Below are 57671 nucleotides of genomic sequence, written 5' to 3'. Positions count from 1 at the left end.
TGACTTGTATAGTTTGAAATGGAAGAGAAAATCTAAAGTATCAGCCAGTAAGCTAAGCGATGATGAGCGCCTTGAAAACTCTGGTAGTGTCCTGCTCGGTGACCCATTACAAAACCGTGCGCAAAAACCTTAATCAGTCACTTTAAAATACCAACACTGAACACGGTTTAATAAAATTTATGAGTAATACGGCTGACATTTCAGCCGTTTATTTTTATCTATCAACAACCACTTATCAAAGCCGTTTATACAAAACCTATAGCAAAAAAGCAGCCATTATGACGACTGACACTGATACTGATACTGATACTGATACTGAAAAATCCATTAAAAAACCAAAGAAAACACCCAAGCAAAAGGGGTTGTCTATCGCTAAAAATCTCCTCATATATGGCTTGGTATTTGCTGTTATTTATACCGCTGTTAATTGGTGGCGACAGCCTATCATGCCAGCCAACCCGCAATTGCAACTGACCGATTATCAAGGGCAAGTCGTTGACTTAGCGGCGCTGAGCAATGAACAACCAACGCTGGTGTATTTTTGGGGCACGTGGTGTCCCATTTGTAGTATCACCTCGCCGACCATAGACAAACTTGCCGCCGCAAATGATTATCCAATCGTTACGATTGCCATTAAATCAGGTACTGACCAAGAGCTGCATCACTACCTTAATGAAAACAGCTATCGCTTTGCGACGATAAATGATCAAGAAGGCAGCATCTTCGCTGATTGGCAAGGACAAGTGACGCCTTCGTATGTCATCTTAAAGAATGGCGAGATGACTCAAGGTTTGACGGGCATTCAACCCTTATGGTCGCTGAAATTGCGCTTATGGTTATCATCAGTTTTTTAACGCTTAGCCTGCTGTTTAGAGTTCAATTATTTAGAGCCCAATCGATAGACAATGGCACTTGCCATCCGTATGATTCAATAGGTGATGCATAACTCATATAAATGATTGGTTTTGGCTAAAATAAGGACAATACTGACCAGCTCTTTTTACCCTAGCCTTTTTGTCATATAATAGCTGCCAATCTCATTGCCTCTTTTTAGTTTATTGCTATCACGGTATTTTATTATCCATAAGCATATTTTATGTTGCATTCGTCTCGATAGCATTTATTATTGACGTGAGCATATTTATGACGTTGATGCACAGCGATATATTATAAGTGAGAAAGCGATCATCAACGGTTAAGCAGCCAGCTAAGCATTACCCTAAATGTCACATCTGATTTTACATCGATTTTTAATCCATTTTCTAAAAAGACACCTTCTATGACTGATAAAAGTACTGATACGCCAAGCCAGGATTATAAAGACACGCTAAACCTTGCCGATACGCCCTTTGCAATGCGTGCCAACCTTGCCAAGCGCGAGCCAGATTGGCTTGCTGCTTGGGAAGCGGATGATGTGTACGGCAAAATTCGTCAGGCACGTGCTGGGGCGACCAAATATATTTTGCATGATGGCCCTCCATACGCCAATGGTCAGATTCACTTGGGTCACGCGGTTAATAAAGTACTCAAAGACATTATCGTGAAGTCAAAAACGCTATCAGGTTTTGATGCGCCTTATGTCCCCGGTTGGGACTGTCATGGTCTGCCTATCGAGCAAAAGGTCGAAGCCAAAGTTGGCAAGGTCGGTCAAAAAGTATCGGCGACTGAGTTCCGCGGTCTATGCCGCGAGTATGCGAGCACCCAGATTGAATTGCAAAAGGCAGATTTTAAACGTCTAGGCGTATTTGGCGATTGGGACAACCCATATCTAACGATGAACTTCCACCAAGAAGCCAACATCGTACGCGCCCTTGCCAAAATTTATGACAATGGTCATGTCACTCGCGGTATGAAGCCAGTCAACTGGTGCTTGGACTGTAGCTCTGCGCTGGCTGAGGCGGAAGTGGAATACCAAGACAAAGTCTCTGATGCTATCTATGTGAGCTTCGATGTTTTGGATACCGATAAGGTTGCCTCGTTGGCTGACGTAGCAGGCAATATCGCCGCTGTTATTTGGACGACGACCCCTTGGACGCTACCTGCTAACCAAGCCATCTCTGTACATCCTGAGCACAACTATAGTGTGGTGGCGACTGAAAAAGGTAATTTGCTATTAGCCACGGATTTGGTTGAAACGGCATTAACGGAACTCAAACTTAGCAATCAGGGTGTGTTAGCTACCGTATCTGGGCGCGAGCTTGAAGGCTTGCGTGCCCAGCACCCATTGATTGCAGACCGCCAAGTGCCATTAATCCTAGGCGATCACGTCACTACCGATAGCGGTACTGGCCTCGTGCACACGGCACCCGGTCACGGTCTCGACGATTATATCGTTGGTCTAAAATATAATTTACCTGTTGAAAATCCAGTCAGTGGAACGGGCGTCTACCTAGACAGTGCCGCAGTATTTGCAGGCGAGCACATTTATAAAGCCAATCCAAAAATCATCGCTGCACTGCATGACAACGGTCATTTAATCAGCCATACCAAGATTGAACACAGCTATCCGCATTGCTGGCGTCATAAGTCGCCGATTATTTTCCGTGCGACGCCGCAGTGGTTTATTAATATGGAAACACAAGGTCTGCGTGAGCGTGCGCTTGCTGATATACCAGCAGTAAGCTGGACACCAGCATGGGGACAAAATCGTATCGAAGCCATGATGACGGGTCGACCAGATTGGTGTATCTCACGTCAGCGTACATGGGGCGTGCCGATTACTTTCTTTACCCATAAAGAAACAGGCGAGCTGCATCCAAACACGCTTGAGCTGATGGAAGTCGCTGCACAAAAAATCGATGCAGGCGGTGTGGAAGCTTGGTTTGATGCCAGCTGTGAAGACTTCTTAGGCAGCGAAGCGGCTGATTATGATAAAGCAACCGATACCTTAGACGTTTGGTTTGACTCTGGCACGACGCATTTTGCGGTCCTTGAGCAGCGCGATGAATTGACCAATCCTGCGGATATGTATTTAGAAGGTTCAGATCAGCATCGCGGTTGGTTCCAGACTTCATTATTGACCTCAGAAGCCATGTACGGTCGCCCACCATTTAAGCAAGTACTGACGCATGGTTTTGTGGTTGATGAAAACGGTCGCAAGATGAGTAAGTCACTTGGCAATATCATCACGCCGCAGGAAGAGATCAATAAAACAGGCGCGGACATGCTGCGTTTGTGGATTGCCTCAAGCGACTATCGTTATGAGATGAGCGCGGGCAAAACGGTCTTTAAAGGTGCGATCGATATGTATCGCCGTATTCGTAACACCCTGCGTTTCTTACTTGCCAATACCGATGACTTTGATCCTGCGACCAACAGCGTCGATATCAATGAGCTGGTCAGCCTTGATAAATTCATCATTGAGCGCGCGCAAACCGTGCAAGCACAAATCATCAGTGCTTATGATGCGATGGATTTTCACCAAGTCACCCAGCATATTACTGCGTTCTGTTCGCAAGATTTGGGCAGTTTCTATTTAGATATTATCAAAGATCGTCAATATACGACTCAGACTGATGGACAGCCTCGTCGCTCTGCGCAGACAGCTATCTACCATATCACTCATGCGCTGATTCGCTGGATCACACCGATCTTGTCATTCACCGCGCAAGAGGCGTGGGAAGTATTGCATGGCGCTGACAGTTATGTATTTACTGAAGAATGGTATAAATTTCCAGAATTTGAGCTAAGCGCGATCAGCAACGATGACTGGCAACGTATCATGCTTGCAAAGGATATGGTCAATAAACATATCGAAACGGCACGTGGCGAAAAAATCATCAACGCTAACTTGTCTGCCGATGTTAATCTGTATGCTGACGGTGCAATGCATGAAAGCTTGGCCAAGCTGGGTGAAGAGCTGCGCTTTGTACTAATCACTAGTAGCGCAACTTTGAAACCTATGAGCGACGCTCCTGCCGATAAAACAAGCACAGATGAGCAAACTGACGCCAGCACGGATGAATCAGTAGACTTAGTGGTCAATGTGAGCGCCGCAACTGGCACCAAGTGCGTACGCTGCTGGCATATCCGTGATGATATCGGTACCGATAGTGCACATCCAGAATTATGCGCACGCTGCGTGACTAACGTCAGCGGTGATGGTGAGGTGCGCCACTATGCCTAACCATACGTCTAACTCAACAGAATCATCAGACAACAAGCCGCCATATGGTGAAGTCGATAAATCACCTGAACCAGCTCATGCAACCACAGGCAGCTCAACGACACCGAAAAGTCGTCTGAATAAGACGCCAAAAATGATTGCGAATGGCCGTCGTGCGTTTATGTGGTATCTCCTATCGTTGGTCGTGCTAATCATCGATCAATGGACGAAGTGGCTGGCTGAAACTAAGCTGACTTTTCATGAGCCAGTGCCTGTGATTGAGCCTTTTCTGAATTGGACACTGGCATACAATTATGGCGCGGCATTTAGCTTTTTGGCAGATGCCGGTGGTTGGCAGAAGTGGTTTTTTTCGGGATTGGCATTGATAATGTCGCTATTTTTAATTGGCTACCTGATAAAAGCCCCGCGCCAAGCCAAGCTACTATCGACAGGTCTAGCGCTAGTGCTCGGCGGTGCGGTTGGCAATCTCATTGACCGCTTACTACATGGTCACGTCATCGACTTTATCCATGTACACAACGCTGATGTCTGGCATTACCCTATCTTTAATATTGCAGATATGGGCATTAGTATCGGTGTGGCGTTGATTGTCATTGACATGCTGTTTTTAGAAAAAAAGCGTGAAATGCCGCGGTCATAATTTTAAATCGCATTAATACAGTTAGATTTATAAATAAAAAAGGTGGGTTACGCAGTCGTAACCCACCTTTTTTATTTATCATTTTTTCTGATAAAGGCTATTGGCATAGAGTATTGCGCTTATACGCCACTCTCAACAGCTTACATTCATGATTAATTATCTCTTAGGAAATTTCTCACGCTTCGATAATTTTTTAAGATAATCTTGAACCTGCTCAGGCAACTCAACGCCCAACATTTTTAACCATGAAAACAAATGCTGATAATAAATGTCTGCCAGCGTAAAGCTGTCCCCCGCTATATACTCCTGCTCATCTACCCAAGCATAAGCAATTGGTAGGGCTTTTTGGATACACTTCATGCAGTTGTTAGCGGTGCCCTCAGGCCAGTTTTCATAATTGTCTAATACCTTGATTTTGGTGAGTATCCATAGATAACTCTCAATTTCGATCATGCCAAATGAAATCACTTGACGAAGTTTATAGTTTTTCTCAGCGAAGTTCTCATCTGCTGTGTTTGGTGTCAAAGGTTTGTCAGGGTGTAACTCATTGAGATATTCAATAATAGCCAACGACTCAGTAAAGTGTTTGCCTTCATGTGTGATGGTAGGGATTTTACCAAAGGGGTTAACGGCTAAAAACTCAGGACTTCGCTGCTCCCCTTTTTTACCATCTATTTCTTTGGTCTCATATTCTAAGCCCAGCTCCTGTAATGCCCAAATGACCGTTTCAGCGCGACTTGGATGGCTATATTTGTATAAAGTAATCACTTACGTTCGCCTTTTATTATTAATGAAATCCATTTAAGGTTTATTCTGAAAAATCGTGCTCATTGCGTACGATTCGTCATACTCGCACAAAATACCAATGCACGGCAACCAGCCACTCAAGATATAAAACTTTGATGTTTCATCAGCTGTTTATTTTAGACTTAAGCATTAAATATCAAAACTACACCGCTCACTATGATAAATAAAACAGTGCTTTTATACCAAAGAATCAAGTAATCCTTGCAAAAATGCTAAGCCTCCCCCTGTTAATATAAACAATAACCCCGCCATATTGATGAGAACAGTCAAATAATACACCACTCGAAATTCAGGCTTTTGCGACTTGTGGCGTAGATACGTCTGCGCAACCATCGCGCCCACCCAACCGCCCAGCGCACTTAGCAGATGCAAGGTTGATTCAGGTGTGCGCCAATCATTATTCTGAGCAGCGGCTTTGTCCTTGGCATACATCATATAAGTAATGAGACCCAAGGCCACATACCAACCCACAACCAGCCAGCTGAGCTTGTTCATGGCGGCCAACAAGATTAATACGCCATAAAAGCCCACACCAAGGAACAAACGTTTCTTTTGTCCCGCTTCAAAGTCTGCTTGCATGCTACGTTTGTGATTACGCTGACGGATTTTCTGATTCTTTTGTGACATTTTTTGCTGCACAAAGCTAAGTTCTTGTACATCTTTTGCTTGCATACGCCCTTGATTGTCTTGCCCAAACGTAAAAACAACTGGCTCACCGACCTCAGGGCGACGGCGCGCTTTAAACTCATTGATATGAAAAAATATTGAATCACCATTCTGTGTTTCGATAAAACCAAAGCCTTTGTCGTCTTGCCACTTTTTAATGTGACCTTGTTGCTTATTTACCATAAAACCCCCTGCCTGCTTTTAGAATTGCCAAATATATTACACTATTTGCGTTACACTATTTACGCTTACATACTCTCCAAGATGGCTTATCATTTCTTATATTATTTGCCAAACCAATTCCTAATCCCGTAATAAATGGCTGTTGACTATGACCGACTCACAATTTATCAATCCCAATGAAGACACCCGTATCACTTTTGGCAGCCTTGTAAAGCTGCACTTTGAAGTATCACTAGAGAACGGTACGATGATTGATTCTACCTTTAGCCGTGATGCGCCTGTGACGCTCACCATTGGTGATGAAAGTTTGTTACCTGGCTTTGAGCAGGTATTAATGAACCTGCGCGCAGGTGACACGCGCTCTGCTCACCTTGAGCCGGAGCAGGCATTTGGCGATTGGAATCCTGACAACATTCAACATTTCAGCCGTACTCAGTTTGCGTTAATCGCTGATAGTCCAGAAATCGGCATGATGGTAGAGTTCGAAGACAAAGGCAAAAACACGCTGCCGGGTACGATTAGTGCACTCGATGACGATCAAGTCGAAGTGGATTTTAACCATCCCCTTGCCGGACAATCCCTGTTATTTAAAGTAAAAATCTTTAAGGTTACCCCGCCTGGTGTCACTGGTATAAAGCTCATGTAATCGCTTGAAAAACTGTCAGCTATAAAAATACATTTACAAAGGACATTCATATGCAATATCAAATGTTGCCACAACTCAATGAAAAAGTTTCTAAGATTTGTTTAGGCACGATGACATGGGGACAGCAAAATACCGAGACCCAAGCACATGAACAAATGGACATGGCGCTAAGCGAAGGGGTGAATTTTTGGGATACGGCGGAAATGTATCCATCGCCGCCGGATAAGGACAAGCAAGGCGATACTGAACGCTTTATGGGTACATGGTTTAATAAAACCAAACAGCGCGATAAAGTCATTCTTGCTAGCAAAATATCGCCGATGGATTTTTTGCGTGATGGGCAAACGCGTTTTAATGCCGAACATATTAGCAGCGCCATCGATGGCAATCTTCAGCGTTTGCAGACCGATTATATTGATATTTATCAGCTCCATTGGCCTGAACGTCAGGCGAATTTTTTTAGTCAGCTTGGCTATACCGAAGAGATGGCATCGCAACCATTAGATGATTTGACGCCATTTCTAGAGACCATTCAAGCGTTAAATGATGAGATTAAAAAAGGGCGTATTCGCGCTTATGGACTATCGAACGATACCGCTTGGGGACTGATGCGCTATCTATGGGAGGCGGATAAAAATGGTTTGATCTCTCCTATCACGGTGCAAAATCCTTATAGTTTGCTAAATCGCTTATATGAAGTCGCTATGGCCGAGATTACGCACCGTGAAAATGTAGGTCTATTGGCTTATTCACCGCTTGGCTTTGGTGTCTTATCTGGTAAATATCTCGATGGCAAACGTCCAGCGGGTGCGCGTCTGACGATGTATGATCGCTTTGCGCGCTATACCAATGAAGAAGCGCTATCAGCCACTACTCAATACGCCAAAATAGCAGAAGACGCAGGTTTAGATATGGCACAGATGGCACTAGCTTTCGTCAACTCACGCTCATTTGTCACCAGTAACATTATTGGCGCTACTACGATCGAGCAGCTAAAATCCAACATCGATAGTATACACTTAACCTTAAGCTCAGAAATATTAGAAGCGATTGAAGCGGTGCATACCCAGCATCCCAATCCATCACCCTAATTTTAGCTTGAGGTGACACCATGGTCTGATGAGAACCAGACTTTGGCGCATTGAGGCTGTCGTATTTATAATCGACAAAAAAAGGCGCAAATCGCAGTTATGAACTGAGCGATTTGCGCCTTTTTTATTAGAGCGTGTTAAATATTCGAAACTATTAAGCTGTCACCGCTTTATATTTTAGCGACTTTCGTTAAGACTCGCGAATGTAATTCGGCCAAACCTTCTTGCATACGGGCTTGTAACAAGTCCGTCAATTCACTTTTGCTCAACCCTTTAGGATCTATTGGCTCAAGTGGCAATACATAGGCGGTCACATCTTTAGTATCGAGTACCTTTTTTAGGCTCTCTTTCATCGTAAGCTTGCCATAGTAAGGCAACTCTTCACTTAACGTACCGTCTTTATTGACGTAAGCAATTACCAGCGGGCGTACGGGCACGTCAGCATCTATCGCAGCTTGTAGCAACGTGCCATGAATACGTTTGATTTTTTTGCCATCAGTGGTGGTTGCCTCAGGGAAGAATATAACTGAGAAACCTTTGGTCAAAAAGCTGGCAATTTGTGCAGCGACCGACCCTGCATCACCGGAACCACGCTCGATAAATACCGTGCCTGCTGCATGAGCCAGCTTACCAAATACAGGCCATTCACCGATTTCGGCTTTGGATAAGAAAAAAGCAGGACTCAGTGTACCCACCACAGGGATATCCATCCATGACACATGATTGGATACCCATAATCCGTGGTGTTGCTCTACCCGCTCGACTGCCACAACCTTGACGCCAAAAGAGCCTGCCATTTTGCGGCAAAAGGCTTGAATATAGCGTGGCAATTTTTCGCGTGGGGGCTGCTTAAATGCGCCAATACGTTGGGCGGCGCGCAATCCACCAGCGATAGTGGTGGTCATGCCAGCAATTTGTTTGCCGCGCCCCAACTGTTGTCTGAGTGAGAAGCCTGACTTAGATTGGCTCATCTGTGTCCCTCGTGGTTAAAAACTTATGATTATATATCGTAAACAAGCGCCATGAGTATAACAAAATTTATTCATTCAGTGACGATTTGTTCACTGAGTTGCTGTTTATTCAACCAGTTCTGCTGCGTTCACTGATTTGCCTATGGCTTTCATTTACGCTGTAACATAAAACCATCGTTAATTGTGCTATAACGCTTTAATATTAATTGATGAGACCACATATATATGGTCATATGAACGCTATATCGACGTTTGCTAAATGGATAATAGCGATATATTTACTTTATTAAATAGGTGATACTCTTTGGATTATTTTGAAAGACACGAAGGTGGCGAGCGCGCCATTATAGTACATTTAGACATCCGTCAAATTCAAGATCCTGATGATCTAGGTGAATTTGAGCTGTTAGCAGACTCAGCAGGGGCTGATCGTTTGGCTTTAGTTACAGGCTCACGCCAAAGACCCGATGCCAGATACTTCGTTGGTAGCGGTAAAGCAGAAGAAATAGCAGAATTGGTACGCGAACATGATGCGGATATCGTCTTATTTAACCATAGCTTATCGCCATCACAAGAGCGTAATATTGAAGCCTTGGTTAAATGTCGCGTACTGGATCGTACGGGTTTGATATTGGACATTTTCGCGCAGCGTGCCCGTACTTATGAAGGCAAGCTACAAGTAGAGCTGGCGCAGCTCAACCATTTATCGACGCGTTTGGTACGAGGTTGGACGCATTTGGAGCGTCAAAAAGGCGGTATTGGTCTACGTGGACCTGGTGAAACCCAGTTAGAGACTGATCGTCGCTTGCTACAAGTGCGCGTGAATCAGCTTAAAAGCAGAATCGAGAAAGTCAGACAGACACGTGCGCAAGGTCGAGCCCGCCGCCAAAAATCAGATGTGCCGACGATTTCGCTTGTCGGTTATACCAATGCGGGAAAATCTACGCTATTTAACCGCTTGGTCGACGAAAATATCTATGCAGCGGATAAATTATTTGCCACACTAGATCCTACTTTACGCCGTTTAGACTGGCAGGGTGTTGGTCGTGTTGTTTTGGTCGATACGGTAGGTTTTGTCCGTCATCTCCCGCATGAGTTGGTCGAATCCTTTCATGCAACATTAGAAGAAACCTTGGAAGCAGATTTATTGCTACACGTCATCGATTCTTCTAGTGAAGATATGCATGAGCAAATTCAAGCGGTCAAAGACGTATTAGCGGAGATTGATAATGATGTACCAGTGCTCAATGTGTACAACAAGATTGATTTGACAGATGAACCTGCACATATTGGTTATGCTAGCGAAGGACAACCCAATCGTGTCTATGTTTCTTCTAGAGAAAATCTAGGTATGGAAGCGTTGTCGTTAGCCGTCCAGCAGTTACTGACTGGTACACTCACCACCTTTGAGTTGACCTTACCTTATCATGCAGGTCAGTTAAAAAACGCCTTATATGAGCTGGGTGTTATTCAGGAAGAGAGCTACGATGACAGCGGGCATGAGTGTTTAACGATTCGCTTGCCAAGCGATACGCTAAGACAACTATTGGGTCAGGCCAATTTAGAGCCTTTAGATGTACTGCCATTAGCACAAGCCACATTATTGATGCCAGTACTTGAAGACTTCGAAAAGCCTGACGAGGTTGAAGAGCCGACGATGACCGAAGCAGAAGAAAAAGCGTTTGATGAGTTTGATGCGCTGAATTCTGAAGCCGCTAAGTCAGAGGAATTAGCAGTAGAAGCGGAAACTCCTGACTCAAAAATATAAATGACTGAATCTGTAAAATAGCTTTATAAAAGACAAAAGGATGATATTCATTGATATCATCCTTTTTTTTGGCACATAGCATTAAATTTTATAGGTTACCCGATCACGAAAACGCGCTACCATAGTTGACGTCGTTTAAAGTGAGCACAAGGTAGCCTGGCGCAAATGATACATTCATTATATTAAGCGAGCTTAACGCTGTTGCTATTTATAATCGCACTGACGATATGCTATAAGCTTTATTAGTTTGCCTACTCTCTATATAATCATCGGCTATAGGTTCAACCAATATTCATATCATTGATAGATAGAACACACTCATTAGAATGTGGTTACCTATTTTGTTGCTACTATCCTATCTCTTTCTAAATCGGCCAGTATTTCTTATGAAATCTACTCACTCCGCCCATTTGCCGCTATGGCTTGCATTAATCCTGACACTCACGATGGTCATCGTGGTTCGTGAATCAGCCGTTATCATCTGTCAATTAGCAGGAATAGAAAAGGCTGCCAACATCGTTGGATTGGTCGCCATGTTTTTTATTTTGATGACATGGCGATTACTTAAAGGGTTGCCCAGTTGGCTCACCCAAGCCAGTAATACTTTATTGGTGGATAGCGGTTTTGCTTTTTTGCCCGTGTCTGCAGGTGCAGGTTTACTGCTATTCGCTTTAGGTGATGAGCTTTGGGGCGTTATGCTGACGATGATTATTAGCACACTCATACCGCTTTGGGGACTTGCCATACTTGCCAACCGTTCGCTCAATCACGATGTTAGCATCGATAGCACCACCGTTGAAGAGCACAAAGGACAGCTATGAGCTGCATGAACAAGGAAATGCAATGACTTTTGATAACGTGTTTGTGGCAACCTTTGCGGCGATATTATTAACGCTAATCGCCCATGTGACTGCTCGTGTATTGGCACGTAAGCTCTCATGGCTGCCGATGGTGATTACGGCGTTGGCGCTTGTTCTCTTATTTTTGTTTATCCTACAATGGGATTACAACGATTATTACGATGTTGCCAAGCCTGTATTTGATCACTTATTGGGATATGTCACCGTACTGTTGGCAGTACCATTAGCAGCAATGAACTTTAAAGGTCTGCCAGTCAAAAAGCTTACTCTCATAGTTATCCTTGCAAGCGTGGTTGGTGCATTGCTACCGATGTCATTGGCTTATTTATTTTCATTAAGTCACGACACCATACTCGCTTTCGCAACGCGTTCAGTAACCACACCCATCGGTCTGAGTGTCGCAGATCTAATTAAAGCACCACTAGCCATGGCGAACTTAATTATTATTGTCTCAGGGCTTATCGGTGGTACTTTGGCGCGCTTTTTATTTCGCGGTATAGATGATGACCGTGCCAAGGGCTTAGCACTTGGATTGGCAGCACATGCTTTTGGTACCGTCGAAGCATGGCAAATTAGCCACACTGCTGGGCGTTATGCGGCATTTGGACTGGCAGTAAACGGGCTGGTCACCGCCATTTGGGTGCCTATTTTTATCAGCGCACTTTCTATATAACCCTGTTCAAATCACTTTCCAGTGCTCCAAACAGCTTTTATTTCTCACGATTCGTTCATTGCCACAGCAAGAATATTCACGTACCACATACGCCTAAAAACAATAAAGCCGATACTCAATCAACGTACTCAAAAACGGTAGTGTGTTGATTTTTTTACAAATTAAAAATGACTTTTATACTTTGTACTGATAATCGTATGCGTCGAAAAGTTATTATATGTTATAGTAAGCAACTATTATTTTTTGTATCCGATGCGAGTGGTTTCTAGTTAGACGTGGTTTTTGCTAGGGTGCTATATCGTTTACAGCGATAAAATCCTACCAGCACGATAACCGCTTAAATGCGCAGAACGACGCGCCTATAGGCAAAGCAATTTGCTATTACTCGATGAAAAGTGATAACCCTATGATAAATGTTACAACCTTAGTGACTCGCTGCTTGTCTCCTGTTTTATTGACCGCTGTCGCCTTATCCAGCCTATCTCTATCTGTTGCTGCTCAAGCAGGTAATATGTATATTTACAAAGACAAAGGCGGACAAGTCTTACTCACTAACGTCAATCCAAGTGGTAATTTTGACAAATTCACCAAAAAGGTAAAAGTCACTTACTACAAAGATTCTAAAATGTATGACGGTAGTAGTGACAATAGCAGCAGTAATTACGGTAGTAGCTCTGCCAGCAGTAGCGGAAGCCGCAACTCATACGACAGTTATATTCGCGCCTCAGCTCAGCGTCATGGCGTAGATCCTGGGCTTATAAAAGCAATGATGCATAGCGAATCCGCATTTAACCCGAATGCACGCTCACCTGTTGGCGCACAAGGTCTCATGCAGCTAATGCCAGCGACTGCGCGACGCTTTAAAGTCAGCAATCCTTGGAACCCTGCAGATAATATCGAAGGCTCTGCTAAATATATTGCATGGCTGATGAAGCGTTTTAATAACAACGTAGAATTTGCGGTTGCGGGCTATAATGCGGGTGAAGGTAACGTTGATAAATATAACGGCATCCCGCCTTTTAAAGAAACCCGTAACTATGTCAAAAATGTCATGAGCCGTTACCATAGCTTGTACAAAAACGACTCAGGGCTATCAGGCAGTACCATGAACGCTAGCAATCAAATCGCCAATCCTAGTCTCAGTAGCGGCTTACAAAACGTCAGCTATGGCACCAGCAGTAATAGCAATAGTGCCAGCTATGCCAACTCAGCATATGACGCATTACGCTAGAATGAAGACTGTATGAACCGTTGAATCCAAACGTAAAAAAGCCCGTTAATATAATTAACGGGCTTTTTTTGTGCTAAGAGGCTTTATCTATTCATTCATAATCTATCTTGTCATATTTTTTGAGTTCGATACAAGATTAACAATAAAGCTGATCGGTGAGTACCAAACCAAAAAGTTTAGCACTCACCATTCTTCTTAGCAAAATTTAAAAATTACTTGTTAGCCAGTGCTTGTGTTGCAGCAACTTCAGCAGCGAAATCTTCTTGCTTTTTCTCAATGCCTTCACCAACTTCTAGACGTTTGAAAGCAAGTACTTTTACGCCTTCAGCTTTTAGTACATCACCAACTTTCTTCTCGTTGTCCATAACATATGGCTGACGTAGTAAAGTCACTTCTTCTAGGTACTTACGTAGGCCACCTTCGATCATTTTTTCAACGATGTTATCAGGCTTGCCAGACTCACGAGCTTTTGCTTCGATGATGTCTTTTTCGCGTGCTAATAAATCAGCATCGACACTTTCGTCATCAACCGCAACTGGATTAAACGCAGCGATATGCATGGCAAGGTTTTTGCCAGTCTCTGCATTGCCGCCTTCAAAAGATACCACAACACCGATACGTAGACCATGACGGTATGAAGCAAGGTTGCTACCTTCTAATACTTCAACGCGGCGTACTTGGATGTTTTCGCCGATTTTTTGTACCAAAGATACACGAGCTTCTTCAACAGTCTGACCATTGCCATATGGCAATTCAGCAATAGCAGCTACGTCAGTCACATTGTTTTCTAATGCAATGTTCGCTACTGCTTCTGCAAATGCCGTAAAGTTTTCGTCTTTTGCAACGAAGTCAGTTTGGCAGTTTACTTCTAACAAGAATGCTTTGTTGTCGCCTTGAGCGATGATGATAGCGCCATCAGCTGCAATGTTACCAGCTTTTTTAGCTGCTTTGGCTTGACCAGATTTACGTAGGTTATCAATGGCAGTTTCTACATCGCCGTTTGATTCTTCTAACGCTTTTTTACATTCCATCATGCCAAGACCAGTACGGTCACGCAATTCTTTTACCATTTTGGCAGATACTTTTACTTCTGACATAAGAGTTACCTTTTATTATGTATGGGAGTGCTTAATTTCTATGAGATATATCTTTGCTATCTATTGGTACTATATCGCTCTTATAGTAATGGAAGCACTCATGGTTGATCGTGATAACAGACATCATTGTAATGACAGATATTGTGCATCACGAGGGCATATATAAGCGATAATACTCGCTTATTGACGAGTGTTCCATCAACAATAAGGCATGACGAGTAAAACTACATCATGCCTATTGTAAGCTTATACGTGTGAGCTTATACGCTGTTAATAACGTTATATGGATGCAGATAGTGTGACTATCAAGCTATCCTTACAAAGTTAAACCTTTTGGGTCAGCCAATTATTCTGCTGGAGTCGCCGCTTCTTCTGCTTTGGCTTCAACTGGTGCTTCTTCAGTAGCAGGTGCTTCTTGCTCAGCTTTGCCGCCCGCTTGAGTCTGTGCGTATTCTTTACCAGCGATAATCGCATCAGCCATAGAAGTCACATACAATGTCACAGCACGGATAGCATCATCGTTTGCTGGGATGATGTAATCAACGTTATCTGGGCTAGAGTTAGTATCAACGATACCGATAACTGGGATACCTAGATTTTTAGCTTCTTTGATAGCAATCGCTTCATGATCTACGTCTACAACGAAGATTGCGTCAGGTAGGCCGCCCATATCTTTAATACCGCCTAGTGAACGCTCAAGTTTTTCCATATCACGAGTACGCTCTAACGCTTCACGCTTAGTAAGCTTGGCGAAAGTACCGTCTTCTGCTTGTTTTTCTAGCTCTTTTAGACGGTTGATTGACTGGCGAAGTGTTTTCCAGTTAGTCAACATACCACCTAACCAGCGATGGTCAACGTATGGCATGCCAGCGCGTGCTGCTTGCTCAGCGATGATACCGCTTGCTGCGCGTTTAGTACCTACGAACAATACTTTGTTTTTCTTAGCAGCTAAGCCGTTAACGTAAGTCAATGCTTCGTTAAACGCTTTTACTGTGTGCTCAAGGTTGATGATGTGAATCTTGTTACGGGCACCAAAGATGTATGGTCCCATTTTTGGATTCCAAAAACGTGTTTGGTGACCAAAGTGAGCGCCGGCTTGTAGTAAGTCGCGCATTTCGATTTTGGTTGGATTCTTTGTAGACATGTGAAATTCCTATTGGTTGGGTTATGCCTCCACATCACAAAAACTGCCTATCTAGCGACACGCATCTGCTAACGGTTAATGCTTATTGTGGCAGCACTAACTTTTTGCAAATTAATCAAGTCGCCAAACACCCAGCAATTTTTTGCCATGATGTGTGTGTCATTGGTTGATGGGTTGGTTTAAAAAATTGAGCTATCATTTGAACGTAAAAATACGATGTGATAAAAATAGCTGGGCTATATTTTATCATATAATGCTTAGCGACTGCTAGCGCTATTATGCTGTTTAAGTGGATGATAACGCATAAAAAAACGACGCATTAACGTCGTTCTTTATACTGAATAAATTAGCAGCTGTAGATTAAGCGATACAGATACCAATGACCGCTTTATATCCACGCCACGTAAATGGCGTGACGTAACTTTGGCGATCTTTTGGCAAATAAGACACGCTTGGTGCGCTCTCAACAATATGCGGCGGCGAGATAATAAACTCTGAGCCAAACTCAGTACGAGCATTTCCAGAGATAGTGTTGGCCATCTCACCGAGCAGATCTTTCATCATCGTGATCGATGAGTCAGGCTCGCCCATCACTTTTATGACCTCTCGTAACATCACGCTTGGCGCACTCACATACACACAGCCTTCAAGAGGCCCTGATATCTCGATAACGCCGCTATAATCATAACCAACAGCACTCTTGTTATGATTTAAATAAGGGGTATCAATGGACACTTCTGAGCCATCAATTTGTGCAAAAAATGCATTGATTGAGCTCAGAAACACACCCAATTTTTCTACTTTAACCATAATATATTAATATCCATCTTTATGACGCGGTGGCAGCAACGTTAATCCTGCAAACAGACCACAATCTCGCCTATCTGCGAGTTCCAAGTGATAGGAATGATAAAAGAACGCTCATCATTCGGCAACACAATACTTTGTGGAGAGCCTTTAAATACAAACGGCACAGAAATATGGAACTCTGAGCCAAACTCTTTACGCGCGTTACCAGCGATTGTATTGGCCACTTCACCAGCCAAATCGATATAATTCTCATCGCTTTTATCCGTTTCACCCATGCTATCCAGTATAGCGGACAATAACTGACGGGTTGCCGAAAAATACACCACGCCTTTTTGTCCACCCGATATACCGATCACACCCGTATAATCATGGACTTTTGGCTGTTTGTTCTCTAACAGATATGGGGTGTCAGCGACAAGCTCCTCGCCCCCAAACTGATTAAAATAATTACTAATAATACTTAAAAAAATCTGTAGCTTTTGTTCTTTCATAATGACATCTACTTAAGTCGTTGAATGGTTTAGTCTTGCATTAGCTCATACAAAGACTCTACAAGCTCTTCTTCTGAAAAAGGCTTGCACAAAAATCCGCTGGCACCCAACGACAATGCTTCAATGCCAGTGGCTTTATCAGACAGTGCTGACACCACTAAAATGCGTACTTCAGGGTCAATCGCAATGATTTTCTCAATGCACTCAAGTCCATCCATTTGTGGCATGGTCAAGTCCATGGTGATTACATCAGGACGATGGACATTGAACTTTTCAATGGCTTGGACACCACTGGTTGCCGTCGCAACCAGCATAAACTGCCCTGAATCGTACGCGCGCTGAATACGATTTCTAATAATATTTGAATCATCAACAATCATTAACTTATGCATAACTGATCTATTACCTTTAATGAAGTGCTTGTCATCCTTGACAATATACCTGCTGTTTCTAATTAAGCTTTTGGTAAAGTAATAACAAACCGTGTCATCTGACCGAATTCGCTGTTTACGTTAAGCTTGCCATCATAATCTTTTACTTTTGCTTTAATGATATCAAGACCGACACCTCGTCCGCCATCTTCATCTGCGTGTTCTTTGGTAGAGAAACCAGAAGAAAACAGTTGTTTGAGCAGCTCGCTTTGACTGAGCTGACTGGCTTCTTCTGTACTAAAACGACCATCACTGCTTAACTTGGCACGAATGCTATCATAATCAATACCTTGACCATCATCTTGCACCATCAGCATGAAATCTGAGCCGTTGTCTTTTAGTTCTAAATCAATCGTCCCAACCGCAGTCTTACCAATCGAATGACGAACACTTGGCGCTTCAATGCCATGCACCACGGCATTACGTAGTAGCTGAATGCTAATCTCTTTAATCGGCTTTACCAGATGCGCTGGTATGTCCGCTTGCATCAGCGTATTACTCTTTAGCTCTACTTGCTTACCTTGTCTTGCGGCAATATCTTTTGCAAATGCTTTATAAAAAGACAGATGATCATCAGTTGCGTCATTATCTAGGTCAATATCCTGACCAATATCAGTATCCATGCTACTGATTGAAGGATTTGATGTCTGACTGTCAGTCGCCACCGTTTTTGACATACTGTTTTGAGCAATATTGTCATCTAACCCATTTGCAGTTGGTGCAGTCGCTGGTGCTGAACGGTTAATGCGCTCGCCCAAGGTCGCGATGGTATTTGATAGGCTTAATAAGTCATCCAAATGTACGGCCAATGGCAAGAAATCGTTACCAGATAATTGACCTTGGTTTTGCAATGCGTGCAGTTTGTCTTCCGCATCTGAGGCAATCTTGGTAAAGCTATGCAGTTTTAGCGCAGAAGCTTCACCTTTTAAGCTATGCATTTCGCGGTAAATGGCTTTTAGTTTGCCCTCAAGCTCGTATTGTGAGCTACCAGGATTTTTCAAGATATTGTTCATTTTCTCAATGTGCATCTGCGTATTATCAATAAACTCATTAATAATTTTAGGATTTACATTCAAGATAGTGGTGAGCATCTCAATCTGCATGTCGTTTTGCGAACGCTCTTTTTCTAGACGCTGCTCTAAATATACGGCATCTGATACATCGTTGACGTTGACCAAAATACGGGCAATGTCTTTGTTGTCATAAACACGTGAGAACTTGAAGTCTAAGAAGCGATTATTCTGTGCTTTATCACCAGCATTGTTGTGTAGCATGACTTTATGCAGTGGATTGAGAGAATCTACCAATTTTTCTTTGACGCGTGGATTGTAAAGCTGCTCAATAAATTGCTGTGTGGTTTTCAGATCTTTATCAGAAATACGCCCACGTAAAACGTTGGTAAAGTTCTCTCCTGACAATCTGTCTTCACCGATAATATCATTCAGTGCGCGAGAATGCTGCTGACCAATATTCAAGTCTTTATCAAGTAAGAATAGACCCGTATTTACCGTTTCCATAATCTCTTGCGTCTCGCGACGAGCAGCGAACGCTTCAGCATCGGTTTCACGTAAACGACGCACAAAGAAGAATACAAAGATTAGAAAGTAGGTAAAGATGGCGGCAACACCAAGTACCTGAATCAGACGAATGGTCGTCGCTTGGCGTTCGGCACTATTGAAAACATCTTTGGTCAAATTGTCTAACGAATCGTTAATCAATAGACTTGACGTCTTGGCTTGTTCAACGGCTTGGGTCAGATCATCTTCAGAGGAAACCATAATATTATCAGCATCTTTGAGATATGCTTGAATCTTAGGCTCTAACGCTTTCCACTGCTCATTAGCCGCGGTAATGTTTACTTGTGCGTTACTGTCAATCTTTGGCAGATCATAAGTCTTACCATCAACGTCAGTGATCGTTGCACCTTGCTCAATAGCAGCAATAGAGCTGGTAATCAACGCCGTATTTTCCTCCAAACGCTCCAAAACGCGCTGAATATGCGGAGAGTTCGTATCTTCGCCATAGCTATTATCTAAGTCAAATAAATCTTTAATTACCGCCTGCGCGCTATTAGCGACTTGGTTGGTTTGGTCAATTAAAGCGGTATTTCTTTCTAATAAGTTTGAGGTATAGAACGTAAAGGCTAACAAAGCACCGATGAGCGATAAAAATAGTGCAATTGAAATGATCAGACCTTGATAGCGCTTATTGTCAACATTGGGAGTGGTTGCCATCTTCAGAATTCCTTAGTTCAATTGCGTAGTATTAGTATCAGAATTGCTCTTATCAGCAGATGCAGGTACAGCCTCACCTAACCAGCGCGCTTCAATTTCCTTAAATGTCCCTTTTGCTTTCAGTTTAGCAATACCCTCATTAACCGTATTAATCAACTGAGTATTTTCTTTTGCCATTAATACGACTTGTTGCGCTGAAGGTGCGTCTGCCGCTTCATAAGGTACAATCTTCACTTTATGTTCTGGATAACCTTTTATGATGTACTGCAGCACTGGCATGTCGTATAAGAAAACATCAGTCTTACCTTGTACTAAGTCCTGATAAGCCAAAAATGCAGTAGATCTTGAAACCAACTCAACCGAGCTACCCATCTGTTTTAGAGTATCTTCTTCTTTAGAACCTGCCAACGTACCAGTTTTTAGACCCTTTATATCGTTTAAGCCTTTGATATCAAACTTACCTTCCAAGTACATGATGGTAGCTGGGTTAAAAAAGTAAGGCGTTGATAGACCATATCTTACCGCACGATCATCTTTATAAGAGATACCAGAAATAGCTAAATCACGTTTTCCTGACTCCACACTATCGAACATATCTTGCCAAGTTTCTTTATAAAACTCGACTTTAAAGCCTTGCTCCTCGCCGATAGCTCTAATGGAATCAACGTCCGTGCCCTGCATATTGCCATAGTCATCTTGAAACGAGAAAGGTGGTAAATCACCTGTCATAGCGACCTTTAATGTTGGTGCCGTATCAGGCAAATTACTGACAAAATTATCTTTATTTTCTGTTACTGGCGTACCAGTCGAATTGGCATTTTCTTGAGTGGAAGAGTTACCGCAGCCAAACAGGCCAACACTCAATACAATTGGTAACACTCGATATAACTGCATCATAATTTACCCTTAAAGCTTCACGTGGTTGTACATATTAATTAATGACAATCTAGCAAGGTTAGGTAATATCTTCACATACTTACTTACAGAAAGTTACGTTTGATAATACTTGCCTAACTTTATGATTGCAATAATTATGTTTAGTTATTACGTACAATTTGTTATATATGGCAAATAAAGGATATTAATGGCGTACATAAGTCTACCTTTATGACTGAAGACTTGTAATATGGTCTTGTTTTATGAGCATTTTTAGGCAAAAAATAAAATAAAAAGCACAAAAAAAGCATCCTTACATAATCAATGTAAGAATGCCTTTTAAGATGCTAGTGCAAGAATTATAAAGTCTCTGGCTTACTCCGCATCGTCCAGATTTAAATTACGATCTATCTGCCAAATTAAAAAACAGCCAAGACTCATCAAAGCGAACATCGCAATACCAATTTTGAGCACAGGATTAACTGGAAATAGGTTTAATAATAATCCACCAAAGATACCGACTGAAAACATGAGCGATCCTTGTAGCGCACTTGCCATGCCCGCTCGGCGTTTTTGAAAGGCCAGCGCAATAGCAGAAGCATTTGGCTGAGTAAGACCTAAGCCTGCGATACAGAAGAAAATACAAGCCAGCACCAGTGGAAGCCAAGCATCAGTACCCAAAAATAGACCTATTACAAATAGCACGCCTGCAGAAATAACCTGCATCATCGCACCAAAGCGCAAAATGCTCAAAATACGAAAGCGATTGGTAAGCCACTGATTCAGCTGAGTCAAACCCACAAAACCAGCAGCATTCATCCCAAATAGCCAAGCGAAGTGGGTTGCGGATACCCCATAGGTATCCATAATCAGCTCAGAGGCTGAACTGATATAAACAAACATCGCCCCCATCAGCAGGCCGCCACCAATCGCTGGATAATTGAACGTCGGGTCTTTTAATAAGTCCCAGTATTGACTCAGTACTTCTCTTGCGGGACGTACATTACGATTTTCTTCCGTTAACGTTTCAAAGAAGAAAAACTTTGTGAGTAATAAATTCAACGTGCCAAAAGCAGCCAAAAACCAAAAAATAGAGTGCCAGCTAAAAAACTGTAGAAATAGCGCACCAAGCGATGGGGCTAATATCGGCGCTAAACCCATCACCAAAATCATAATAGAAAAGGCTTTTGCGGTTTGCTTAGCAGTCAATCGATCGCGAATCGCAGCACGAGTGACCACCGCGCCAACACACGCACCAAGCGCTTGCATCGTCCGTCCAACAAACAATACATACTCGTTATTAGTAGTCGCACAAACAATGGAGGCGATGACATATAGCGTCATACCGATATATAAAGGCTTAACACGACCGACACGATCGCTAAATGGTCCATAAAATAACTGGCCAAATACCAAGCCTAAAAAATAGGCAGGAACAGAGTTGGCCATAAAGGCTGTGGATACACCAAAGTCATCTGCCATTGATGGTAATGCAGGCAGATACATATCAATAGACAATGGCCCCACTGCCACGATAAGTCCAAGCATCATAATCCATGCAACAGGCAAATCAGCAGAGCGTACGCGCTCAGAAGCAATGGGTCGATTGGGTAGAGAGGATTTTGGAGCAGACATATTCAGACCATTTTATATAGAGTGTATTGAATCGTTATAAAGGTTCAATACACTCTGGTAATTGTTATTATATTATTCAGGCTTCCATTGTCTTTAATATTTAGTCTTTACTCAATACTGAAAACAAGGGTCATTGCCACCATTAGTGCACATTTGCATACAGCGGCGCAAGTGGATAGTGATATATCGTACTATCCGCTCACATTTCAATAGAGGTATGACGTGAATAAAACAAACAATAACAACTAAAAACAATCACAATAATTTGTCAAAATAGGTCTAAGCGTTAGCGTAGCGGTATAGTTAGTAAAAAATATTTAGCGGAACTGGCGCTTGCCAAATGCCGTACTGGCTTGCTTGGCTTTTCTTAACGCAAGCTTGCGATTACGACCGAGCATCATTTTAAGCTGCCATACTTTTTCTTTATATAAAGTAGTGGCTGGCTGCTGGAACATAGCATTGACCACACGCTTACTCGCCAACACCGCATCAGGAGAGCGCTCTGCAAATTCGGCAGCGAGCTTTTGCGCCTGCTCAAGTGGCGCTTCATTGCAATGGCTGACAAGACCCAATGCTTTGCCCTCACTGGCAGTTACGATACGCGCACTCATGGCAAGCTCTTTTAGCACATCTTCACGTACCACGCCAAACGCCGATTGCGTCAAACCCATGTCTGGTACCAGCCCCCACTTAGCTTCCATAATAGACAGTTTGCAATCTGGATGACTGATGCGCACATCGCAAGCCAGCGCTAACTGAAGCCCTGCACCGATACAATAGCCTTCTAGTACAGCAATGACCGGTACAGGCACATCGCGCCATACCAGACAAACACGCTGGAATGAGCTCTGCCATGGCTTTACCAGCTCCCAAACGGCGAACGCTTGATTTTTTGGATGATTCAAATCACCCAAGTCGATGCCCGCACAAAACGTGCCTTCAGCACCATTGAGAATCACCGCACGTATCGTTTTGTCTTTACCAATGCGTTCTGCGACGGCAATCAATTCTTTCACCACTTTAAAGCTCATGGCATTTTTTTTGTGTGGGCGATTCAAGGTTACCGTGAGTATATTGTCAGTCATACTAACTTGTAAGGTTTCATATTGGTAAGTGGCAATCGCGTTCATAACAATCCTTATTCATGAATAAAATAGAAATGGCATCTCAATATGATGCCGATATGTCTAAAGCTGATGGCAACAATATTAACAGCCTTGTTACGACGCTACCTCATCAATAACTGACTGCAACGATTCGATTCATCGTTACTATCATAAAACCATCATTTCTAAATCATTTTCCACGTCATATCATTTTCACTCAAACGATGATAATTGAGCTGAGGATAGGCTGATAAATCCAGCGCCTGCAAGTTATTTAACGCTGTTATTAATGCGGCATAATATGGCTCAAGCATGGCAAACTGCGCAGGGGTGATGTGTTGGACATTCAACAAGCATTTATCTTCTAAGTCTTGACTGGCCTGACGTAATTGCGGCACACCAGTATAACGACTGCCGCCTAAGATGCGATGAGAAATTTGCGCTAGCATACTGCGATCACGGGCGTCCCACGCTTGCGTTAGCGCTTGCTTTTCATCATTGATCGTATCAAGCATCATAATGATAAGCTTGGCTGCCAAGTCGGGCTTATTCGCTGAGCGGGTCAACGCGTCTTGCCAATCTAAAATAGCAAACCCATCACTTTCGTTAGCCCCCAAAGAGTGATGGCTTAAATGGTGGTGACTGCTGTCCCAACTCTTTGTTCCTTGCGCATATGTATGGGAATCTGTAGGCGTTGCCACTCCATCATGAGCACTATTTATCGGTATTTTCGATGGCTTCAATAGTGGCGACTGTCCTTGTTTATGTAAGCGCAAGTTCTCATAGCGTGGCTGGGTGTCACGCGGTGTTTCGCGTCTATAATCCTCGCGTGGTTGGCTGTCTCGCAAGTAATTATCACGAATTTTCTTCAATGATAAAGGACGCGTTATTTTTTGATTGATTGTATTAGAACCGCTATGACGGTTATTTTCATCACCTTTCACCATAGGATAGGCAATGGTTGTAGAGTCTGATGGCCACGTTGAATACGTTTCAGCCTCCCTATTTTGTGAGTCGGTAGAGTGTGAGTTCTCTTTTGATAAATCGATCACCTGCACATCAGTATTGTGCACATCCGTACTGTGCAGATTGCTATCAGGCAACGCTGTTAACTGCGGCATTGTCGTTGTGCGTCCAAGCCATTTTTGCAGCACTTGTAACAACTGAGGCTGGCTAATGGGTTTACCCACATAGTCATTAATGCCACTAGCGATCAGTTTGTCTCGCTCATCAGCCAAACCATGTGCAGTCAACGCAATGATTGGAATGCGGCTATCATCATTTTCAATATTGCGAATTTGTCTTGCGGCTTCATGTCCTGACATACGCGGCATTTGAATATCCATGAATATTAGATCAATATGACCTTTATCCTGAGTAGCAAATTTATCGTCGGTATTCATCTCTTCATAAAGCGTATTATTTGATTTCTTGTTCACCTCATCGCGCGTTTCAGCTTTAGAGATTTGCGTTTTATTCGACAGACTTTGCTTATCATTTTTCGTGGTTTTGATATTTTTGGTTTGTTGTTTGCTGATAATTTCTATGGCGTCAAAACCACTACTCGCTGTGATGACTTGGATGCCAAGCTCACTGAGCAATGCATCAAGCACCAACAAATTGGGCAGATGATCGTCGACTGCCAGTACCGTCACTCCTGTCCAGCGCGGTTCTTGCACGCTTTTTTTGGTACTGCGATTTTGGGTGTCGAGCATGGCATAGAGCTGTCTTTTGTCTAAAGGCTCATACAAGATATTGGCATGATAACGATTTAATAATGCTTGGTCGGCGGCAACTTGATAACCAAATACCGCAAGCTTGCCTTGATAATGCAGACGAATTTGTTTGAGTAATGCCATCATATCGTCTTGGGTATCATCATCGACGATGACCCAATCCCAATAATTACCATGCTCTTTTAATGACTCAAGCACGCCTGGTAATGAGTTGGCTTGGGTCAATTTAATCGGCAAATATTGCAAGCTGGCTTTGAGCACTTGGATAGAGGCGGTATGATTGATCCATACCAATACATTAAACTCATCGGTCTCACTCGCCAATGGAGCCAAGACTGGTAGCTCAATCGTCTGTCCTGTAGCAGCTTCCAATACATCGACATGTGCTGGCATCCGAAACCAAAACGTTGCGCCCTGATTGGCAATATTCTCTTGAGCGTTATCATGAAAGCCAATATCACCGCCCATCAGCCGCGTTAATTGCTTGGAGATAACGAGCCCCAACCCTGTGCCGCCATACTGACGAGTGATTGAAGGGTCACCTTGGCTAAAGCTTTGGAACAGCATCTTTTGATCGGCTAAAGAGATGCCCTTACCGCTGTCTTGCACACTGATCATGAGATAATTATCACGATGATCATCTAAGCTGACGCGCACCACCACATCACCACTGTCGGTAAATTTAATCGCATTGCCGACGATATTGGTCAATACTTGCTTGAGGCGCAGGGCGTCGCCATTGATGCGCATCGGTACATCATTATAAAACAGCACCGCCATGCGCAGACCTTTTTCTGCGGATACCGGCGAAAGCATATCGACCACGTCATAAATGGTGTCATAAAGGTCAAACTCATGACGGTCAAGTACTAACTTGCCCGCTTCAATTTTAGAGAAGTCCAAAACATCGTTAACCAAGGCAAGCAAGTGTGCTGATGACTTACGTATGGTTTGCACGTACAAATCTTGTTCAGGATTTAGTTCGCCATGCCTTGCCAGCAAATTGATAAAGCCATCGATACTGTTTAATGGCGTGCGCAGCTCGTGGCTGATATTGGCCAAAAATGCCGATTTTGCTTGGCTGGTTGAAATTGCCGCATCACGTGCATTACGAATAGAGATGTTTTGCATTTCCATCTCATCAAACGCAAGGCGCAAATCATCCTCGGTTTGCTCGGCATGGTCTTTTAACTCCTGAAAGCTTCTATGCAGGCGGCGTAGCGTTTTGACCAAGTCTTGCTGCAATAAGTTCAGCTCACCATCTGACTCAACGGGAATAGGCTGATACAGATTGTCGACATGGGTACGCTGCAACTGCAAACGTAGCTCATAGATCGGTGCTATCCAGCGCTTTGAATAAATATTTAAACTCAGCAATAAAATCAAAATGGTGAACAAGCCGGTAATCACTAACGCCATGGCGATACGGTAGCGGGCGATATAGAGTGGTTCATTGTCCATATCGACGAGTAGCCACAGTTTTTGTCCTTCAAACTCCCCTAACACACTGCCATAAGCGGTTCCAATAGGCGTTGGTTGCTGCGATAAAAAATTCTTTTTTGTGTCTATTGCAGGCCATGCTTCGTTCAGTCCATAACCGACTGCAGCGAGCACTTGATTGCTTTCATTGATGATCGCAATACGCTGTACATGTTGCTCGGACTGCATACGACCCAGCTTATCTTGTATTTCCTCAAGCTTCGTGATGGTCGTTTGAGTGGCATCATTTGCTCTAACTTCGCCATCCGAATTGGGTTCGCCGTCTGCTTGCTGGCGCTCTTGCGCTAACAGCTCAGGGATTAGCTCTGCAATCGCTGGGGTATAACGAATCAGCACCGCCTCCGCCAATACTTCTTGTTCGGAATTGCTGGCACGCATGGTCTCATAAAAGACCAAAATACCGCCCACCGCTGCCAAGATACAAATGGGTAGGAACACCAATATAATCAACTGGCCATACGCACTGCTAGTATCAAAACGTTTTTTGTATGCCATGCTAGCTTTACTCTCTACAGAAAATTGCACTATGAATCAATAGCGGCGGTAAGCGGTGTTAGCCAATCATAATTTTTTTAGGGGCTGTGCTCATTTCAAAGCTCTCCTCATTTCAAAGCTATCGTCATTTCAAAAATGATAACTGCATACCCATGATAAATTTAGTGATTCTTGTTCTTGCCGTACCTATATATTGCCATAACTATAACGCATTTCATCGATCATGGTGAGTGGCTATGATGCAAAGGCATTTTAACTGTCCAGCCCTTTTTAAACACCACTCATTTACCAAAATCTCTTGATGCCTTCAGCGTAGCCAAAAACAAAATGATATAATGACGCAACTTTTCATTTATTGCTATTTGGTTAAAGCGGTAGAAATATCATTAACGATCAAATTACTCACTTCACTCAATAGCAGCCGTATCAAGATATTTATTCAAAAATCAAAATGACAATTAAAAAATAAACGGTAATTAAAAATCAATTTTAAAAATTCGCAAGGATACTTTATGTCCGCAACGGCTATCTCCAACTCTAATTTCATTACTCAAGTTACCAAACTTGCTGATTGCGTCGGTCAGACGCCATTGGTTAAATTGCAGCGCTTACCTGAGCAAGAGCAGCTGACCAATGGTGCTGCGTTACTGGCCAAGCTTGAAGGTAACAATCCAGCGGGGTCTGTTAAAGATCGTCCTGCTTTTAATATGATTTATCAGGCAGAACAGCGCGGTGATATCAAAGCGGGCGACATGCTGATTGAAGCCACGAGTGGCAATACGGGTATCGCTTTAGCCATGGTCGCGGCGATGCGTGGCTATCCGATAACGCTACTGATGCCAACCAATTCAACTCAAGAGCGCAAAGATGCTATGATTGCGTATGGTGCGACGTTAATCGAGGTGGATGAAGGCATGGAAGCCGCACGCGATTTAGCGCTGCAAATGCAAGCAGATGGCAAAGGCATCGTATTGGATCAGTTTAATAACCCTGATAACAGTCAAGCCCATTACCTGACCACAGGGCCTGAACTATGGGCGCAAACCGAAGGTAAAATCACTCATTTTATTAGCTCAATGGGCACCACTGGTACTATTACCGGTGTATCGCAATACCTCAAAGAACAAAATCCAGATATCAAAATCATCGGACTACAGCCTGATGAAGAAGCTTCGATTGCTGGTATTCGCCGCTGGCCTGCAGCTTACATGCCGGGTATCTTTAACGCAGATTTGGTTGATGAAATCATGGATGTGGATCAGCGTATCGCAGAAATTTATATGCGCAAACTGGCGAAAACTGAAGGTGTTTTCGCGGGCGTTTCATCAGGTGCTGCAGCATGGGCTGCCGTACAAGTCGCTAAAGAAAACCCTGATGCCGTCATCGCCTTTATTGTCTGTGATCGCGGCGATCGTTATTTGTCGACGGGTTTATACAATATTAACGACGACAATATTGACGCCAGCAATGTCGATCGATAACCGCACATAAATTACCTAACGCACAGACAACCCTGCTCAGTTTAGTTGATTCAATCAGGATTTCTTATGTCACAAGCTCTACCATCCGACCCTATACTGGTCTTTGATATCGAAACTGTCGCTGATACCGATGCGGCGCGCCGTATCTATCCGCAATTGGCAGAGTTGAATGATGCAGATGCATTGAGCGCACTCACAGCGCTTCGAATACAAGAAGCTGGGCATGATTTTATGCGCTTGCCACTGCAGCGTATCGTCTGTATCTCAGCGTTATATATCAAAGATGGCAAGTTGTCGTTGTTCTCATTGACCGCTGATAAATTTAGTGAAAAAGATATTCTTGCCAAATTTTTTCGGGCATTTAGTGACCTTGAAAAACTGCCACAGCTTATTAGTTGGAATGGCTCAGGTTTTGATATTCCTGTACTGATATATCGGGCTATGCAATACGATTTATCAGCGCCATGGTTATTTGAAGAAGGCGAGCGCATCAAAAACATGCGCTTTGATAATTATGTCAATCGCTTCCACACCCGTCACCTTGATTTGATGGACAGATTTAGCCAGTACGGTGCCAGCCGCCGCGAAGCCATGGATATTGTCGCAAGCTTATATGGTCTACCGGGTAAAACAGCTGTCGACGGTAGTATGGTTGGTGAGCTTGTCAGCACTAATGACTGGCAAACGCTGTCTATTTATTGCGAGTCTGACGTCATGAATACATGGCTAATCTATTTGCGCTGGTTGCGTTTAACTGGGCAACTATCCTCACAAGATTTTGACGCTTGGCAGCAGCAGAGCTATGACTATTTAGTAAAATATACCCAAGCGGATGGTCATGCCCGCCATCAAGACTTCATCGCTGATTGGTCATCTGCGCCCACATCATAACAAATGAAGTTATATGAAGGCGCGTTATAAGACATCGCGTTTATCCTCATTTTTTTAGTTATTTATCATTTATTATTAAGGCAGGTTTATGCAACCCACCGATTCAAAAACGTCTACAACCTCTGATGTTACGCCAGCAACGAGCGAGACCCAAACGATTACTATTCCGCCTAATAAGAAAAAATCTAAACCCTCATCAAAGACACGCCGCCGCCTAAAGGATGCAGAACCTCTGCCCTTCACCATTGATGGTTTGTCGCATGATGGTCGCGGCGTTGCCGTTTATGGTAATGGTTTTGGTATAGACGATGGTCATGTCGAAGACAAACATGGCAAAAAAATCTTTGTAAGCTTTGCATTGCCGGGTGAAAGTGCCTTGGTCAAAATAACCAATAGCCGTGCCAGCTTTGAAGAAGGCGAGGCTGTCAGTATTACTGCCAACCCAAATTCTGAACGTGCCGTACCGCCCTGCCCACATTTTGGCGTCTGCGGCGGCTGTAATTTGCAACACTGGCAGCCAGACGGTCAAATCAACTTTAAGCAATCTGTATTGGCTGAAATGCTGATACACCAAGCCAATGTCACGCCTGATAACTGGCTTGCTCCAATAGTTGGTGATCGTCTTGGTTATCGTACCAAAGCACGATTGGGTGTGCGTTATGTCACCAAAAAAGAAACCGCGCTTGTCGGCTTTCGTGAGCGCTCAAGTAACTTTTTGGCAGAATTAAATGAGTGTCATATTTTAGATCCAAGAATTGGTTTTGAGATTGAAAACTTAAAAACACTGATTAGTACGCTAGAGAGCCGTAACAAGATTGCTCAGCTTGAGTTGGCCATGGGTGAGGAGATGCCTGAGCTGCCAGATGGCAATCAGCCCGTTGCCCTTATCGTACGCAACTTGGAGCCATTATCAGACGCGGATATAGAAAAGCTAAAAGTATTTTTTGCCGCACGCAACTGGCAGCTATATTTGCAGTCTAAAGGTGCGGACAGTATCCAGCGTATTGCATTGACTGCAGATGATGACATGAGCCAGCAATTTGGTCGTTTATATTACCAATTGCCAGAATACGATTTGACTTTCGAGTTTATCCCGACAGATTTTACCCAAGTGAACCTGTCCGTTAATCGTCAAATGACCAAGCTTGCTTGCGATTTGTTAGACTTAAAAGCAGGTGAACGCGTACTTGATTTATTCAGTGGTCTAGGCAACTTTAGCTTGCCACTCGCGCGCCTCGTTGGTGAGACAGGTTCTGTGGTTGGTGTTGAAGGCAGTGAAGCGATGACCACACGTGCAGCCGATAACGCACGTCGTAATGGCATCAATAATACAGAGTTTTATAGCCAAGATTTGACGCAAGACTGTACTGATAAACCTTGGGCGAATCAGGGCTTTGATGCGCTATTAATCGATCCGCCGCGGTCTGGTGCTTGGGAAATTATGCAGTACTTGCCGAAATTTAACGCTGAGAGAATCGTTTATGTCTCTTGCAACCCTGCAACCCTCGCCCGTGATACAAAAGCATTACTAGAGCAAGGCTATCGTCTAACTCATGCTGGCGTAATGGACATGTTCTGTCATACCGGCCATGTTGAGTCCATCGCTCGTTTTGAAAAAGTAGCGGTATAATTCAATTTACGGTTAAGTGAGCGGTTCAGAGCATTCAATAGTCATACTGCATGTCACTGACATTGATTCAAAATTTGAGTCAAGCGGTGGCAAAAAAATGATGGTTATTTATCCTGATTAACCGCAGACATTACATAGCCTCGCTTGATTTGTCTCTTTAAAGTGAGATAATAGTAAACAATATTCCTAGGCTGGTTTTTTCAATCCTTGTGAACGTTTGCACTCATAGCTTTATATATTTTACGCGCATTTTATGACTGCTAAAAAACAGATTTTTTAGCAGTTATATTGGTTTATAGCTGACACTTTATGAATCGTAAGTTCAACGTGTGTGCATAGTAGATGAGGTTATAATCAATTCAAAATAGCTAAGAGGAGTCGGCTATGGTAAAAATTCGTGAAGGATTACCGCTGGTGGATGGACAGACCACCCAAGCCGATAGTGCAGCACTTGCCGCTCAACTGGTCGCGAGCCAACGCTCGCACCAGTCTGCCAATAGCTATGCCCAAATCCCCCTCGATATCAAATACCAGCTGTCCACTCATAAGCTACACACCACTTTTGATCGCTCAGCACTACATGCCTTTCATAGTCATGATCCAAAGCTTGAAAACGAATATTCTGATAACCCGCTTTTAGATAAAAATAATGCTCTCTCAGATAAAGAGCTCGAAGCGATTGATTTAGATCAAGTCAATATTGATGTTCCCACTTGGTTAGACAACGTCGCCAAACGTATCGGACAAGAGTCTGTACCTCACTTGAATGCTGCTTGTGAATTTATTCGCAGTCATATGAATACCAGCGAGTCTGAGCGTTCAGGCGCTTATGTCACGGGTATTGGCATGACAGACATATTGACCTATCTCTACCAAGATGAAGACGCTCTTGTGGCTGCAATGCTCTATCGTAGTGCGCGAAAATCAATCATAAGCCTCGCTGATATCGAGAAAAAATTCGGTGCAGACATATCGACCCTAGTCAAAGATACCTTGGCAATGGGTAAGCTGTCTGAGATTATTGAAAGCAATAAGCGTCTAGAAGATCACTTCGTAAACAATCAGCGCGACCAGCTATCTAATATTTATAGCATGCTAATTTCCGTCACCAATGATGTACGCGTCGTCCTTATCAAATTGGCTGAGCGTACTTTCGCCATGCGCGAATTGACCTTTTCTAATGAAGAGCGTCAGAATCGTGTGGCGCGTGAAGTCATGACCATTTATGCACCACTGGCGCATCGCTTGGGCATCGCGCAACTTAAATGGGAGCTGGAAGACTTAGCCTTTCGCTACCTTGCGCCTGAACGCTATAAAGAGATTGCCAAACTGCTCTCCGAAAAACGCAGCGAACGCGAGTCCTATATTCAGCGTGTACAAGATAAGCTTAATGAAGCACTAGCAGAGGCTAATATCGAAGGTGAAGTCTCTGGACGTGTCAAGCATATCTACTCTATCTACCGAAAAATGAAGCTCAAAGGCTTATCGTTTGATCAGCTTTATGACATTCGCGCGCTGCGGGTATTGGTCACCAACCCATCAGACTGTTACCACGTGCTTGGATTGGTACATGGCTTGTGGCGATATATCCCTGAACAATTCGATGACTATATTACCAACCCCAAGTCCAATGGTTATCGCTCACTACATACGGCAGTCATTGCTGAAAACAAATCACTGGAAGTACAAATTCGTACTCATGAAATGCACTTCGAAGCTGAGCTTGGTATGTGTGCTCATGTTAACTATAAAGAAGGTCTAAAGAATAAAAAAGACAATTATCTTAATCAAAGAATCAGCTCGCTGCGTCAGCTGTTATCGATCAATAATGAAACCCGTAACCAACCGCGCTCATCTTTACTAACAGGTGAAGAAATAGAGGGCATGGAGTTTGACGAAGAAGAGCAACTCGTTGACTTTGACGAGCTCGAACGCATCTATATCTTTAGCCGTGATGGTGACATTACTGAACTACCAAAAGGGGCGACCGTTCTTGATTTTGCTTATTATGTACATACACAAGTCGGTAATCGTGCCCAAGCTGCGCGAGTCAATCAGCGCTATGTACCATTAACCTATCAACTCAAAACGGGTGAACAAGTTGAAATCATCACCAAAGCATCACGTGAGCCCAACCGTGATTGGCTAGTTGCTTCACTTGGATACATTCATACCAACCGTGCACGTTCAAAATTGCGTCAATGGTTCAATAAGCAAGACCGTGATAAGAACATTGAAATTGGTCGTCAAATGCTCAGTAAAGAGCTTGAACGATTATCGGTACATCCCAATAGCATCGATTTAAACGACTATATTCAGCATTTCCATGTCAATACGACTGATGATATTATCGTTGGATTGGTCACAGGCGACATTGGTCTCAACCAACTCACCAGCCACATCTCTCGTCAGCTACACCTAGAACCTGAAAGACCGCCAGAAAATTTTGCGCCAAGTATAGATGCTAGAGAGGCAGGAAAAATCGATGCTTATAAAATTCGTATCGATGGGCTGGATAATATAGAAATCAATCTAGCAGGCTGTTGCCACCCTGTGCATGGCGAGCCGATTGCTGGTTACATCACCCTATCACGAGGTGTCAGTGTCCATAATCGTGGTTGCCCTGAATACTCACGCTTAATTGAACGCGATCCTGAGCGCGAAATAGAGGCTTCGTGGCGGGTACAAGCTGGTCGTTATCAACCCGTTGATATTCACGTAGAAGCCTATGATAGACGCGGACTGTTGCGTGACTTGACGCAAATTATTGATAAAGAAAATGTCAATATTCGTCAAGTTGAGACGCTTAGTAATGATGATAACATTGCCTTTTTAAAATTTCATATTGAGGTTTCAGGATTGGCACACCTATCTAAGCTTTTAGCGAAACTAGAGCAGCAGCATGGTATCTTGCATGCTCGCCGCGCCGTCGCTTAGATATAAACTCACAAAGTATGTCCACTGAATCATAAGGTTATTATAAAAACATCATGCCTGAATTGCCTGAAGTAGAAACAACCAAAACCAGCCTTGCACCGTTATTAGGGCAACGCATTATCGATATAAAAGTTTTTCAGCCAAAGCTGCGTTGGGCGATGCCAGATGATTTAGATAGCTTGATTGATTACACGCTAGATAGCGTTGAGCGCCGCGCAAAATATTTAATTCTTAACTTTTTACCTTTATTACCCAATGATGATAGCGCTGCGGCTCAAACTGCTACGTTAGTACCGCGTCAACTTTTGGTTCATTTAGGTATGTCGGGCAGCCTGCAACAGCAAAGCTACGGTACTGAAAAGCGCAAGCATGATCATCTCATCATTGTTTTTAAGGGCGTTAATAATACAAAATCCCAACTACATTACTATGACCCAAGACGTTTTGGGTCAGTGTTATGGCACAAAGATTATAGTGCTAAGCTATTAAATCATTTAGGTCCTGAACCATTATCAGATGAATTTACTGCAGACTACCTGTATCAATTTATTCAACGGTCAAACTTGCTTGATCACAGTGCTGATACCGTAGCAATTGGCAACGCCAAATCAAAAAAGCAGCCCATTGCTCGCGCTATAAAATCAGTCATCATGGAACAACAGGTCGTCGTGGGTGTCGGTAATATCTATGCGACTGAAAGCCTATATTTATCAGCTATTCATCCAGCCACCCCCGCTCACCAACTGTCCTATGCTCAGATGATTATTTTGGTCGATCATATTAAAGTTATTCTACAAAAGGCGATATCGCTTGGTGGTTCGACACTGCGAGACTTCACCGTAGCAGATGGTCAAACCGGTTACTTCCAGCAGACATTAAATGTCTATGGTAGACAAGGGGAAACTTGTCCGCATTGTGATGCCGTGCTTGAGAATATCAAAATTAATGGTCGCGCCAGTGTATTCTGTCCCAACTGTCAGCCAATCCTTTAAATATTATCTGAAACTATCACTATCTGTTTAGCCTTAAGTACCAAAATAACTTAGGTATCAAATCGTATAATATAGCAGCACAATACTCTTGACTAAGTGTCCTATTATTTTGCACTAAGATTATTATATCGCACGCCATTTTTGTTGCTTATTGACACACATCTTGCTTTAATAGTATGAGCACTTACATAAATAGTGCATAATGTTTATACATCTGTAATATATTTAGCTTACTTATCGTTGCGCATTGTTTATATAGGGAAATTGTCTCTGTGTGGAAATAGCAGCAGCTAATAATCATACCAACTATGAATTTTAGGACATCGTTATGACTGTTAAAGCCAAAAACCAACGCACAGTTAAGCAAAAAGCCATTACTATAGCCGCAAGCTTAAGTTTAATGGCTGCTACTATGCAGCCTGCCTTGGCAGCCATAGAAATTGATGAGACAGACTTTGGGCCCTCTTATGAGACAATGGTGGTTGATACTGTAGTGGGTAAACCTCTACAACTGGTCAGTGCCGTTGCTGGTACTGCCGCCTACCTAGTTAGTCTACCCTTCTCGCTTATCGGTGGTAATGCGGATCAGGCGCAGCAGAAACTTTTTGTTGAACCTTGGGATGCGATGGGACGCTGCTTAGGTTGTACTGTGGCTGAAGACAACTATTACAAATCACAAGTGACTAATGATAATGTTGTCCGTATTGTCGTTGATCAACCATCTGAGATTTTGATTAATACCAACGATTATGTCGTAGTTACGCCATAGTCTTTATATTAACAGCTGGTTAAATGATACAACTGCGCTAAAGACAATGCATTTATAAATTATCCATAAAAAAGGCTAACACGACGTTAGCCTTTTTTATGTTTTTAATCAAATCATCATATTTTATTTTGAAACAGTGGTATTACTTAACTTAGCACTAATTTCACGAAGCAATTGCACCTCTTCTGAAGGTTGTTTTACCAGCTCTTGCACTTCTTCTTTACGACGCATTTTGTTAACCATTCTAACCATCATAAAAATAATAAATGCTAAAATTAAGAAATTAATCAGTACAGTAATGAAACTGCCATAGGCTAATACAGGAACGCCAGCTGCTTTGAGGGCATCATAGGTCATGGCAACACCTTCAGGCGCATCACCCAACACTAAGAACATGTTTTTGAAATTGATCTCGCCACCTGCTATGAAAGCCACTATTGGCATAATAATGTCTTCAACTAAGGACGTTGTGATAGTAGCAAATGCCCCACCGATAATGACACCGACCGCTAAGTCCATCACATTACCTTTTAGAGCGAATTCTTTAAACTCAGAAACCATACTCATTATTTTCTCCTCAAAATACCAATCTATAATCGAATAAGTATCTCAACAGTCGACCCAATCTTGAGCCTTAAGAGTAATAGTGAGAAACACTACTACTGTCAGTTATTTTGTCTATATTTTATGGAAATTACAACAAAAAAAAGCAGCATAAAATGAACCATATTTAGTTCACTCTATACTGCTAATTTTTTAGTTATCTTGATGCCCATTATTAAATAACAACAGCATCAAATGCTTCTACAAAATATCAATCCAATAAATTACTCAGTAATTCATGGCTCAATATTAAGCACCTTTTTTACCACGGCCGTGACGCTTACGCTCACTTTCAGTCAAATAGCGCTTACGTAGACGAATCGCCTTAGGTGTTACTTCAACCAATTCATCATCTTGAATGAATTCAAGCGCTTGCTCAAGTGTGAACTTGACTGCTGGAGTCAACGTCAATGCTTCATCAGTACCACTCGCACGAACGTTGGTTAACTGCTTAGCAGTCGTTGGGTTAACAGCCATATCATCGTTACGTGAGTTAAGACCAACGATCATACCTTCGTAAACTTCAAGCTGTGGCTCAGCAAACAATTTACCACGTTTTTGCAGGTTAAATAGCGCGAAACCTAAGCAAACACCTTTTGCCATAGAAACTAAGACACCATTCGAGCGACCACCAACATCACCGATCTTTTGTGGACCGTAATGTGAGAAGCTTGACGTCATGATACCAGTTCCTGAGGTCAACGTTAAGAACTCAGAACGGAAACCGATCAAACCACGGGCAGGCATCGTCGCTTCGATACGCATACGACCTTTACCATCAAGTTCCATATTGGTCATCTCGCCTTTACGCAAGCCAACCTGCTCCATGATAGAACCTTGATGCTCATCTTCAATATCAAAAACAACGTTTTCATACGGCTCTTGTAATTTACCATCCACTTCTTTGACGATAACTTCTGGGCCTGAAACACCCATCTCAAAACCTTCACGGCGCATGTTTTCGATCAATACAGATAGATGAAGTTCACCGCGACCTGATACTTTGAATTTATCAGGAGATTCTGTATCTTCTACACGTAATGCTACGTTATGAATCAATTCACGCTCAAGACGCTCACGGATATTACGCGAGGTCACAAACTTGCCATCACGACCAGCAAAAGGTGAGTTATTTACTTGGAAGTTCATAGAAACGGTAGGTTCATCAACCGTTAATGCTGGTAACGCTTCGACAGCACTAGGATCACAAATCGTATCTGAGATATTAAGCGAATCAATACCAGTAATACAAACGATGTCACCAGCTTGTGCATCTTCAACATCAATACGATCAAGACCATGATAACCCATAATTTTCAAAATACGGCCATTACGGGTATTGCCGTTTTTGTCGATTACAGTCACTTGAGTATTGGTTTTAACTTTACCACGCTGAATACGACCAATGCCGATAACGCCAACAAAACTGTTGTAATCAAGGCTTGAGATTTGCATACGGAACGGTGCGTCAGCATCAACTTGAGGAGGCTGAACCACATCAACAATTGTTTTGAAAAGCGGTGTCATGTCATCAGCCAAATCGTCAGCTTCCAAACCTGCAATACCATTCAATGCTGAGGCATAAACAACTGGGAAATCAAGCTGTTCATCAGTTGCACCCAAGTTATCAAAAAGATCAAAGATTTGATCCATTACCCAGTCAGGGCGTGAGCCAGGACGGTCAATTTTATTGATGACCACGATAGGTTTTAGACCTTGCTCGAACGCTTTTTGCGTCACAAAACGGGTCTGTGGCATTGGGCCATCAACCGCATCAACGACTAGAAGCACGCAGTCAACCATAGACATTACACGCTCAACTTCACCACCAAAGTCGGCGTGACCTGGGGTGTCAACAATGTTGATACGATATTCAGTATCATCAGTCTTATCTGTCCAGCGGATGGCTGTATTTTTAGCCAAAATGGTAATACCACGTTCTTGCTCAATATCGCCTGAATCCATTGCACGTTCAGCAATGTTTGCACGGTCGCCAAAAGTACCAGACTGATGTAATAACTTATCAACCAAAGTTGTTTTACCGTGGTCAACGTGGGCAATAATTGCAATGTTACGCAGGTGTTTGATATCGTTCGCCATATAAAATGCTCGTTTCGTCTTAAAAAAATGCAGTAGCAATAAGCGCCGCTGGATAAACTTTTATCATCAACCAGATAGATATTGAGTACTTACTTTTAGAAGACTGCACAATAGATGCGGTTAATCAAATAATTTCAATATAATCAAGTATCTACACTGATAAATTCATCATACAGATAGCTATGCTAATGTACATTCTGTCAATTTACAGAATGTTTGGGCAGCTAGTATAACATTATTGCTTCACAAATTTATGTAATAACTTGCTTTTCTCAATCCATAAATAAAAAAAAGCCACCCATTAGGTGACTTTTTTTGTAACTATATATTTAGTAAAACAATCGGTTCAATACTATTTATTGAACAACCATATCTTTAGTTTGTTCAACAGTCATTGTTTTGTCACCAGTGATGATGGCATAAACACGACGGTTCATAGCACGACCTTCTTCAGTATCGTTTGGAGCGATTGGTTGGTCATAACCATAGCCAACTGTTGATATACGGTTTGGAGCAATACCGAATTCGTTAGTCAACATAGATTTAACCGCAACGGCACGGGCTTCAGATAAACGTTGGTTATAACGTGCTGAAGGACCAGTTTTAGAAGCATGACCTTCGATACGTGCTGTAGAGTTAGGATACTCGCGCATCTTCTCTGCTACTTTAGCGATTTCAGGTTGGTACTGAGATTTGATCGTTGATTTATCGTTATCAAAGAATACACGTAGTTCCATTTTCAGCTCATCAGTAATATCTACTGGTACTGGGCAACCGCGCTCATCTACTACGACATTCATAGGAGTGCCTGGGCATGCATCGATGCTATCAGGTACGCCATCGCCATCAGAATCAAGATCAGATTCAATTACGACTACTGGAGTAGTATCGATAACTGGCTCTTGCAGTGGTGGTACTGCTACTGTAGGTGCTAAATGGCCACCAAGTACAACTTCTAGACCGGCCAAAGCCATGCCTTCCCACCAGTTATTATCAAAGTTATGAATCGCACGAGCTTCACCACGTAGGCTTAAAGCATCGTTGATACGATACATAGCACCTAGACCTAGGTTACCAATCGTATCTTTAGACTCTGCAACTTCAGTACCAGCTGATACAGGTTGACCTGCTGTAGTACCTTGCGCATTACCCGTCGCAACATATTGCTCTTGGTTCTCTACTTTAATTTTAGATTGACCAGCACCAACCAATACGTATGGCTTGAATGCGCTATCAGTATAACCAGTAAATTCTTCAGTACCGATTAAGAAGTTACCAGAAAGCATGGTTTGTTCTACGTCAAAACGGTTAACACCAGCGTCTGCTGATCTTTCTGAAGCTTCGCCGTTTGCATTTGACACGCCGTACTCTACTTGGAACTGAGTAGAAGGAGTTAGCTCAATACCTAGTGCAGCACCAGTGTATAAGCTGCTTTCTTTAGCTACGCCACCGTTTAGATTTCCGTTACGACCATCAATTGGTTGTGATGGATTCTGACCATTCATATAAAGGTCTTTACCAGTCTTAAGGACTTCGCGTTGCTCGTCATGAGCTTCGCCAGTGTAATGATAACCTAGTAACAATGGGCTAATAGTTACGCCAGCATTAGCTGCTAAAGGTGCAGCTGCTACAGCAACCAGAGCTAGAGCAATTTTATTCAATTTCATGGACTTCCTCCAAAGGATAATTTGAGTGATGCATTAAGCAAAACCGCTTCTCAAGATGCTCTAAAATAGACATCTTTTACGAATTTTAAGTGACAAAGCAAAACCAATTAAGGAGTAGCTTAGCGATTATCAATTCAGTTTACAACTTTTTTCGTTAACGAGCTACACATTATTACACGATAATGTCGTAACTAAAACACAATAACCAGCTTAAGTTACCTAGAACTAACACACCTTACGCTTTTTATCTTTTGTATGTCAGTTCACAATAGATAGTAAACCTAACAGTATCTATTGTCTGGGCATATTTTAGTACAGTTGGTATTTTTTCTCTATTATTAAAACCAGTCATTCACTAATTGAAACATTTTTTGACAGTAGACATATATTCTGTTTATATTATAGCACTCAACATTATTTCATACATCATAAATCCGATCATTACTGCAAAATTTCACGAACATATTGGCTCGATTTTATGCAATGATTGGATTAAAGCACATTTAAAGAAGCGAGACTGTTTTATTGAACTAAACTACTTATTATAGGTAACAAGCCTCATGGCATTGCTGCATAAAACATTATCAAGTTATAAAAAGCTCTCAGCATTTATGTTATGGGTTTTTACTTCAAATAAGCACAGGCTAGCTCAAAGCCGATTGATTCTTTATGTGTATCACAGATATACAGTATCTCTCTATAAAAGAGCACCTAATACAAACACCGGAACAGACCCAAGCACTGTTAATAGAAATAACAAGGGTTTTACGCTGGTCGAACTTATCGTCACTGTATGTGTATTAGCAATTATAGTGACGATCGCAGCCCCAGTCATACGAACGCAATTAGCACGTATGGAAGCCAAACGGATTCAAAGTCAGTTAGAGAATTCTCTTGCCTTAGCCAAGGCTGAGAGTTACATCAGAAGACAGAATATCATTGTTTGCTTGTCTGATACTGGAGGGCGCTGCCATAGAGACAGCGATAAGACACTTTTGTTATTCATAGATAAAAATGACAATAATCACTTTGATGCTCAGGTAGATTCATTAGTCGTTCAGCAGTCTTTAAATCCTAAATACAGTAAGCTAAGTTTACGAGTTGGAAGTCGACGCCACTACACCAAATTTTGGGGTGATAGTGGCAAACCACGAGGACATTTTGGTCATATAAAATACTGTCCCATTGTTGCTTATAATCAAGCAATGTATCTAATATCATTTAACCAAGGAGGTATTATTAAACAAAAACTTAATGAAGATCATCCCACTGAATGTGACGAATAAAAAACTACCAATGACATAAGTTACCACTCACATAAATTCCCAATGATATTTTTTAATAGCTTTGTAGATCTATATACATTGCTTCTTTCATCATAATGACGGCTTGCTCGAGTCCTACAAATACAGCGCCTGCAATGAATGCATGGTTAATATTCAACTTATAAATACCCTCAATTTTTGCGATAGCATTCACATTATCACATGTCAGACCATGATCTGCGTTAATTAAGAGCTTATTATCACTGCGTCGAGCAGTAGCAACAGCTTGCTTAATTCGTTTCAGCTCAGCATTTTGCATGTTCATATCGGCTACCAAGCTTGCCTCAGCATAAGCGCCTGTATATAATTCAATAGCATCGGCGCCGCATTCTATAGCAGCAGCGATTTGCTTTTCTTCTGGGTCAATGAATAAAGAAACCTTTAGACTTGCCGCTTGTAACTTGCCAATATAGTCTGTCAACTAAGTGATCTGCCCTACGACATCAAGACTGCCTTCTGTTGTTAACTCTGCTCGTTTTTCAGGTATTAGATATACCCAAAATGGTTTGAAGTCACAAGCAATCGCTAGCATCTCATTGGTAGCGGCGATCTCTAAATTCATTCTAGTCGTCAACTACCCTGCTATCTCATAAACATCTGCGTTTTTAATATGACGACAATCTTCGCGTAGATGGATAGTAATACCGTCTGCTCCCGCCTTCTCGCACCAAAGAGCGGCGGCTAAAGGGCTTGGATAACTAACCCCACGCGCTTGACGCAGAGTTGCTACGTGATCAATGTTTACACCTAATAAAGGTTTTTGCAAAGCGTTGTTAGATGAAGGTAATGAAGCAGTGGTCATAAGAAATTTTTTTGATAACGAAACCCAATTGACTGATCAACGGTACAAGAATATGAAACTTTAGACAGTCTCAGCACCAATCAGATTGGTTATAGCACTTTGAGGATAGTGCTATTATTTATTGGTAACGCTGTTGCTGCTGCCATAATAGGCGGCTTTGCAATGGTTGATAATCCAGTAAATGGTCAATAAACTGTCGATGGATTTTTGACCAATTATTTAAGGTTTTTTCAGTAATACCTAACTGCGTCATCTCAATGATATCAGTACCTTTGAAAAAAATTTGCCCCATAGTATTATCTAAATGCTCAGTCTTTATATCATTCTGCAAGACAGGCACTAAACCAACATCAGGTAAAAAGCGATAAGAATCGTCAGGCTGAATGATGTTTTCAACACTATCGTGAGTCAACATTAAGATAAAACCCAACTCATTGAATAAATGCTGCTCAAATTGGCGCAAGCACAACCGTAATTCGTTGGCGCTCAAAGGTCGCCTAAGCTGAGACAGACTGTCCTGATAATGTAGCCATAATACCGGCATTGGATCTTCAGTCGACAACAACCGCCATAGTATTTCGTTTAAATACAACGCCGCATATTGATGTTGACCTGTAATATTTTCGTAGGGCAGTGCTTCTAAAACAGTGGCAATGCCATAATCTTTTGCTATGCCTGTTTGAGTTGTGTGTTGCGATGCAATATTGATCTGACTAAACGTTTTTAAATCCCGTTTACCAGTGGCAAAGAGCTGCAATGGCATGAACAATGGCGCGCCTTTTTTCCCAATACCATGAATCACGCCATGTTGCTGAGAAAACAGATAATATAAGGCGCGCTTTTCTTGATAAGGACGCTGATGCAATAAATAACCGATTAACGCTTCGTTACGCATTTTTTATCACCTCAGCATCGAGCATATAGAAAAGTGATTAAAGCGCTATTCTTTAATCAATATCCTAAGCTAGTCAATGCACGTTCGTCATCAGACCAGCCACGTTTCACTTTCACCCACAGTGTCAGCATAATCTTTTTATCAAACAGCTGCTCCATATCTTTACGAGCATCCATACCCACTTGCTTAATACGCTGACCTTTATCACCAATCACAATGGCTTTTTGACCACTACGTTCAACATAAATAGTCGCATCGATGAAAGTACAAGCCTTACGTGGACGCCCTGTTTTTGGATCAGTGTGCGCAGGCTCATCTTTGAACCCATCAATTTGTACAGTTAGGTCATATGGCACTTCGTCACCAGCGCTACGCATGATTTTTTCGCGGATAATTTCACTGGCCAAAAATCGTTCTGAGCGGTCAGTAATTTGCTCGGTATCATAGATAGGAGCAGCAATAGGAAGATGCGAAGCAATCACTTCTTGTAGACGATCTAGGTTTTGGTTTTTTAAGGCAGATACTGGTACGATATCGGCAAAATCAAAACTGTCATTAAACGTCTCAATCAGCGGCAACACGCTGCCTTTATCTTTTAAGGTATCAGATTTATTAATAACCAATACCACATTTAAATTGGTGTCGCCAAGCTTTTGTAGAACTAACAAATCATCATCACGCCATTGATCTGAATCAACAACGAATAACACCAAATCAACATCTACTAATGCAGATACCGCAGCTTTATTCATACGCTCATTAATAGCACGTACTTCATTGCGGTGAATACCCGGCGTGTCAACAAATACTGCCTGCATCTCATGATTTGACAAAATACCGTGGATACGGTGACGAGTCGTTTGCGGCTTACGTGATGTAATAGACAGCTTTTGACCCAATAAGTGATTCATCAAAGTCGATTTACCAACGTTTGGACGTCCAACGATCGCGACATAACCCGCTTTAAAATCATCAGCAATACCTGCATGACTACTAGGGGCAAAGAATTCTTCAATTGCCATATCGTTGTCTACAGTAGTATCTTCTGCTTGATTGATGCCATCGTTAGTAGTATCGATATTATCTTGGTTTTGATTCAATTCTGTGTTTTCGGTCATATTTTTGGCATTATCTTCATCATTGGATGGCAAGTCAGTACGATTGCTCATAGGTTAATCCTATAGAATTTATACCCAGTCAAATGGTGCTTAATGATGTATTGGCTGTATCAGCACTAAAAAAGCAAAACCATCACCGGCTGGGAAATATTTAAGGTTTTGAAATGTGTGACGTTTACGCCAATTCAAATAAACGATTTTTAAAACGTCACTTAACATATACTGTCAAAAAAAGTGGTATGTGCGATCCATAGGTTAATCCTAGTTAGGATCGCTTTTTAGCTGAGCTCGGCAGTTTATGCAACTGGTTAATCATTAGTTCTGCTGCTTTTTGTTCAGCGATACGGCGGCTCTCACCAGATTCAGTAATATCAACACAGTTATTGATATTAACATGACAACGTACAACAAAAATTTGATGCGGCGCGTTACCACGTGTCTCCATCAGCTCATAATGTGGCAGATCAAACTGCTTAGATTGTAGCCACTCTTGCAATCGACTCTTGGCATCTTTTAACGCTTTTTGGTCATTAACGTTGTCAATCAAATCACCATACCATGAGAGAACACAATCGCGAGTAATATCCAAATCTTGGCTGTCTAAATAAATAGCACCAATCAAAGACTCCACAGCATCAGCCAATATAGAAGCGCGATTGCGCCCACCACCTTTACGCTCACCTATCCCTAATATCAGATGATTAGAGAGCTCTAAGTTTTGCGCAATAATGACCAATGATTCTTGACGTACCAAAGTGGCACGCATACGAGTCAAGCGACCCTCATTTTGGCTAGGATAGCGATGATATAAAGCCTCACCCACAATCATTCCTAACAGAGCATCTCCTAAAAACTCTAAACGCTCATAATTTTTTTTGCTATCAAATGAGCGGTGTGTCAACGCAAGTTTGGGGAGACTCAAGTCCTTAAACACATAGCCTAACTTGCGTGTTAATACGGCTAACTGCTGAATAAATTCTGAGCTAACAATCAGCGTGTCGACAGACGTGCTATTTTGTTGAGGAGTAGGAATCGCTTGGGAATGCTGCAAAGTTGGTTTCATGCGTGGCTTGTGGTTATCCCTTCTGTTTTACTGATTTGGTTAGTAATAGTATGGATTAATGAATATTATAAAGACATTCAGGTATTAAAAAGTTTAAGAGTGATCTAACACTCTTTTTAGTTACTCTGCTGTTGTCATATCGATATCACCTTCGAAGCGATTGACGATATCAACATTACCAAAGAAATTTTTGGTGACTGCATATTGTTTACGAATAGCCAATTGTCCCGTCTTTTTATCAATAAAAGTAAATACGTCTTCCGCCTGAGTATCGTAGTCAGCATTAATAGATAGCTGTCTATTAACACGCTCGACAAACTGCTTGGCCGTCTCATTATTATTATTTGCTTCCTTAAGCTGTGCGCTTAAGGTCTTGGTCAATTGATAATCACCAATCTGAGCAGGTACGATAGCAACCATCAATTTGGCAGCAACTCCTAACACAAGAATAATTAAAACGATACTCGTTACGCTAGCACCACGCTGTGTGGCGATTCCAGATAATTGCTGCACTATGATATCCCTCTACTGGTAAACAACTATTTTTAGGAGCTACCGAAATACTAGGTAGCCGTTTATTAGATAGCAACAATATTAGCATAAAACTATTATCGATAAATCAACCAATAGAGCGTCTCATAATCTTAATGACATAATCTTAATCAATAGTACCATTGCGTTCAAAGGTTGGTAAATTAAGTCCGGGTGGCTTATGCATCCAGATATAAACCGCCTTACCCGCTAAGTTCTCATCAGGAACAAAACCCCAGAACCGACCATCAGCACTACGATCGCGGTTATCGCCCATCAAAAAATACTGACCTTCTGGAACGCTAATACGCCATTTAGTACCTGCTGAGCTAACCACTTCTGGCGATTGCTGCTGCAAAAATGGTGCATATTGAGAGCTATTCATACCATTTAAGTAACGAACAAGATGCTTGTTTTCACCTTGTGTTTCCTGAAAGTATTGCGCCTCACCCTCTTCTTGCTGACCCATCGCTGCCGCACTGTCTTCGGTCAGTACTTGCCCTGGACCGATTTGCCCTGGTAAATAAAGCTGTGAGGTCAACTCAGGGTTTGCCGCAAAATCGACAGGCTTAGTGTCAACTGGGACATCATTGATAGAAAGTGTCCCTTGATCATAACTAACAGTATCACCAGGCAAACCAATGACACGCTTGATATAATAAATACTTGGGTTTTCAGGATAGCGGAATACCGCCACATCACCATGTTCAGGCGCGCCCGTATCCAGCACTTTGTTATACGTCAGCGGTAGGCGCACCCCGTAGGCATACTTATTAACCGCAATAAAATCGCCTGTATATAATGTCGGCACCATAGAAGATGAAGGGATATTAAAAGGCTCAATCAAAAACGAGCGTACTATTAACACCACTGCCAATACAGGGAAAAAATCATAAGCCCAGCGTACCAAGAGACTTTCTTGACCACGCCCGCGAGTTTTACGCTGCTTGAAGGTAAGCTTATCTAATAGCCAAATAATACCCAAACCAATGGTTAATGGTACTAAAATTAAATTAAAATCAAAATCCATACTCAATTGCCTATTAACGAGCGACTTATCTGGCTATCTATACTATCAACTGCGCCACTAATTACACAAAAAAACTATCGTTGACCAGTCAATTAGTAATGACTTACTCAACCTGCAATACCGCTAAGAAGGCTTCTTGTGGAATCTCCACATTACCGACTTGCTTCATACGTTTTTTGCCGGCTTTTTGCTTAGACAATAGCTTTTTCTTACGCGACACATCACCGCCATAACACTTAGCTAAGACGTCTTTACGCATGGCTTTCACTGTACTACGCCCAATAATTTGGCTACCAATCGCCGCCTGAATCGCCACATCAAACATCTGACGCGGAATCAACTCTTTCATCTTAGTCACCAACGCATTTCCACGATAGCGTGATTGGGTTTCATGAACAATCATGGCCAGCGCATCGACTTTTTCGCCATTGATTAATACATCTACTTTAACCAATTTATCGACTTGATAACGCTCAAAATTATAGTCAAGTGAGGCAAAACCGCGCGAAACTGATTTTAGACGGTCAAAGAAGTCCATGACCACCTCTCCCATCGGAATATCAAAGATCAGCTGTACTTGACGACCCATAAAACGCATATCTACCTGTACGCCGCGGCGCTCGATACAAAGCGTCATGACATTACCTAAGTAATCTTGCGGTACTAAAATCTGACAGCGGGCAATGGGCTCACGGAACTCTTCAATATTATTCGGCTCAGGGAGTCTTGATGGGTTATCAACGTAGATAATACTGCCATCTTTTTTTACAATCTCATAGATAACTGACGGCGCAGTGGTAATCAAATCCAAGTCATATTCGCGCTCTAAACGCTCTTGGATAATCTCCATGTGCAGCATACCAAGGAAACCACAACGGAAACCAAAGCCTAGTGCATCTGAGGTATCAGGCTCAAAAAACAATGACGCATCATTGATTTGTAGCTTTTGTAGCGCTTCACGGAATTTTTCAAAATCAGTAGAATCAACAGGGAACATACCGGCATAGACTTGCGGCGTAATCTGTTTAAAACCTGGAATACGCTCAACGTCTGGCGTTTTGGCGTGGGTAATCGTATCACCCACTGGCGCGCCAGCGATATCTTTGATACCAGCAATAATGAAACCGACTTCACCCGCTTCCAAGATACCCGTATCGACAGGCTTGGGCGTAAAGACACCGATCGAGCCGACTAAATGCGATTCTTTGGTTGATTTAATATAAAGCTTATCACCTTTTCGGATAGTACCTTCACGTACCCGAACTAAAGACACAACGCCTAGATAGTTATCAAACCAAGAGTCAATAATCAATGCTTGTAGGGGTGCATCACGATCACCAGTCGGTGCAGGGATAAATTCAACCAATGCTTCTAGCAGTTTATCGACACCTAAACCCGATTTAGCAGAAACTCGTGGTGCATCAACAGCGTCAATCCCAATGATGTCTTCAATCTCTTGAATGACGCGTTCTGGCTCGACTTGTGGCAAATCAATTTTATTTAGTACCGCCATGACTTCTAGACCCTGATCAACGGCAGTATAGCAGTTAGCCACGGACTGAGCTTCCACCCCTTGCGCGGCATCAACGACCAATAGCGCACCTTCACAAGCGGCTAGTGAACGCGATACTTCATAAGAAAAATCAACGTGTCCTGGGGTATCGATAAAGTTGAGCTGATAGCGCTCACCATTAGGATGATCGTAGAATAAGGTTACCGACTGCGCTTTAATGGTGATACCGCGCTCACGCTCAATATCCATGGAGTCAAGTACTTGCGCCTGCATCTCGCGATCTTGCAAGGCACCGCACATTTGAATAAAACGATCAGCAAGCGTCGACTTGCCATGATCAATGTGGGCAATGATTGAAAAGTTACGAATATTTGCTAATGCAGTCACAAAGCGCCTACTAAATTAAGGGTGATAGAATAATAAAATTAAGAAATAAATACTGTCAGGCGCAACCGCTAAAATAGCTATCCATCATTAAGGGAGAAATAACAAGAGAAAATAATTAGAATCAGCTTATTTGCCAATATTATCATCTCCAATCAACCGCTCAGGACGTCAACTCTTATGCGCAGGCATGAAAGAGTATTCTAGCAGTTTTCTACCATAAAGTAAGGCGATTTTATTAGCAGAGGGATGATTTACAAGTGAAGTTACGAGCGGATAACTGTACAGATAGAAAGTGAGCGGCTTGATAGCACCTTATTCACTTCGACAAGACTTATGCTAACTGGATATGAACAATCAATAATCTACTGAGGGGTATTGGTTTTGGACAGATCGCTCTCTATGGGTTCACATCCTGCGCTATTCAGATATTTATGCATCCATGGTGACCTACCGTAAAAAGCCCCGTTGATCTGAGTTTGCTCTATCAAGTATTCACGAAATCTAAGATAAAACTCATTATCTGGGCGGTTAGGTTGTTGCCAAAACTCATTAAGTGGTTTCTGATCTATCAGTTTCGGCGTATCATAAATCGCGCGACCCATGATCTTGGTAGGTTTTTTGTGATATACCGATTGCAACCCTGTCGTGCTATTGATGGTCACCATCCCAATACTGTGTTTCATCAAGGTTGGCAGGTGCATGTCGCAACCATAAAATACACGATCCGCCGCTTGATAGCGTCTAGCCAAGCTAGATACCAGCTCGCGATAATCTCGATGACCACGATCTAACGGATGATGCTTAAATACTAGTAATTGCTGCTTATCAGCATACTCTGCAAAGCTGGCAATAGACTCATCAATAAACTGCACCACATCACGATAGTCACTATGATGGGTAATCTGCGAGTCATTATGCACTTGTAAACTAATCAAAAAATAATTATTACTTTGTTCTTTGGTCAGCTTATTTTGCAATCGCTTATCAGGTAAATACCCTCGCAATTTACGCCATGGTGCTTTGAGCCAAGCGATTGCTTCTTGCCACGCCGTCATACCGCGATAGTGCGAATAGTGCGGATAGCGACTTTTGTATATCCAAACGATAATATAGTAGACAATCGCAGCGATACTCAAACGATAAAAACGATTGTGAGTATACAGTGGTTTATCATTGGCTTTTTTGAGCGCTTTAATATCTGCCGTATTTAAGCGCGAATAGCCATTAATGCCATATTCTTGCAATGTAATGTAATCGGGACGCAAATAGCCTTCCTCAAATACAAAGAAAGAGGTGCCCAACTGCTCACTGATACAAGCAGCTTGGGTATGATGCGGACGACAATCACCAAAACAGACAATCGCATCAATGCTATTTTCTTCAATGAAAACCTGCAACCAAGAAGAGAACTGCGCTAACGTATCGGTATATTCATAGGTATTATCATGATGATAAAAAAATGCATCACCTGCATTAAAGTTAATCTTACTAACCTTAATATTTTGAGTTTGCAGAAATGTCGAAAAACGGTTGAAGAATCCGCCCATCTTTCCTTGTAACAGCAGGACGTGTCGATGAGTAAGCAAGTGAGACATCGAAGCTGCCATAGTATTGAATTACCATTAATGAGAAGATGAAGAATAAAATCGAGAGTATTTATTAAATAACTTGAATATTAAGCCGTGTAAATACACACTAATCATCACTGATTATACCGAAAAAGCCCCTACTTGTCGCAATGGATTTGCGTCACAAGTTTAGAATAAACTAACGAGATAATTTACGCAGGCGCTGCTGCCATTGATGACGCTGCTGCATAAAACGAGTCGTCGCTTGGTGTTGAAAATTGTCAGGTAGCGTGGATAAAACTGAAGTCGCATGGTTAATCGAGCTATTTATAGGGTTAGATATTTGCGCTTGAGACGCTGTATTATGAATATCTTTAAGCAAAGGAGCGCTTTTAGGAGGGTATAAATAGTCAATCACTTGCTCTACTTGTGCAAGCCCGTAGCCATTAGGTAAACGATATAAGGGATAGCGAATAAGCGCACAATATAACAATTGCTCAAGCGTTAATGCAGTGTCGCGTTTTCGTCTCTCTAAATAGTCAGCTTTCGGTGAAAACTGGGTATCAATATCTGCCGTTAACCCCCAACCAGCATAAAACGGTAAGCCGTAGCAAGTAACGTCTAAACCGCGCAGCAACGCCTCAAAGCCAGTCAATGAGCTAATCGTATGTACTTCATCGACACATTCTAAGCAATCAGGCATCGCAGTATCATAGGCGACGGCACTGACCTGTTGTAAAAACTCTGCGCTAACCTTACCAGCCCTTAGCCCTGCTTCAACATCAGGATGCGGCTTATAAATAAGATAAGCATTAGGGTTGTCTTGGCATACACGCTCAATCAAGCCGCTGTTGGTTTTGATCGTTGAGCCGCAGTACTGCACCGATAAATCATCTTCGACTTGACCGATGATAAGCAGACGGCGCTTACCAGATACCCTAGCCTCATGCATCCACGAAGTATGCTGGTTATTAGCGCTGTCGACCTCAGCCCCAACATTGTATTTACTCACCCGCTGATTCAGCAATTTATCTTGCAGCTGTTGTACACGGACACTTTGCTGGGGGTTCAATGCTTGACAATGACGTAGCAACGTCTCTAAATCTGAGGGCTGGGTCGCATCATAATAAATACCTTGCTTATCTATGACGACCGACAACGGTGCTAACAACGTCGCGCCTAAACCATTTGAGCGGATAAATCCATCTTCCATACAGTATATAGACGGTATGGACAAATGCGGCTGTTTCTCAAGCTTACGCTGTAATTTATTTTGTACTTGTTGCCGCTTAGCCAAACCCCACACTAATAGAGACTGCTGATAATCAACACGAAAATGATCAGGATGCAGTAGATTCTTGAGACGTGGCTTGGGTTTGATAAATAATGTCGTACGCGGTAGATTCGTAAAAGCTTTTACAAATGGTAATTTCCAGCGACTAAATTCATATACCGTGAGATCCCCTTCAAGATGCGCTTGCCAATACCGATTAGTCACTAGCCATTCTATCGCTGTATCAATATCACAGGCTTGCTTGGTGGCCGGATCTACATAACGACTATAATCTATATAGGCGCTATAAAATAACGTTTCTAACGTCGCAGATGTTTTTTTAGCAAATGATGTAGGAAACAACGCAGGATTTGAATGTCCCTGAGCCTCTAGCTGTTTGCTGACAAGTTTTCGACGACGTTTTTCGACCGCTTTAAGCAGCTTTTTGGGTGCGCCGCTGTCATCAGTTAGACCCCAGCCACTATACCAGTTGACCCCGAAGCAATGTACTGTTTTACCTAACATCAACGCTTCAAAGCCCATATGGGAGCTGACCGTATAAACATGGTCAACTTGCTCTAATAGCTCGATAGGATTGAGTGCTTGAGTTAATAGCCGAACCTGCTTAGGTAATTTTAAACGGGTCAGGTATCCCGATTTTGATGCAGGATGTGCCTTTATCCAAATATGGGCGTGAGGATGATTACGACACGCAGATGTTAACATCTTCTTAAACTGACGTTTATCCGCGCCTGCACCAGTGATAGAAGCATCACCAACCACTTGGTCAATCAATAAAATATGCGATTTCAAGGGATCTGCCGTTGTATTAGCGCCGTCTTCACTCGTCAATTCATTCAAGGACGGACAATCGATCACTGCGTTATATTTACTGAGCTGCTCATTACAAATACGTGCCATCAATTGCCGCGCGTGCGCGTCATCTATTTCGTAACTATTGGGCGTAGTAGCGTTTTTAGTACGCTCAATAATCAGCCGCTCAAGGCGTGAGTCATGCGTCGTATCAAAATAAATACCAAGGTCATCAACGACGACACTCAGGCCATGACGGCTGCTAATACCAGAATCTAATGAGCGCAAAAAGCCATCTTCGACACTTAATGTCTCAAGCTTTTGCCGCTTAGCCACTTTATTAGCTCGTTGATAACTTTTTTTACGACCCCAACCGATAAAGGCATCGGGTTGCTTAAAAGAGAGAAAGGAACTGGACAAATGAGTTATCTGATTTTTTATCATGTTTGGTAATGGCAATGCAGACAGTAAATGCGTTTTATCTGCATTGATACGTTGCTGTATACCTGACCACGGATACCAGCGCTGAATATCTGCCTGCAATACCTGAGACAAAAGTACATTGTTTTGACGCATACCCTTACCAATGACCGCCAAATGCTGTGGCAATTGGTATTGGTATGATGGCAAAAGCAGGGCATTATCAGAGTGAGAGGTCACTGCCACATTGACATCATCTGCCGCACTTTTTGCCATTTTTAACACCCTTATTCATTACTTTTGCATCTATCTATGCAGATGACTTTTTCTCTTGTTATACAACTTTTCAATAATGGTTATAAATCGAGAACCACTTTAGCAGCAATGGCCAACTGATAAACAATTTGCGATAAGCCACGAGCAATTTCTACGCGCTTGGTTTTGACTTTTGGTAATACCATAATCTCATCGCCTTGCTGGATACGGTAAGCGGTGTTGACCACCTCACTGGCGCCATTTTGATGGATAATCAAGATTTCTTTAACATCAGCATTGTCAGAGAAACCGCCTGAATTGGCAACATAATCACCAACGGTATAATCTGGGTTGAAGGTCAGCGCGCCTTGTGCTCGTACTTGACCATTAACGGTAATGACAGACGTTTGCGCAGGTATCTCAATGATATCGCCTTGCTGCAGAATAATATCCTGCCACGAATTCGGCACGACAACAATTTGACCCGTCGTTTTAACATTACGTGCTTTGGCAACAAACTGCTTAACCAACGCTGCATCGTCTTGACGCAGTGCTGCTTCTTCACGAGTGGTTGACTGCGTGGCAAGCGTCAGCTCTTCTAGACGATCGAGCGACTCATTAATCATGCGTTTTTGTTGCTCAGCAACAGACTCACGATAAATGGTCAAATGAGTCAGTTTAGCGAGTGGGCTTGGCTGTAGTTGCGGCACGATGTCCTTTAAGCGAGCACCATATGGCACAACCATGGCACCATTACCCGTATGCGCACCTTTTACTTGCACCGCGATTGTGCCCGCATAACGATCGGAGGTAACTACCATCTGATCACCATTATAAACAGGCACGTTTTGAGCTTCTGCCAACGAGTAATATTCCGCCGTCTGTGCACGTCCTGCACTGCGAGTGATACTAACGTTGGTGGCATTCGCTGCTGGATTGGCCACTTGCAATACATCACCAATGGTCAGATCGTTCACATCAAATTCAAAGGTATATTCGTTTTGGACTTGACCGCCTACTTCAAAGGTTTTTTTCTGCGGCGCGACCGTAATCACATCGCCATCACGAAAAGAGAATGCTTGTAATTTACCCGCCAGTAGAAAATCATACAGGTTGACTTGCTGCAGCATTTGCCCATTACGTTTGATTTGAATATCAATGTAACTACCACGAGTTGGGTCAACGCCACCTGCTCTATCCAAATAAGACAATACCGAGTCTGCTGCTAAACCGCCGTAATAGCCTGGTTGCTTGACGAAACCTGTTACAAATACTTTTACTGGCTGTGCTTGCTCTAATGAAGCATAAACGCCAACGTTCGAGCGATAAATACGACTGACAGCACTTTTTACCACATTTTGCAGACTGCCATTTTGCACACCTGAGACACGTACTGGACCGATATTTGGTAAGAAAATATTGCCTTGTGGGTCGACGGTCATGGTAGCCGCATATTGATAAGCGCCCCACATCCGTACTTGGACGTTATCACCCGGGTTGATCACGTAACTGTCATTAAAGGTAGAGCCAGAGGTAGTCGAAAATGCCCCACGGAAGAGCTGCTCACCAAACATCATGTCTTGCGTGTTGATTTCTTGATAGGGGCGCGTGGTATTGATGACTGACTGACTTGGCAAGCTTGAGGCATTAACCGCTTCTTGCGCGGTCGCCTGTCCTGACACACCACCTGCAAATGCCTGTGTTGAGACATTGATGTTATTGCTGTTTTGGTCTTGACTCATGCTGTTATTGCTGGTGCCAAAGCTAGATCCTGAGATTTGATCAGCATAACTGCCTGCTGCTAGTGCTGATACACTGCTGGCGGCCATGGCCAAACTTAACACTTTTATCACGGTCACAAGAGGACGTGGTTTCATATTCATGAGTGGTATTCCTTTGCTGATCTATCGATCATTACTGATATCTGGTGTGTTAAAACTAGCTACGATGATCACGGACAACTGCCATCACTAGGCGCACAAATCCATAAAGCATCAAAAGTAATGCTAGCGACGTCCAAATAATATAAGCACGGCGTGGATAAGTTGCTTCTTCAGCCTGATATGGTGTTGAGATAACAATCAAATTCTTCATCTTTTTGAAAGCTTCTAAACGTGCCTTCTCAAGTGAAGATAACGACAATTTATAGAGCTCAGTAGCGAAATCAACATCTGCCTTGATAGTCTCAAACTGTACCGCTTGACGGTTCAACTTGGTGGTATTCGGTGATGTCAGCTTGGTTTGCTCTTGGTTGATTTGCTCTTCGACTGCTTTAATCTGACTTCTTAATGACACTACTTGCGGTGCATCTGGATTTAGATAGCTGAGTAATTGACGCTCTTCGGTACGTAATGAGCTTAATTGCGCTTGCAAACTACCAATCAGCTGATTCACAATTTGAGCATTGGATTGTGGATCGTAAATCTCATTTTCGTTTTGATACTTTAATAGCTGTTCTTTGGCATCATTTAGGCGATCTTGTGATTCATCTAACTGTGTCTCAGCAAATACCAGCTGATCACGAGCCACCTCTTGTGAAATACGGTTGACGAACTGCTCAGACTCATTGAGGATCGTTTTATTCAGCTCAAAAGCATACTTTGGATCAAAGGCTTCTGTCGATACTGACAGCACATAGCTTTGTTCATCAAGATTGATGTGTACACGCTTTTTGAAGTACTCAAGTAACTCTTCTTGTGTGGCATCAGGCTCAATCTCATTGAGCGGATCTGAGCCATCGACATGATACGCTTCGCGGAACTTGAACTTATTATCAAGGCGCTTCACCATATCATTGGATAGAATATACTCGGTCAGATAAGTCGCATCTTCTTTACTGGTACTGTTCACACCCAACAAGGCCGACAGTCCACCGCCAGAAGGCACACTGGTATCACTGACTTGTTTGACCACCACATCAGCCGTCGAAATAAACCGCGGATGAGCAATGGTCATGACATAAAATATCACCAACGCCCAAGGGAGGACCACCAAGCCAATAAACAGCGAGAAGTCAATTATCTTATTTTTTCGCTTTGTGGACATGCTCTTCATATACCTCAATCGCTTCTGTTGTGTCTTCAAAGACGTGTGCTGTTTGATCCATTAGCACAATACCAATATCACAATTACGCTTAATATCACCGATGTTATGCGATACTATTAAAAACCCTGCTTGTTCACGGCGTGCGGCCAAAATCTCTTCACTACGCTTACGAAAAGCCGCATCACCAACAGCGCCTGCCTCATCGAGCATATAATAATCAAAATCGAAGGCCAAGCTTAGGCCAAATGTTAAGCGCGCCTTCATCCCTGATGAATAGCTTTTCACCGGCATATCGAAATAGTTACCGATATCTGCGAACTCCTCAACAAAACGAATTTTTTCGTCAATATAAGGGCCGCTTGAATAGAGACGGCAAACAAAACGAACGTTTTGACGACCAGTCAAACTACCCTGGAAACCGCCAGCTACCCCTACTGGCCAAGAAATCGTCGAATCTGTGATAATTTCTCCGTGATCGGGTTTATCTAGTCCGCAAATAATACGCAGCAAAGTTGATTTACCTGCCCCATTACGACCGAGTAAACCCACACTTTTTTTATCACCAATAGTCAGATTTAGGTCTTTAAATAGATAATGCCGACCCTGTTTGGTCATAAATGACTTAGAAACATTTTTAATTTCAATCATTTGTTTGCCCTAAGTTAAAACTGGTATCACACTTTATGATTTATTTAGAACGTATTAAGTCTCTTTCTACCGCTTTATACATTAGCAGACCCAAAAAATTTACTGCAACCGTCCACTTTAAAAAATACGTTATATCAATATGATAAGCTGGATAATTAGGTGCTAAAGCGTGTCGTATTAACTCAATATTATGGATAAAAGGATTATAGAGTAAATAACTGAAGTATGGCTCTGGAATAATATGAATAGAATACATAATTCCAGAAACGAAATATAAAATGGTGAAAATCAAACTAATAATCTTACTGATTTCACCGCCATAGTAACCTATGACCATCATGATCATAGCTAAACCAAAACCAAATAGAAATAATGTTATCCAACAGAACAGTACTATATGTAATTGTGCAAAACTAATTGGTATGCCAATAAAAGCTAGCATAGCTAATAACAGTACAAAGGTGAAAAAATAGATTATTAATTCTAAAAATGAGCGTGCAATAATGACATCGATATGACGTACTGAACGATACATCAATAGACCTTGATTCCCTTCTACGGCTCCTAAAGCTCGTGTAGCAATAGTACTCATCATGCGAAAAGGGACTAAACCTGCTACCAGGAACAACTTATAGTCCATCCCTGGTAAAACTCTAGCCATTATGGTACCAAAAATTATTAAATAAATGCCAACTTG

The 57671-nt window shown here is 42.5% G+C and carries 45 protein-coding genes and 1 pseudogene (2 of these 46 cut by a window edge); 17 read left to right on the top strand and 29 right to left on the bottom strand.

Annotation, left to right across the window (positions count from 1 at the left end; genetic code table 11):
* The 4 genes from ACP69U_RS03275 to lspA all read left to right on the top strand — a co-directional run.
* On the top strand, positions 1-133 hold the 3' portion of the coding sequence (locus ACP69U_RS03275) for a carbon-nitrogen hydrolase family protein (protein WP_045453728.1). It extends 1505 nt beyond the left edge of the window; only the last 133 of its 1638 coding nucleotides appear in the window; its start codon lies beyond the left edge, outside the window; its stop codon occupies positions 131-133.
* 145 nt (positions 134-278) lie between these two features.
* Positions 279-854, top strand: a complete 576-nt coding sequence (locus tag ACP69U_RS03270; protein ID WP_426137853.1) for a protein disulfide oxidoreductase — start codon at positions 279-281, stop codon at positions 852-854.
* Positions 855-1279: 425 nt separating this feature from the next.
* Positions 1280-4126, top strand: coding sequence for an isoleucine--tRNA ligase (gene ileS / locus ACP69U_RS03265; protein WP_426137803.1), 2847 nt, complete (start codon positions 1280-1282; stop codon positions 4124-4126).
* Positions 4119-4766 (top strand): signal peptidase II, encoded by a 648-nt coding sequence (gene lspA, locus ACP69U_RS03260; RefSeq protein ID WP_426137802.1) that lies wholly within the window; start codon positions 4119-4121, stop codon positions 4764-4766. Before ileS ends, lspA begins: the two co-directional genes overlap by 8 nt.
* Positions 4767-4922: 156 nt before the next feature.
* On the opposite strand, the gene ACP69U_RS03255 is transcribed toward lspA, so the two are convergent.
* Together ACP69U_RS03255 and ACP69U_RS03250 are read right to left on the bottom strand one after the other, a co-directional pair.
* Positions 4923-5534, bottom strand: a complete 612-nt coding sequence (locus ACP69U_RS03255) for a glutathione S-transferase family protein (protein ID WP_426137801.1) — start codon at positions 5532-5534, stop codon at positions 4923-4925.
* Between the two features lie 216 nt (positions 5535-5750).
* On the bottom strand, positions 5751-6422 hold the full coding sequence (locus ACP69U_RS03250; RefSeq protein WP_426137800.1) for a DUF1294 domain-containing protein: 672 nt from the start codon (positions 6420-6422) through the stop codon (positions 5751-5753).
* Positions 6423-6570: 148 nt separating this feature from the next.
* Here ACP69U_RS03250 and ACP69U_RS03245 point away from each other — a divergent pair, with 148 nt between their 5' ends.
* Positions 6571-7068, top strand: coding sequence for an FKBP-type peptidyl-prolyl cis-trans isomerase (locus ACP69U_RS03245; RefSeq protein ID WP_426137799.1), 498 nt, complete (start codon positions 6571-6573; stop codon positions 7066-7068).
* Between the two features lie 50 nt (positions 7069-7118).
* Complete coding sequence (locus tag ACP69U_RS03240; RefSeq protein ID WP_426137798.1) at positions 7119-8159, top strand: aldo/keto reductase; 1041 nt, start codon at positions 7119-7121, stop codon at positions 8157-8159.
* Between the two features lie 170 nt (positions 8160-8329).
* Here ACP69U_RS03240 and ACP69U_RS03235 read toward each other — a convergent pair whose 3' ends face one another.
* Entirely contained in the window at positions 8330-9130 is an 801-nt protein-coding gene (locus tag ACP69U_RS03235) for a lysophospholipid acyltransferase family protein (protein WP_060490440.1), read from the bottom strand.
* Positions 9131-9434: 304 nt separating this feature from the next.
* Here ACP69U_RS03235 and hflX point away from each other — a divergent pair, with 304 nt between their 5' ends.
* The 4 genes from hflX to ACP69U_RS03215 all read left to right on the top strand — a co-directional run bounded on the left by hflX (position 9435) and on the right by ACP69U_RS03215 (position 13662).
* A complete protein-coding gene (hflX, locus tag ACP69U_RS03230) occupies positions 9435-10898 on the top strand; it encodes a ribosome rescue GTPase HflX (protein WP_060490439.1) in 1464 nt (487 codons plus the stop codon).
* 386 nt (positions 10899-11284) lie between these two features.
* Complete coding sequence (locus ACP69U_RS03225; RefSeq protein ID WP_372861203.1) at positions 11285-11719, top strand: CidA/LrgA family protein; 435 nt, start codon at positions 11285-11287, stop codon at positions 11717-11719.
* A 22-nt stretch (positions 11720-11741) separates the two neighbouring features.
* Positions 11742-12431, top strand: coding sequence for an LrgB family protein (locus ACP69U_RS03220; protein ID WP_426137797.1), 690 nt, complete (start codon positions 11742-11744; stop codon positions 12429-12431).
* Positions 12432-12837: 406 nt separating this feature from the next.
* Positions 12838-13662 carry a lytic transglycosylase domain-containing protein gene (locus ACP69U_RS03215; protein WP_045443853.1) on the top strand — a complete coding sequence of 275 codons (825 nt, stop codon included), beginning with the start codon at positions 12838-12840 and terminating at the stop codon, positions 13660-13662.
* A 212-nt stretch (positions 13663-13874) separates the two neighbouring features.
* Here ACP69U_RS03215 and tsf read toward each other — a convergent pair whose 3' ends face one another.
* From tsf to ACP69U_RS03165, 10 genes are all read right to left on the bottom strand, one after another.
* A complete protein-coding gene (tsf, locus tag ACP69U_RS03210; RefSeq protein WP_198329663.1) occupies positions 13875-14759 on the bottom strand; it encodes a translation elongation factor Ts in 885 nt (294 codons plus the stop codon).
* 346 nt (positions 14760-15105) lie between these two features.
* Entirely contained in the window at positions 15106-15903 is a 798-nt protein-coding gene (gene rpsB / locus ACP69U_RS03205; RefSeq protein WP_045443642.1) for a 30S ribosomal protein S2, read from the bottom strand.
* A 360-nt stretch (positions 15904-16263) separates the two neighbouring features.
* Positions 16264-16713, bottom strand: coding sequence for a chemotaxis protein CheX (locus tag ACP69U_RS03200; RefSeq protein WP_045443639.1), 450 nt, complete (start codon positions 16711-16713; stop codon positions 16264-16266).
* A 41-nt stretch (positions 16714-16754) separates the two neighbouring features.
* Entirely contained in the window at positions 16755-17204 is a 450-nt protein-coding gene (locus tag ACP69U_RS03195) for a chemotaxis protein CheX (RefSeq protein ID WP_045443636.1), read from the bottom strand.
* Positions 17205-17233: 29 nt separating this feature from the next.
* Positions 17234-17596 (bottom strand): response regulator, encoded by a 363-nt coding sequence (locus tag ACP69U_RS03190; RefSeq protein WP_045443633.1) that lies wholly within the window; start codon positions 17594-17596, stop codon positions 17234-17236.
* A 62-nt stretch (positions 17597-17658) separates the two neighbouring features.
* Entirely contained in the window at positions 17659-19869 is a 2211-nt protein-coding gene (locus ACP69U_RS03185; protein ID WP_426137796.1) for an ATP-binding protein, read from the bottom strand.
* 12 nt (positions 19870-19881) lie between these two features.
* Positions 19882-20766 carry a transporter substrate-binding domain-containing protein gene (locus ACP69U_RS03180; RefSeq protein ID WP_198329661.1) on the bottom strand — a complete coding sequence of 295 codons (885 nt, stop codon included), beginning with the start codon at positions 20764-20766 and terminating at the stop codon, positions 19882-19884.
* 354 nt (positions 20767-21120) lie between these two features.
* Positions 21121-22380 (bottom strand): multidrug effflux MFS transporter, encoded by a 1260-nt coding sequence (locus ACP69U_RS03175; RefSeq protein WP_055125721.1) that lies wholly within the window; start codon positions 22378-22380, stop codon positions 21121-21123.
* Between the two features lie 317 nt (positions 22381-22697).
* Positions 22698-23510, bottom strand: coding sequence for a crotonase/enoyl-CoA hydratase family protein (locus tag ACP69U_RS03170; RefSeq protein WP_045453705.1), 813 nt, complete (start codon positions 23508-23510; stop codon positions 22698-22700).
* A 161-nt stretch (positions 23511-23671) separates the two neighbouring features.
* On the bottom strand, positions 23672-27217 hold the full coding sequence (locus tag ACP69U_RS03165; protein WP_426137795.1) for an ATP-binding protein: 3546 nt from the start codon (positions 27215-27217) through the stop codon (positions 23672-23674).
* 512 nt (positions 27218-27729) lie between these two features.
* Between ACP69U_RS03165 and cysM the strand changes: the two genes are divergently transcribed.
* From cysM to ACP69U_RS03135, 6 genes are all read left to right on the top strand, one after another.
* Positions 27730-28698 (top strand): cysteine synthase CysM, encoded by a 969-nt coding sequence (gene cysM / locus ACP69U_RS03160; RefSeq protein ID WP_250163691.1) that lies wholly within the window; start codon positions 27730-27732, stop codon positions 28696-28698.
* A 66-nt stretch (positions 28699-28764) separates the two neighbouring features.
* The gene (locus ACP69U_RS03155; RefSeq protein ID WP_426137794.1) at positions 28765-29589 is read left to right on the top strand and encodes a 3'-5' exonuclease; all 825 of its coding nucleotides are present in this window, start codon (positions 28765-28767) and stop codon (positions 29587-29589) included.
* A gap of 88 nt (positions 29590-29677) precedes the next feature.
* Entirely contained in the window at positions 29678-31219 is a 1542-nt protein-coding gene (gene rlmD / locus ACP69U_RS03150; protein ID WP_426137793.1) for a 23S rRNA (uracil(1939)-C(5))-methyltransferase RlmD, read from the top strand.
* A gap of 384 nt (positions 31220-31603) precedes the next feature.
* Positions 31604-34156, top strand: a complete 2553-nt coding sequence (locus ACP69U_RS03145; protein ID WP_238048867.1) for a RelA/SpoT family protein — start codon at positions 31604-31606, stop codon at positions 34154-34156.
* 53 nt (positions 34157-34209) lie between these two features.
* Complete coding sequence (gene mutM / locus ACP69U_RS03140; RefSeq protein ID WP_426137792.1) at positions 34210-35148, top strand: bifunctional DNA-formamidopyrimidine glycosylase/DNA-(apurinic or apyrimidinic site) lyase; 939 nt, start codon at positions 34210-34212, stop codon at positions 35146-35148.
* Between the two features lie 328 nt (positions 35149-35476).
* Complete coding sequence (locus ACP69U_RS03135; RefSeq protein ID WP_060490428.1) at positions 35477-35917, top strand: hypothetical protein; 441 nt, start codon at positions 35477-35479, stop codon at positions 35915-35917.
* A 123-nt stretch (positions 35918-36040) separates the two neighbouring features.
* Here the strand turns inward: ACP69U_RS03135 and mscL are convergent, their stop codons facing one another.
* From mscL to ACP69U_RS03120, 3 genes are all read right to left on the bottom strand, one after another.
* Positions 36041-36484, bottom strand: a complete 444-nt coding sequence (gene mscL, locus ACP69U_RS03130) for a large conductance mechanosensitive channel protein MscL (RefSeq protein WP_055125730.1) — start codon at positions 36482-36484, stop codon at positions 36041-36043.
* Positions 36485-36769: 285 nt separating this feature from the next.
* Entirely contained in the window at positions 36770-38620 is a 1851-nt protein-coding gene (gene typA / locus ACP69U_RS03125; RefSeq protein ID WP_055125731.1) for a translational GTPase TypA, read from the bottom strand.
* Between the two features lie 356 nt (positions 38621-38976).
* Positions 38977-40287 (bottom strand): OmpA family protein, encoded by a 1311-nt coding sequence (locus tag ACP69U_RS03120; protein WP_426137791.1) that lies wholly within the window; start codon positions 40285-40287, stop codon positions 38977-38979.
* A 560-nt stretch (positions 40288-40847) separates the two neighbouring features.
* Here ACP69U_RS03120 and ACP69U_RS03115 point away from each other — a divergent pair.
* On the top strand, positions 40848-41573 hold the full coding sequence (locus tag ACP69U_RS03115) for a GspH/FimT family pseudopilin (RefSeq protein ID WP_426137790.1): 726 nt from the start codon (positions 40848-40850) through the stop codon (positions 41571-41573).
* A gap of 52 nt (positions 41574-41625) precedes the next feature.
* Here ACP69U_RS03115 and ACP69U_RS03110 read toward each other — a convergent pair.
* The 13 genes and pseudogenes from ACP69U_RS03110 to ACP69U_RS03050 all read right to left on the bottom strand — a co-directional run.
* Positions 41626-42414: pseudogene (locus ACP69U_RS03110) on the bottom strand (pyridoxine 5'-phosphate synthase).
* Positions 42415-42532: 118 nt separating this feature from the next.
* A complete protein-coding gene (gene recO, locus ACP69U_RS03105) occupies positions 42533-43309 on the bottom strand; it encodes a DNA repair protein RecO (RefSeq protein WP_426137789.1) in 777 nt (258 codons plus the stop codon).
* Between the two features lie 56 nt (positions 43310-43365).
* On the bottom strand, positions 43366-44331 hold the full coding sequence (era, locus tag ACP69U_RS03100; RefSeq protein ID WP_045443844.1) for a GTPase Era: 966 nt from the start codon (positions 44329-44331) through the stop codon (positions 43366-43368).
* A gap of 361 nt (positions 44332-44692) precedes the next feature.
* The gene (rnc, locus tag ACP69U_RS03095) at positions 44693-45490 is read right to left on the bottom strand and encodes a ribonuclease III (RefSeq protein ID WP_055125735.1); all 798 of its coding nucleotides are present in this window, start codon (positions 45488-45490) and stop codon (positions 44693-44695) included.
* A 120-nt stretch (positions 45491-45610) separates the two neighbouring features.
* Positions 45611-46003, bottom strand: coding sequence for a DUF4845 domain-containing protein (locus tag ACP69U_RS03090; protein WP_238034824.1), 393 nt, complete (start codon positions 46001-46003; stop codon positions 45611-45613).
* Between the two features lie 145 nt (positions 46004-46148).
* A complete protein-coding gene (lepB, locus tag ACP69U_RS03085) occupies positions 46149-47051 on the bottom strand; it encodes a signal peptidase I (protein ID WP_426137788.1) in 903 nt (300 codons plus the stop codon).
* 103 nt (positions 47052-47154) lie between these two features.
* Positions 47155-48951 (bottom strand): translation elongation factor 4, encoded by a 1797-nt coding sequence (lepA, locus tag ACP69U_RS03080; protein ID WP_426137787.1) that lies wholly within the window; start codon positions 48949-48951, stop codon positions 47155-47157.
* Between the two features lie 362 nt (positions 48952-49313).
* Entirely contained in the window at positions 49314-50546 is a 1233-nt protein-coding gene (locus ACP69U_RS03075; RefSeq protein ID WP_426137786.1) for a capsule biosynthesis protein, read from the bottom strand.
* A 172-nt stretch (positions 50547-50718) separates the two neighbouring features.
* Entirely contained in the window at positions 50719-53301 is a 2583-nt protein-coding gene (locus ACP69U_RS03070; protein ID WP_426137785.1) for a capsular polysaccharide biosynthesis protein, read from the bottom strand.
* Positions 53302-53381: 80 nt separating this feature from the next.
* Positions 53382-55163, bottom strand: a complete 1782-nt coding sequence (locus tag ACP69U_RS03065; protein ID WP_201627223.1) for a polysaccharide biosynthesis/export family protein — start codon at positions 55161-55163, stop codon at positions 53382-53384.
* A 55-nt stretch (positions 55164-55218) separates the two neighbouring features.
* Positions 55219-56325 (bottom strand): capsule biosynthesis protein, encoded by a 1107-nt coding sequence (locus ACP69U_RS03060; RefSeq protein WP_426137784.1) that lies wholly within the window; start codon positions 56323-56325, stop codon positions 55219-55221.
* A complete protein-coding gene (locus ACP69U_RS03055) occupies positions 56303-56974 on the bottom strand; it encodes an ABC transporter ATP-binding protein (protein ID WP_045453663.1) in 672 nt (223 codons plus the stop codon). Before ACP69U_RS03055 ends, ACP69U_RS03060 begins: the two co-directional genes overlap by 23 nt.
* 40 nt (positions 56975-57014) lie before the next feature.
* Positions 57015-57671 carry the 3' portion of an ABC transporter permease gene (locus ACP69U_RS03050; RefSeq protein WP_426137783.1) on the bottom strand. The gene runs 156 nt beyond the window's last position, so the window shows 657 of its 813 coding nt (coding positions 157-813); its start codon lies beyond the right edge, outside the window — the gene reads right to left on this strand; the stop codon is at positions 57015-57017.

The sequence above is a fragment of the Psychrobacter sp. TWR1-1-1 genome (genome assembly GCF_049895865.1).
GTDB lineage: Bacteria > Pseudomonadota > Gammaproteobacteria > Pseudomonadales > Moraxellaceae > Psychrobacter > Psychrobacter immobilis_A.
Note: the sequence above shows the minus strand (reverse complement) of the source record. Positions and strands in the feature narration are given on the sequence as shown.

Coding starts and splice junctions, on each gene's coding strand:
- ACP69U_RS03270 (WP_426137853.1), top strand. CDS start 279: ATGACGACTGACACTGATACTGATACTGATACTGATACTGAAAAATCC.
- ileS (WP_426137803.1), top strand. CDS start 1,280: ATGACTGATAAAAGTACTGATACGCCAAGCCAGGATTATAAAGACACG.
- lspA (WP_426137802.1), top strand. CDS start 4,119: ATGCCTAACCATACGTCTAACTCAACAGAATCATCAGACAACAAGCCG.
- ACP69U_RS03250 (WP_426137800.1), bottom strand. CDS start 6,422: ATGGTAAATAAGCAACAAGGTCACATTAAAAAGTGGCAAGACGACAAA.
- ACP69U_RS03245 (WP_426137799.1), top strand. CDS start 6,571: ATGACCGACTCACAATTTATCAATCCCAATGAAGACACCCGTATCACT.
- ACP69U_RS03240 (WP_426137798.1), top strand. CDS start 7,119: ATGCAATATCAAATGTTGCCACAACTCAATGAAAAAGTTTCTAAGATT.
- ACP69U_RS03235 (WP_060490440.1), bottom strand. CDS start 9,130: ATGAGCCAATCTAAGTCAGGCTTCTCACTCAGACAACAGTTGGGGCGC.
- ACP69U_RS03225 (WP_372861203.1), top strand. CDS start 11,285: ATGAAATCTACTCACTCCGCCCATTTGCCGCTATGGCTTGCATTAATC.
- ACP69U_RS03220 (WP_426137797.1), top strand. CDS start 11,742: ATGACTTTTGATAACGTGTTTGTGGCAACCTTTGCGGCGATATTATTA.
- ACP69U_RS03215 (WP_045443853.1), top strand. CDS start 12,838: ATGATAAATGTTACAACCTTAGTGACTCGCTGCTTGTCTCCTGTTTTA.
- tsf (WP_198329663.1), bottom strand. CDS start 14,759: ATGTCAGAAGTAAAAGTATCTGCCAAAATGGTAAAAGAATTGCGTGAC.
- rpsB (WP_045443642.1), bottom strand. CDS start 15,903: ATGTCTACAAAGAATCCAACCAAAATCGAAATGCGCGACTTACTACAA.
- ACP69U_RS03200 (WP_045443639.1), bottom strand. CDS start 16,713: ATGGTTAAAGTAGAAAAATTGGGTGTGTTTCTGAGCTCAATCAATGCA.
- ACP69U_RS03195 (WP_045443636.1), bottom strand. CDS start 17,204: ATGAAAGAACAAAAGCTACAGATTTTTTTAAGTATTATTAGTAATTAT.
- ACP69U_RS03190 (WP_045443633.1), bottom strand. CDS start 17,596: ATGCATAAGTTAATGATTGTTGATGATTCAAATATTATTAGAAATCGT.
- ACP69U_RS03185 (WP_426137796.1), bottom strand. CDS start 19,869: ATGGCAACCACTCCCAATGTTGACAATAAGCGCTATCAAGGTCTGATC.
- ACP69U_RS03180 (WP_198329661.1), bottom strand. CDS start 20,766: ATGATGCAGTTATATCGAGTGTTACCAATTGTATTGAGTGTTGGCCTG.
- ACP69U_RS03175 (WP_055125721.1), bottom strand. CDS start 22,380: ATGTCTGCTCCAAAATCCTCTCTACCCAATCGACCCATTGCTTCTGAG.
- ACP69U_RS03170 (WP_045453705.1), bottom strand. CDS start 23,510: ATGAACGCGATTGCCACTTACCAATATGAAACCTTACAAGTTAGTATG.
- ACP69U_RS03165 (WP_426137795.1), bottom strand. CDS start 27,217: ATGGCATACAAAAAACGTTTTGATACTAGCAGTGCGTATGGCCAGTTG.
- cysM (WP_250163691.1), top strand. CDS start 27,730: ATGTCCGCAACGGCTATCTCCAACTCTAATTTCATTACTCAAGTTACC.
- ACP69U_RS03155 (WP_426137794.1), top strand. CDS start 28,765: ATGTCACAAGCTCTACCATCCGACCCTATACTGGTCTTTGATATCGAA.
- rlmD (WP_426137793.1), top strand. CDS start 29,678: ATGCAACCCACCGATTCAAAAACGTCTACAACCTCTGATGTTACGCCA.
- ACP69U_RS03145 (WP_238048867.1), top strand. CDS start 31,604: ATGGTAAAAATTCGTGAAGGATTACCGCTGGTGGATGGACAGACCACC.
- mutM (WP_426137792.1), top strand. CDS start 34,210: ATGCCTGAATTGCCTGAAGTAGAAACAACCAAAACCAGCCTTGCACCG.
- ACP69U_RS03135 (WP_060490428.1), top strand. CDS start 35,477: ATGACTGTTAAAGCCAAAAACCAACGCACAGTTAAGCAAAAAGCCATT.
- mscL (WP_055125730.1), bottom strand. CDS start 36,484: ATGAGTATGGTTTCTGAGTTTAAAGAATTCGCTCTAAAAGGTAATGTG.
- typA (WP_055125731.1), bottom strand. CDS start 38,620: ATGGCGAACGATATCAAACACCTGCGTAACATTGCAATTATTGCCCAC.
- ACP69U_RS03120 (WP_426137791.1), bottom strand. CDS start 40,287: ATGAAATTGAATAAAATTGCTCTAGCTCTGGTTGCTGTAGCAGCTGCA.
- ACP69U_RS03115 (WP_426137790.1), top strand. CDS start 40,848: ATGGCATTGCTGCATAAAACATTATCAAGTTATAAAAAGCTCTCAGCA.
- recO (WP_426137789.1), bottom strand. CDS start 43,309: ATGCGTAACGAAGCGTTAATCGGTTATTTATTGCATCAGCGTCCTTAT.
- era (WP_045443844.1), bottom strand. CDS start 44,331: ATGGCAATTGAAGAATTCTTTGCCCCTAGTAGTCATGCAGGTATTGCT.
- rnc (WP_055125735.1), bottom strand. CDS start 45,490: ATGAAACCAACTTTGCAGCATTCCCAAGCGATTCCTACTCCTCAACAA.
- lepB (WP_426137788.1), bottom strand. CDS start 47,051: ATGGATTTTGATTTTAATTTAATTTTAGTACCATTAACCATTGGTTTG.
- ACP69U_RS03075 (WP_426137786.1), bottom strand. CDS start 50,546: ATGTCTCACTTGCTTACTCATCGACACGTCCTGCTGTTACAAGGAAAG.
- ACP69U_RS03070 (WP_426137785.1), bottom strand. CDS start 53,301: ATGGCAAAAAGTGCGGCAGATGATGTCAATGTGGCAGTGACCTCTCAC.
- ACP69U_RS03065 (WP_201627223.1), bottom strand. CDS start 55,163: ATGAATATGAAACCACGTCCTCTTGTGACCGTGATAAAAGTGTTAAGT.
- ACP69U_RS03060 (WP_426137784.1), bottom strand. CDS start 56,325: ATGTCCACAAAGCGAAAAAATAAGATAATTGACTTCTCGCTGTTTATT.
- ACP69U_RS03055 (WP_045453663.1), bottom strand. CDS start 56,974: ATGATTGAAATTAAAAATGTTTCTAAGTCATTTATGACCAAACAGGGT.